This is a genomic window from Nocardia sp. CA-135398 (genome assembly GCF_050955845.1).
Taxonomy (GTDB): domain Bacteria; phylum Actinomycetota; class Actinomycetes; order Mycobacteriales; family Mycobacteriaceae; genus Nocardia.
The window spans coordinates 3,447,346-3,503,717 of sequence record NZ_CP192084.1 but is presented as its reverse complement, the minus strand read 5'-3'; the positions used below and the strand labels follow the sequence as shown (position 1 = coordinate 3,503,717).

At 66.2% G+C, this 56,372-nt stretch carries 56 protein-coding genes (2 of these 56 only partly in view); 27 read left to right on the top strand and 29 right to left on the bottom strand.

Annotation, left to right across the window (positions count from 1 at the left end):
• From mptB to ACQP1T_RS15515, 5 genes are all read left to right on the top strand, one after another.
• Positions 1 to 1,621, top strand: the 3' portion of a protein-coding gene (gene mptB / locus ACQP1T_RS15535; RefSeq protein WP_433762213.1) for a polyprenol phosphomannose-dependent alpha 1,6 mannosyltransferase MptB. 128 nt of this gene lie to the left of the window's left edge; only the last 1,621 of its 1,749 coding nucleotides appear in the window; its start codon lies beyond the left edge, outside the window; the stop codon is at positions 1,619 to 1,621.
• Positions 1,622 to 1,746: 125 nt separating this feature from the next.
• The gene (locus ACQP1T_RS15530; RefSeq protein ID WP_433760965.1) at positions 1,747 to 2,682 is read left to right on the top strand and encodes an ABC transporter ATP-binding protein; all 936 of its coding nucleotides are present in this window, start codon (positions 1,747 to 1,749) and stop codon (positions 2,680 to 2,682) included.
• On the top strand, positions 2,679 to 3,470 hold the full coding sequence (locus tag ACQP1T_RS15525; RefSeq protein ID WP_433760963.1) for an ABC transporter permease: 792 nt from the start codon (positions 2,679 to 2,681) through the stop codon (positions 3,468 to 3,470). The genes ACQP1T_RS15530 and ACQP1T_RS15525 overlap by 4 nt, the downstream gene beginning before the upstream one ends.
• 143 nt (positions 3,471 to 3,613) lie before the next feature.
• Positions 3,614 to 4,588 carry a COX15/CtaA family protein gene (locus ACQP1T_RS15520; protein ID WP_433760961.1) on the top strand — a complete coding sequence of 325 codons (975 nt, stop codon included), beginning with the start codon at positions 3,614 to 3,616 and terminating at the stop codon, positions 4,586 to 4,588.
• Positions 4,589 to 4,910: 322 nt separating this feature from the next.
• Positions 4,911 to 5,822 carry a 2-hydroxyacid dehydrogenase gene (locus ACQP1T_RS15515; RefSeq protein WP_433760960.1) on the top strand — a complete coding sequence of 304 codons (912 nt, stop codon included), beginning with the start codon at positions 4,911 to 4,913 and terminating at the stop codon, positions 5,820 to 5,822.
• 18 nt (positions 5,823 to 5,840) lie between these two features.
• On the opposite strand, the gene ACQP1T_RS15510 is transcribed toward ACQP1T_RS15515, so the two are convergent.
• The gene (locus ACQP1T_RS15510; RefSeq protein ID WP_433760959.1) at positions 5,841 to 6,677 is read right to left on the bottom strand and encodes a hypothetical protein; all 837 of its coding nucleotides are present in this window, start codon (positions 6,675 to 6,677) and stop codon (positions 5,841 to 5,843) included.
• 190 nt (positions 6,678 to 6,867) lie between these two features.
• On the opposite strand from ACQP1T_RS15510, the gene ACQP1T_RS15505 reads away from it, so the two are divergent.
• Together ACQP1T_RS15505 and ACQP1T_RS15500 are read left to right on the top strand one after the other, a co-directional pair.
• A complete protein-coding gene (locus tag ACQP1T_RS15505) occupies positions 6,868 to 7,560 on the top strand; it encodes a type 1 glutamine amidotransferase domain-containing protein (protein ID WP_433760957.1) in 693 nt (230 codons plus the stop codon).
• Between the two features lie 180 nt (positions 7,561 to 7,740).
• Complete coding sequence (locus ACQP1T_RS15500; protein WP_433760954.1) at positions 7,741 to 8,418, top strand: respiratory nitrate reductase subunit gamma; 678 nt, start codon at positions 7,741 to 7,743, stop codon at positions 8,416 to 8,418.
• 5 nt (positions 8,419 to 8,423) lie between these two features.
• Here ACQP1T_RS15500 and ACQP1T_RS15495 read toward each other — a convergent pair whose 3' ends face one another.
• Positions 8,424 to 8,771 carry a hypothetical protein gene (locus ACQP1T_RS15495; RefSeq protein WP_433760953.1) on the bottom strand — a complete coding sequence of 116 codons (348 nt, stop codon included), beginning with the start codon at positions 8,769 to 8,771 and terminating at the stop codon, positions 8,424 to 8,426.
• Positions 8,772 to 8,832: 61 nt separating this feature from the next.
• Here ACQP1T_RS15495 and ACQP1T_RS15490 point away from each other — a divergent pair, with 61 nt between their 5' ends.
• Positions 8,833 to 9,798: a quinone oxidoreductase family protein gene (locus ACQP1T_RS15490; RefSeq protein ID WP_433760951.1), complete on the top strand. Its 966-nt coding sequence runs from the start codon at positions 8,833 to 8,835 to the stop codon at positions 9,796 to 9,798.
• Positions 9,799 to 9,888: 90 nt separating this feature from the next.
• On the opposite strand, the gene ACQP1T_RS15485 is transcribed toward ACQP1T_RS15490, so the two are convergent.
• On the bottom strand, positions 9,889 to 10,491 hold the full coding sequence (locus ACQP1T_RS15485) for a TetR/AcrR family transcriptional regulator (protein ID WP_433760949.1): 603 nt from the start codon (positions 10,489 to 10,491) through the stop codon (positions 9,889 to 9,891).
• An 84-nt stretch (positions 10,492 to 10,575) separates the two neighbouring features.
• On the opposite strand from ACQP1T_RS15485, the gene ACQP1T_RS15480 reads away from it, so the two are divergent.
• A complete protein-coding gene (locus ACQP1T_RS15480; RefSeq protein ID WP_433760947.1) occupies positions 10,576 to 11,550 on the top strand; it encodes a zinc-binding dehydrogenase in 975 nt (324 codons plus the stop codon).
• A gap of 45 nt (positions 11,551 to 11,595) precedes the next feature.
• Entirely contained in the window at positions 11,596 to 13,011 is a 1,416-nt protein-coding gene (locus ACQP1T_RS15475) for an FAD-dependent monooxygenase (RefSeq protein WP_433760946.1), read from the top strand.
• 1 nt (position 13,012) lies between these two features.
• On the opposite strand, the gene ACQP1T_RS15470 is transcribed toward ACQP1T_RS15475, so the two are convergent.
• The gene (locus ACQP1T_RS15470) at positions 13,013 to 14,002 is read right to left on the bottom strand and encodes a heme o synthase (RefSeq protein WP_433760944.1); all 990 of its coding nucleotides are present in this window, start codon (positions 14,000 to 14,002) and stop codon (positions 13,013 to 13,015) included.
• A 305-nt stretch (positions 14,003 to 14,307) separates the two neighbouring features.
• Between ACQP1T_RS15470 and tkt the strand changes: the two genes are divergently transcribed.
• From tkt to pgl, 5 genes are read left to right on the top strand one after another with little or no spacing between them, the layout of a single operon-like run.
• A complete protein-coding gene (gene tkt, locus ACQP1T_RS15465) occupies positions 14,308 to 16,449 on the top strand; it encodes a transketolase (protein WP_433760942.1) in 2,142 nt (713 codons plus the stop codon).
• Between the two features lie 6 nt (positions 16,450 to 16,455).
• Positions 16,456 to 17,586, top strand: coding sequence for a transaldolase (tal, locus tag ACQP1T_RS15460; RefSeq protein ID WP_433760940.1), 1,131 nt, complete (start codon positions 16,456 to 16,458; stop codon positions 17,584 to 17,586).
• A 4-nt stretch (positions 17,587 to 17,590) separates the two neighbouring features.
• Complete coding sequence (gene zwf, locus ACQP1T_RS15455; protein ID WP_433760938.1) at positions 17,591 to 19,150, top strand: glucose-6-phosphate dehydrogenase; 1,560 nt, start codon at positions 17,591 to 17,593, stop codon at positions 19,148 to 19,150.
• Positions 19,147 to 20,055 (top strand): glucose-6-phosphate dehydrogenase assembly protein OpcA, encoded by a 909-nt coding sequence (gene opcA, locus ACQP1T_RS15450; RefSeq protein WP_433760936.1) that lies wholly within the window; start codon positions 19,147 to 19,149, stop codon positions 20,053 to 20,055. Before zwf ends, opcA begins: the two co-directional genes overlap by 4 nt.
• Positions 20,048 to 20,809, top strand: a complete 762-nt coding sequence (pgl, locus tag ACQP1T_RS15445) for a 6-phosphogluconolactonase (protein ID WP_433760934.1) — start codon at positions 20,048 to 20,050, stop codon at positions 20,807 to 20,809. The genes opcA and pgl overlap by 8 nt, the downstream gene beginning before the upstream one ends.
• On the opposite strand, the gene ACQP1T_RS15440 is transcribed toward pgl, so the two are convergent.
• Positions 20,806 to 21,579, bottom strand: a complete 774-nt coding sequence (locus ACQP1T_RS15440; RefSeq protein WP_433760932.1) for an amidohydrolase family protein — start codon at positions 21,577 to 21,579, stop codon at positions 20,806 to 20,808. The genes pgl and ACQP1T_RS15440 overlap by 4 nt on opposite strands.
• A gap of 65 nt (positions 21,580 to 21,644) precedes the next feature.
• Between ACQP1T_RS15440 and ACQP1T_RS15435 the strand changes: the two genes are divergently transcribed.
• From ACQP1T_RS15435 to ACQP1T_RS15425, 3 genes are all read left to right on the top strand, one after another.
• Complete coding sequence (locus tag ACQP1T_RS15435) at positions 21,645 to 21,998, top strand: MerR family transcriptional regulator (RefSeq protein ID WP_433760930.1); 354 nt, start codon at positions 21,645 to 21,647, stop codon at positions 21,996 to 21,998.
• Between the two features lie 138 nt (positions 21,999 to 22,136).
• Positions 22,137 to 24,311, top strand: a complete 2,175-nt coding sequence (locus ACQP1T_RS15430; protein ID WP_433760928.1) for a thiamine pyrophosphate-dependent enzyme — start codon at positions 22,137 to 22,139, stop codon at positions 24,309 to 24,311.
• A 155-nt stretch (positions 24,312 to 24,466) separates the two neighbouring features.
• Positions 24,467 to 24,946: a hypothetical protein gene (locus tag ACQP1T_RS15425; protein WP_433760926.1), complete on the top strand. Its 480-nt coding sequence runs from the start codon at positions 24,467 to 24,469 to the stop codon at positions 24,944 to 24,946.
• 5 nt (positions 24,947 to 24,951) lie between these two features.
• Here ACQP1T_RS15425 and ACQP1T_RS15420 read toward each other — a convergent pair whose 3' ends face one another.
• Positions 24,952 to 25,938: an alpha/beta fold hydrolase gene (locus tag ACQP1T_RS15420; RefSeq protein WP_433760924.1), complete on the bottom strand. Its 987-nt coding sequence runs from the start codon at positions 25,936 to 25,938 to the stop codon at positions 24,952 to 24,954.
• 54 nt (positions 25,939 to 25,992) lie between these two features.
• Between ACQP1T_RS15420 and ACQP1T_RS15415 the strand changes: the two genes are divergently transcribed.
• Positions 25,993 to 26,841: an SDR family NAD(P)-dependent oxidoreductase gene (locus ACQP1T_RS15415; protein WP_433760922.1), complete on the top strand. Its 849-nt coding sequence runs from the start codon at positions 25,993 to 25,995 to the stop codon at positions 26,839 to 26,841.
• Positions 26,842 to 26,844: 3 nt separating this feature from the next.
• On the opposite strand, the gene ACQP1T_RS15410 is transcribed toward ACQP1T_RS15415, so the two are convergent.
• Entirely contained in the window at positions 26,845 to 27,678 is an 834-nt protein-coding gene (locus tag ACQP1T_RS15410) for a LysR family transcriptional regulator (protein WP_433760920.1), read from the bottom strand.
• 70 nt (positions 27,679 to 27,748) lie between these two features.
• Here ACQP1T_RS15410 and ACQP1T_RS15405 point away from each other — a divergent pair, with 70 nt between their 5' ends.
• Positions 27,749 to 28,882, top strand: coding sequence for a YbfB/YjiJ family MFS transporter (locus ACQP1T_RS15405; protein WP_433760918.1), 1,134 nt, complete (start codon positions 27,749 to 27,751; stop codon positions 28,880 to 28,882).
• Here the strand turns inward: ACQP1T_RS15405 and secG are convergent.
• From secG to ACQP1T_RS15385, 4 genes are read right to left on the bottom strand one after another with little or no spacing between them, the layout of a single operon-like run.
• Positions 28,869 to 29,102 carry a preprotein translocase subunit SecG gene (gene secG, locus ACQP1T_RS15400; protein ID WP_062991810.1) on the bottom strand — a complete coding sequence of 78 codons (234 nt, stop codon included), beginning with the start codon at positions 29,100 to 29,102 and terminating at the stop codon, positions 28,869 to 28,871. The genes ACQP1T_RS15405 and secG overlap by 14 nt on opposite strands.
• 58 nt (positions 29,103 to 29,160) lie before the next feature.
• Positions 29,161 to 30,771 carry an MFS transporter gene (locus ACQP1T_RS15395; RefSeq protein ID WP_433760916.1) on the bottom strand — a complete coding sequence of 537 codons (1,611 nt, stop codon included), beginning with the start codon at positions 30,769 to 30,771 and terminating at the stop codon, positions 29,161 to 29,163.
• Positions 30,772 to 30,807: 36 nt separating this feature from the next.
• Positions 30,808 to 31,461 carry a hypothetical protein gene (locus ACQP1T_RS15390; RefSeq protein WP_433760915.1) on the bottom strand — a complete coding sequence of 218 codons (654 nt, stop codon included), beginning with the start codon at positions 31,459 to 31,461 and terminating at the stop codon, positions 30,808 to 30,810.
• On the bottom strand, positions 31,458 to 32,342 hold the full coding sequence (locus tag ACQP1T_RS15385; protein ID WP_433760913.1) for a hypothetical protein: 885 nt from the start codon (positions 32,340 to 32,342) through the stop codon (positions 31,458 to 31,460). Before ACQP1T_RS15385 ends, ACQP1T_RS15390 begins: the two co-directional genes overlap by 4 nt.
• Before the next feature lie 176 nt (positions 32,343 to 32,518).
• On the opposite strand from ACQP1T_RS15385, the gene ACQP1T_RS15380 reads away from it, so the two are divergent.
• Both ACQP1T_RS15380 and ACQP1T_RS15375 read left to right on the top strand, forming a co-directional pair.
• Entirely contained in the window at positions 32,519 to 33,313 is a 795-nt protein-coding gene (locus ACQP1T_RS15380; protein WP_433760911.1) for an META domain-containing protein, read from the top strand.
• A 2-nt stretch (positions 33,314 to 33,315) separates the two neighbouring features.
• Positions 33,316 to 33,834: a hypothetical protein gene (locus tag ACQP1T_RS15375; protein ID WP_433760908.1), complete on the top strand. Its 519-nt coding sequence runs from the start codon at positions 33,316 to 33,318 to the stop codon at positions 33,832 to 33,834.
• Positions 33,835 to 33,840: 6 nt separating this feature from the next.
• Here ACQP1T_RS15375 and ACQP1T_RS15370 read toward each other — a convergent pair whose 3' ends face one another.
• The 9 genes from ACQP1T_RS15370 to ACQP1T_RS15330 all read right to left on the bottom strand — a co-directional run bounded on the left by ACQP1T_RS15370 (position 33,841) and on the right by ACQP1T_RS15330 (position 44,148).
• Positions 33,841 to 34,470 (bottom strand): DUF1579 family protein, encoded by a 630-nt coding sequence (locus ACQP1T_RS15370; RefSeq protein ID WP_433760906.1) that lies wholly within the window; start codon positions 34,468 to 34,470, stop codon positions 33,841 to 33,843.
• A gap of 155 nt (positions 34,471 to 34,625) precedes the next feature.
• Positions 34,626 to 35,411: a triose-phosphate isomerase gene (tpiA, locus tag ACQP1T_RS15365; RefSeq protein ID WP_040692066.1), complete on the bottom strand. Its 786-nt coding sequence runs from the start codon at positions 35,409 to 35,411 to the stop codon at positions 34,626 to 34,628.
• A 3-nt stretch (positions 35,412 to 35,414) separates the two neighbouring features.
• Positions 35,415 to 36,629 (bottom strand): phosphoglycerate kinase, encoded by a 1,215-nt coding sequence (locus ACQP1T_RS15360; RefSeq protein WP_433760904.1) that lies wholly within the window; start codon positions 36,627 to 36,629, stop codon positions 35,415 to 35,417.
• A gap of 1 nt (position 36,630) precedes the next feature.
• Positions 36,631 to 37,650, bottom strand: a complete 1,020-nt coding sequence (gene gap / locus ACQP1T_RS15355; RefSeq protein WP_433760903.1) for a type I glyceraldehyde-3-phosphate dehydrogenase — start codon at positions 37,648 to 37,650, stop codon at positions 36,631 to 36,633.
• A 483-nt stretch (positions 37,651 to 38,133) separates the two neighbouring features.
• Entirely contained in the window at positions 38,134 to 39,117 is a 984-nt protein-coding gene (gene whiA / locus ACQP1T_RS15350) for a DNA-binding protein WhiA (protein ID WP_040692075.1), read from the bottom strand.
• The gene (locus ACQP1T_RS15345; protein ID WP_063043214.1) at positions 39,108 to 40,154 is read right to left on the bottom strand and encodes a gluconeogenesis factor YvcK family protein; all 1,047 of its coding nucleotides are present in this window, start codon (positions 40,152 to 40,154) and stop codon (positions 39,108 to 39,110) included. The genes whiA and ACQP1T_RS15345 overlap by 10 nt, the downstream gene beginning before the upstream one ends.
• Entirely contained in the window at positions 40,151 to 41,155 is a 1,005-nt protein-coding gene (rapZ, locus tag ACQP1T_RS15340) for an RNase adapter RapZ (protein WP_433760901.1), read from the bottom strand. Before rapZ ends, ACQP1T_RS15345 begins: the two co-directional genes overlap by 4 nt.
• Before the next feature lie 83 nt (positions 41,156 to 41,238).
• Positions 41,239 to 43,257: an excinuclease ABC subunit UvrC gene (uvrC, locus tag ACQP1T_RS15335; RefSeq protein WP_433760900.1), complete on the bottom strand. Its 2,019-nt coding sequence runs from the start codon at positions 43,255 to 43,257 to the stop codon at positions 41,239 to 41,241.
• Positions 43,258 to 43,302: 45 nt separating this feature from the next.
• Positions 43,303 to 44,148 carry a LysR family transcriptional regulator gene (locus ACQP1T_RS15330; RefSeq protein ID WP_433760899.1) on the bottom strand — a complete coding sequence of 282 codons (846 nt, stop codon included), beginning with the start codon at positions 44,146 to 44,148 and terminating at the stop codon, positions 43,303 to 43,305.
• Positions 44,149 to 44,230: 82 nt separating this feature from the next.
• On the opposite strand from ACQP1T_RS15330, the gene ACQP1T_RS15325 reads away from it, so the two are divergent.
• Positions 44,231 to 45,235 (top strand): bile acid:sodium symporter family protein, encoded by a 1,005-nt coding sequence (locus ACQP1T_RS15325; protein ID WP_433760897.1) that lies wholly within the window; start codon positions 44,231 to 44,233, stop codon positions 45,233 to 45,235.
• A 10-nt stretch (positions 45,236 to 45,245) separates the two neighbouring features.
• On the opposite strand, the gene ACQP1T_RS15320 is transcribed toward ACQP1T_RS15325, so the two are convergent.
• Positions 45,246 to 45,683, bottom strand: a complete 438-nt coding sequence (locus ACQP1T_RS15320) for a hypothetical protein (protein ID WP_433760896.1) — start codon at positions 45,681 to 45,683, stop codon at positions 45,246 to 45,248.
• Positions 45,684 to 45,801: 118 nt separating this feature from the next.
• Entirely contained in the window at positions 45,802 to 46,485 is a 684-nt protein-coding gene (locus tag ACQP1T_RS15315) for an HAD family hydrolase (RefSeq protein ID WP_433760895.1), read from the bottom strand.
• Between the two features lie 172 nt (positions 46,486 to 46,657).
• Between ACQP1T_RS15315 and ACQP1T_RS15310 the strand changes: the two genes are divergently transcribed.
• Positions 46,658 to 48,610, top strand: coding sequence for a gamma-glutamyltransferase family protein (locus ACQP1T_RS15310; protein ID WP_433760893.1), 1,953 nt, complete (start codon positions 46,658 to 46,660; stop codon positions 48,608 to 48,610).
• Between the two features lie 184 nt (positions 48,611 to 48,794).
• On the opposite strand, the gene ACQP1T_RS15305 is transcribed toward ACQP1T_RS15310, so the two are convergent.
• The 4 genes from ACQP1T_RS15305 to ACQP1T_RS15290 all read right to left on the bottom strand — a co-directional run bounded on the left by ACQP1T_RS15305 (position 48,795) and on the right by ACQP1T_RS15290 (position 51,844).
• Positions 48,795 to 49,295 (bottom strand): PH domain-containing protein, encoded by a 501-nt coding sequence (locus tag ACQP1T_RS15305; protein WP_433760891.1) that lies wholly within the window; start codon positions 49,293 to 49,295, stop codon positions 48,795 to 48,797.
• 3 nt (positions 49,296 to 49,298) lie between these two features.
• Positions 49,299 to 49,772 carry a 6,7-dimethyl-8-ribityllumazine synthase gene (gene ribH, locus ACQP1T_RS15300; RefSeq protein ID WP_062993750.1) on the bottom strand — a complete coding sequence of 158 codons (474 nt, stop codon included), beginning with the start codon at positions 49,770 to 49,772 and terminating at the stop codon, positions 49,299 to 49,301.
• Between the two features lie 34 nt (positions 49,773 to 49,806).
• A complete protein-coding gene (locus ACQP1T_RS15295) occupies positions 49,807 to 51,051 on the bottom strand; it encodes a bifunctional 3,4-dihydroxy-2-butanone-4-phosphate synthase/GTP cyclohydrolase II (protein ID WP_040692104.1) in 1,245 nt (414 codons plus the stop codon).
• A 166-nt stretch (positions 51,052 to 51,217) separates the two neighbouring features.
• Positions 51,218 to 51,844 (bottom strand): riboflavin synthase, encoded by a 627-nt coding sequence (locus ACQP1T_RS15290; RefSeq protein ID WP_433760890.1) that lies wholly within the window; start codon positions 51,842 to 51,844, stop codon positions 51,218 to 51,220.
• A 577-nt stretch (positions 51,845 to 52,421) separates the two neighbouring features.
• Here ACQP1T_RS15290 and ACQP1T_RS15285 point away from each other — a divergent pair.
• Positions 52,422 to 52,892: a hypothetical protein gene (locus tag ACQP1T_RS15285; protein ID WP_433760889.1), complete on the top strand. Its 471-nt coding sequence runs from the start codon at positions 52,422 to 52,424 to the stop codon at positions 52,890 to 52,892.
• A 13-nt stretch (positions 52,893 to 52,905) separates the two neighbouring features.
• Here the strand turns inward: ACQP1T_RS15285 and rpe are convergent, their stop codons facing one another.
• A complete protein-coding gene (rpe, locus tag ACQP1T_RS15280) occupies positions 52,906 to 53,559 on the bottom strand; it encodes a ribulose-phosphate 3-epimerase (protein WP_433762212.1) in 654 nt (217 codons plus the stop codon).
• Positions 53,560 to 53,655: 96 nt separating this feature from the next.
• Between rpe and ACQP1T_RS15275 the strand changes: the two genes are divergently transcribed.
• Together ACQP1T_RS15275 and ACQP1T_RS15270 are read left to right on the top strand one after the other, a co-directional pair.
• Positions 53,656 to 54,078 (top strand): ATP-binding protein, encoded by a 423-nt coding sequence (locus ACQP1T_RS15275; protein ID WP_040692115.1) that lies wholly within the window; start codon positions 53,656 to 53,658, stop codon positions 54,076 to 54,078.
• The gene (locus tag ACQP1T_RS15270; protein WP_433760888.1) at positions 54,078 to 54,932 is read left to right on the top strand and encodes an RNA polymerase sigma factor SigF; all 855 of its coding nucleotides are present in this window, start codon (positions 54,078 to 54,080) and stop codon (positions 54,930 to 54,932) included. The genes ACQP1T_RS15275 and ACQP1T_RS15270 overlap by 1 nt, the downstream gene beginning before the upstream one ends.
• 6 nt (positions 54,933 to 54,938) lie before the next feature.
• Here ACQP1T_RS15270 and ACQP1T_RS15265 read toward each other — a convergent pair whose 3' ends face one another.
• Complete coding sequence (locus tag ACQP1T_RS15265) at positions 54,939 to 55,280, bottom strand: MmcQ/YjbR family DNA-binding protein (RefSeq protein ID WP_433760887.1); 342 nt, start codon at positions 55,278 to 55,280, stop codon at positions 54,939 to 54,941.
• Between the two features lie 88 nt (positions 55,281 to 55,368).
• A protein-coding gene (locus ACQP1T_RS15260; protein WP_433760885.1) for an RsmB/NOP family class I SAM-dependent RNA methyltransferase crosses the window boundary here: on the bottom strand, positions 55,369 to 56,372 show its 3' portion. The gene runs 322 nt beyond the window's last position; only the last 1,004 of its 1,326 coding nucleotides appear in the window; its start codon lies off the right edge, out of view — the gene reads right to left on this strand; its stop codon occupies positions 55,369 to 55,371.

Here is a 56,372-nt window from a genome sequence, read left to right as displayed (position 1 = left end):
GGATGTCGCACCCGACCACACCGTCGGCGACACCCTGCACATCAACGAACCCGAAGCCGCCGAACTCAACCCGCAGGAGACCACGCAACTGCGTCGCGTCCGGCTGTTGGGTGCGACCGGTTCGGTCATGATGGCCATCGGCGCGCTCGGCCTCGGCGCCCAACCCACGCTGCAGAATCCGACCTACGGCAAGGCGATTCTCGGGCTGCCCGCACGGGTGCACAATTCGGGGCTGGCGACGACCATGGTCGGCACGGTCATCGTGATGCTGGCCTGGCTGCTGCTCGGCCGATTCGCACTCGGCTTGCAGTCCAACCGCGTTCGCCGCATCAGCAGATCACAACTGGACCGCACACTGCTGTTGTGGATCATCCCGCTCTCGGTCGCCCCACCGATGTTCAGTCAGGATGTCTATTCCTATCTGGCCCAGGGTGAGATCGCGGCGAGTGGACTCGATCCGTACGACGTCGGCCCGGTACAAGGGCTCGGCCAGGACCACATTCTGACGCGCAGCGTCCCTAATATCTGGCAGAATTCGCCCGCTCCATACGGCCCACTCTCGATTTGGCTCGGGAAGGGCATCGCCGAAATCGTCGGCGACAATATGCTCGCCGGGGTGCTGCTGCACCGCATGCTGGCGCTGCTCGGCGTGGCCTGCATCGTGTGGGCATTGCCCCGACTGGCACAGCGGTGTCGAGTATCGCCCGTGGCCGCATTGTGGCTCGGCGCCGTGAACCCATTGGTGATATTCCACCTGGTATCCGGTGTGCACAATGAGGCCATGATGCTCGGCCTGATGCTGGTCGGGTTGGAGTATTGCCTGGCGGCGCTGAGCAATATCGGTCCGATGCGTGGGCACGCACTCGTGCTGCTTTTATCGGGAACCACCCTGATAGCGCTGTCCGCCATGGTCAAGATTCCATCGATGCTGGCACTGGCATTCGTGTGGATGGCTTTGAGTCGAAAATGGGGCGGCGATTGGCGAGCGGTGCTCAGAGCCGCGCTATTCCTCGGTGGTGTCACCGGCACCGTCATACTCGCGGTATGCCTGGGCAGCGGTCTCGGCTTCGGCTGGATAGACACTCTGACCATGGCCAATTCGGTGCGCAGCTGGATGTCGCTGCCCACCGCGCTCGGTGTCGCCACCGGATTCGGCGGCGTGCTGTTGGGATTGGGCGACCACACCACCGCACTGTTGAGCATCACCCGGCCGATCGCTGCGGCCGCGGCCTCCCTGGTCGTGGTGCGGCTCATGGTGGCCACCTGGCGGGGGCGACTGCATCCGGTCGGTGCACTCGGCGTCGCCTTCGGCGCTGTGGTCCTGCTGTTTCCAGTGGTGCAGCCCTGGTATCTGCTCTGGGGCATCGTCCCGCTGGCGGCATGGGCCAGCCGACCCGCCTTCCGAGTGCCCGCGACGATCGCGTCCGCGGCGATCAGCGTCATGCTCATGCCGTCGGGCAGCGAAATCCCGCCCTTCGTCCTTATATATGCGGCGTGCATCACCGTTCTCACTTGCACCCTGATGATCCTGGCCACCCGCAAGTCGCTGCCGTGGCGGCTGCACCAGCTCGGCGCCGACACGGCGCCCACCGCGGCCGGTCCGTCCGGACCACAGCGGTGACGAGGCAGGGGTGTCGTCCGGGTCACATCCGTCCACGGCTTACGGTGTGACACCGTGAGGGAGCGAAGCGAGCGAACAATGGGCACAGCACCCTTGGACGCGACGGAGCCGAGCACCGAGGCGCGATGGTGACCGCAGCCTCGGAACCCGCCGTCTGTATCGACGGCGTCGTCAAACGTTACGGGGAGACCACCGCCGTCGACGGGATCAGCTTCGCCGTCGAGCAGGCACAGGTGCTGGCCCTGCTCGGACCCAATGGTGCGGGAAAAACCACGACCGTCGAAATGTGCGAGGGGTTCAAAACCCCGGATGCCGGTTCGGTCCGCGTGCTCGGACTCGATCCGATCGCCGACTCGGACCGGTTGCGCCCGCGCATCGGCGTCATGCTGCAAGGCGGCGGCGCGTACCCGGGTGCGCGCGCGGGCGAGATGCTCGACCTGGTCGCCGCCTACTCCGCCGATCCGCTCGATCCCGAGTGGTTGCTGAAAACCCTTGGCTTGCAGGACAACCGGCGCACACCGTACCGACGGTTGTCCGGCGGTCAGCAGCAGCGGCTCGCCCTGGCCTGTGCGCTGGTCGGGAAGCCGGAGATCGTCTTCCTCGACGAACCGACCGCGGGCCTGGACGCGCAGGCCCGGCTCATCGTGTGGGAGCTGATCGACGCGCTGCGCCGCGACGGTGTCACGGTGCTGCTCACCACGCACATGATGGACGAGGCCGAACAACTGGCCGACCAGCTGGTCATCATCGATCACGGACGGATCGTCGCCTCTGGGACGCCCGCCGAGGTGACCGCACACGGCGCGGCCGGGCAGCTGCGCTTCACTGCCCCACCGAAACTCGATCTGCGGCTATTGAAAACCGCTCTGCCGGAGGGCTTCTCGCCGCGTGAGACGACGCCAGGACAGTATCTGGTCGAGGGTGAGATCGATCCGCAGGTGCTGGCGACGGTGACCGCGTGGTGTGCGCAGCAGAATGTGCTGGCGACCGATATCCGGATCGATCAGCGTCGCCTCGAGGACGTCTTCCTGGAACTCACCGGACGGGACCTACGCGGATGAATCAGCCAGAGCTCGCCGGGAACCGCTTCGCGCCAGGCACTTTCACTCCCGATCCGCGTCCGAGCGGCCGCCTCGCCATGATGACCGCACAGACCCGGCTCGAGCTGATCCTGTTGCTGCGCAACGGCGAACAGCTGCTGCTCACCATGTTCATTCCGATCACTCTGCTGGTCGGGCTCAGCCTGTTGCCGTTCGGGGACCTCGGTTCGGACCGGGTCGACAAAATCGTGCCCGCGGTCATGATGGTCGCGGTCATGTCGACCGCCTTTACCGGACAGGCCATCGCGGTCGGATTCGACCGGCGATACGGTGCGCTCAAGCGTCTCGGCGCTACCCCACTCCCGCGCTGGGGCATTGTGGCAGGCAAGAGCGCCGCCGTACTGATCGTGGTGGTGTTGCAGGCAATTCTGTTGGGGGCCATCGGATTCGCGCTCGGCTGGCGACCGGAACTCGCCGGGCTCGGGCTCGGTGCGCTGGTGATCGCGCTCGGCACAGCCACTTTCGCGGCCATGGGGCTGCTGCTCGGCGGCACGCTCAAGGCGGAGATCGTGCTCGCGCTGGCGAATATCCTCTGGTTCGTCATGCTCGGTATCGCGAGCATCGTTTTCGCATCCGACGATCTGCCCTCGGCGGTGAATGTGCTCGTGCGGTTGATTCCATCCGGAGCGCTGGCGGTCACGCTGGAAGACGCCATGCGCACCAGCATCGACTGGTTCGGCATCGCCGTGCTCGCCGCATGGGGCGGCATCTCCGGATTCCTCGCCACCCGCTTCTTCCGCTTCGACTGAGCTGCTCGAGATCAGCTGGAAGTGGTAGCGGGGGGCTTCTCGACCGATGCCGCCATAGTGTCCACCTGATCTCGAGCGGCGGCAACGACGGGATGTAGTAGACCGGATGTGGGTCGTCGGAGGGGCCCCGCTACGATCGTTGGGTGCTGTATCGCGCATTCCTGCGGCTCGTCGATCTGCTCCCGCTGCCCTCGTTGCGGGTGCAGCGACTGATCGCCGTCGCGGTCATCGTCTCCCAGGCGGGCATCGCCATCACCGGTGCGATCGTGCGGGTCACGGCCTCCGGACTCGGGTGCCCGACGTGGCCGCAGTGCTTCCCGGGCAGCTTCACTCCGACCGGAGTGGCCGAGGTACCGGTGCTGCATCAGACCGTCGAGTTCAGCAATCGCATGCTGACCTTCGCGGTGACACTGTGCGCGGCGCTCATCGTGCTCGCCGTCACCCGCGCCCGCCGCCGTCGCGAGGTGCTGGTGTATGCGTGGCTGATGCCGGGCGGCACGGTGCTGCAGGCGATCATCGGCGGCATCACCGTGCGCACCGGTCTGCTCTGGTGGACGGTCTCGGTGCATCTGCTCGCGTCGATGCTGATGGTGTGGGTCGCGGTGGTCATGTTCGCGAAGGTCGGCGAACCCGATGACGGGATCGAAGCGATCCAGGCGCCCGCGCCGCTGCGCTGGCTGACCGGGCTGAGCGGTGTCGCGCTGGCCGGTGTCCTCATCGCGGGCACGCTGGTCACCGGCGCCGGACCGCACGCGGGCGACAAGAGCATCGAACGACCGGTCGAACGCCTCCAGGTCGAGATCGTCACCCTGGTCCACCTGCACTCACAACTGTTGGTCGGCTATCTCGCACTGCTCATCGGCTTGGCCTTCGGCCTCTTCGCCGTCGGCATCACCCCCGCCGTTCGCACCCGCCTCTTCGTCCTGCTCGGCTTGGTCTGCGCCCAGTCCCTGGTCGGCGTAGTCCAGTACTTCACCGACGTCCCCGCCGCCCTGGTCGCCACCCACGTAGGCGGCGCCGCAGCCTGCACCGCCGCCACCGCCGCCCTCTGGGCCTCCCTCCGCACCCGCGAACACGTCTCGGCCCCGATCCCCAGCTCCACCGAACAGTTGACATAGCCCGCCCGGCCCGCCGTTCCCATGGCACCATCGGCGTCGAGTACCGAAGCGCCACAACCATTCCCGGATATCGAGCCGGATCAGCGCGGACGCCTCGCACTACTTCGACAATGCCGCCTGGCTCGATGGTCTTGTTGCGCGCGGCAATTGACGCAGGCCCGGCCGAGTGCCGGGCTGCGGGGTCATCGCAGATTCCGGGCAAACCGGCAGCCCGGCCGTGCGCGGCGCGATACTCGGGGCGTTGGCTCATTTCGCCAGCGGCGTCGGTGAATGATCCGATGATGGGATGCAGTTCGGTGGGGGCGCGGCTAATCTGGCAGGCATGCCGCTGACTGTGCTTGTACCTGATGATTATGGGGTCGAGGTATTGGCTCGGCTCGATGGGATACGGCCGGTTCGGTATACGCCCGGCGAGGCGCTGCCCGCGGCGGCGGAGTTGGCGGAGGTGTTGGTTCCGGCGTTTCTGGGTCGGCCCGAGTCGATCGATCTGGCCGGGCTGCCGAAGTTGCGGTTGGTGCAGATGCTGACGGCGGGCGCCGAACGGTGGATCGGTCAGCTGCCGGATGGGGTGCTGCTGTCGAATGCGCGGGGTGCGCATGGTGGCAGTTCCGCGGAGTGGGTGGTCGCGGCGCTGCTCACGATCTATCGCGAGCTGACGGAGTTCGCCGATTTGCGGCGCGAGCATTGCTGGTATCAACATCGGACGGATACGTTGGCGAGTAAACGGATCCTCGGCATCGGCGCGGGTGATCTCGCTATCGAATTGCGCCGCAGAGTCGAAGCTTTCGACGCGACGCTGACGCTGGTCGGCACGACCGCACGTGACGGTGTGCACGGCGTCGACGAATTACCGTGGCTGCTCGGCGAATTCGATGTCGTGGTGCTGATGGTTCCGGTGACCGATCAGACCATCGGCATGGTCGATGCCGAATTCCTGGCGAAGATGGCCGACGGCGCGGTGCTGATGAATGTCGCGCGCGGGCCGATCGTGCGGACCGAAGCGCTACTGGCCGAACTGGTTTCGGGGCGATTACGCGCGGCCCTTGATGTCACCGACCCCGAGCCCCTACCGCCCGACCATCCACTCTGGACGGCGCCGGGCCTGCTGCTGACCCCGCATGTCGCGGGCAGCAGCCGCGGCAGTCTCGAACGCGCCTATGCCGTCGTCGCGACGGAGGTCGTCCGATTCGCTGCCGGTGAGTTGCCGAAAAACATTGTGCGCGGGGATTATTGACACGCATCAACGACCCGGCTATGCGAACCGTGGCCGAGTGACCCGCGCGAGCGTTCGAATCAACGCATCCGACGCCAGCTGCCCGCGTTCGAGCCGCAGCCCCGCGTAGCACGGATCACCGTTCTCGACGAGCCCGACGATCATCGGCTCTTCCAATTGCTCCGCCGCGAAGGCATATATCTGCTCCAATTTCGGCACGATCAGACCGTAATCGAGCGTCCGTGCCACGCGTCCCTCCAGCGCGAGCACGGCACCGACGGACATATTCGCCAGCGGATACACCTCGGGAAAGACGTTGCGCAGGTCGAGAAACAGCCGAACCGAGCTGCGGCGCGGATCTGCCGACCAGCCGCCGAGTGCCCCGAGCCGGCCGAGCGCGAGCGTCGGCCGCGCCACCAGCACGTGGGTGAACAGCACCCGCATCAGCGTCACATTGATCATCAACCGTTCGGCGGGCAACTCGGCCGCGGCCAGCTCCTGATGTTCCAGATAACCTGCGACGATGCTGCGATTGTGCGCCCGATACCACGCCGCGGGCGAAGCGGCGGTAAGGAATTCGAGCCACAGCCGGGCACCGGGTGTCGACGCATCGCGCGTACCGGCACGGTGCAGCAGCGCCGCCTCCAGTTTGTCGTGTAGTAGGCGGTCGTTGATGGCCCGCCACCACGGGCTGCCGGTATCGGCGTGCAGCACGCCGCGGGCGAGTTCCCACTGCAGAAAGGCGATTTCGGCCCGACGGTAGGCGCGGAGCTCCGGTGGATAGAAGCTCTCGGCGAGCGCGACACGCTGCTGCGCGTCGGCATGCGCGGCACCGACCCGCCGAGCCGCCAGCTCACTCGCTTTATCCGCGTTCATCGTTCCCTACTTTACGATCTGGATGCCGTCCAGACCTGGAACCGGAGACCCATCAATATTCTGATGTCTCTTATTGGCGATCCTATTGGTGCTTCGATGAACGGATGCCTAACGTCGACATCGCGACGGACTGACACTCTGGATGCGGCACGTCAGCACGTCGCCCCATTCCCCGATCAGGAGGCACACGATGTCGAAGGTTCTTTTCGTCATGACCGGCGTCGACTACTGGACGCTCGCCGATGGCACCAAACACCCGACCGGCTACTGGGCCGAAGAACTGGTGGCACCGTATAAGGCCATCAAGGCGGCGGGTCACGAGATCGTGGTCGCCACTCCCGGCGGTGTCGTACCGACCGTCGACCAGGGCAGTCTCGCGGCCGAGGTCAACGGCGGCGCGGACGGTGCCGCGCAGATCGCCCGAACCCTGGCCGACGCGGCGGAATTGCGCAGCCCGCTCCGGCTCGAGGATGTCGACCTGGCCGACTACGACGCCGTCTACTACCCGGGCGGACACGGCCCGATGGAAGATCTGTCGGTGAATACCGACTCCGCTATACTGCTCAATGCCGCGCTGGCCTCGGGCAAACCACTCGGCGTCGTCTGCCACGCGCCCGCCGCGCTGCTCGCGACCGCCATCGACGGCGATTCCCCGTTCGTCGGCTACCGGGTCACCGGATTCACCAATGCCGAAGAGACACAAGCCGGATTCGCGGATAAGGCCAAGTGGCTGCTGCAGGATCGGCTGGTCGAGCTCGGCGTCGATTTCCGCGAGGGCGAGCCGTGGGCCCCACATATCGAGGTCGATCGCAATCTCTACACCGGACAGAACCCCGCATCGTCGGCACCACTCGCCGCGGAGATTGTCAAAGCGCTGAGCTGATCCCGATGGCCGGCGACCGGATCACCGACCGCACCGATCTCCTCCGCCGCGCCATCGTCGCCCTGTCGGACCGCGAGTCCCGAAGTACCCCTCGGTAAGGGCCGTTGGTCCCTTGTTCGACATTCGATGTCTCTGCGAACGTGATACGTCCGATCGTCGGCAAGGGGAAGCGAACTCGCCGTGACATCGCTGTTGTGGATTGCGCTGCCCTACTGCGCGTTCGGGTCGTTCGTGCTCGGTCATGTGTGGCGCTACCGGCGCGACGGTTTCCGCAGCTATTCCCGCTCTCCGGAGATGGACCGCAGCCAGCGGTTCGGATCGAGGGCATTCCGGTTCGGCGTCTGCCTCATAGTCCTCACCCGCCTGATCAAGGTGATCACCGCCGAACCGCACGCCCGTCCCGCCGGTGCGCTGCACGTGGTCACCACGATCGTGCAGATCGGTGGTGTCGCCGCGGCCACCGTCGGGGCGGTGTTGCTGTTCCTACCGGATCTGATCGCGGGTCCGTCGCGTCCGGTGATCACTCCGTTCGACCGCATCACCTTCCCCGCGTTGACCGCCGCGCTGCTGTCCGGGGTGATCATCGAATACGACCCGACCACGGTGGCACGCGAATATCGAACCGGCGAAACGCTTTTCGCCTGGTTCCGCTCGCTGTGCACTATCGATCCGTATCCCGAGGCCATGCAGCATGCCCCGCTCATCTACCAGGCGCGCGGCATGATCCTGCTGCTGATCCTCGGCATCTGGCCCTTCACCCGGCTCGCGGGCATCTTCGCGGGCCCGGTACTGCGGCTGGTCCTGCGCGTCGTCCCACCTGAGACTCGCGAATCGGACAGCGCGACCACGCGAGCCTGAACGGCTCAGTTCTCGTTGCGCGCCTTGGGAAAACGGGTCTGCCGGGCAACCCAACCGGCCATCTTGGCCCAGTGTCCCTTGCGCGGGGTGACCACCGAAATCAGCTCGCGGTCCCATTCATCGGCCTCGGTGAGACCGTCGACGGTTTCGACCAACTCCTTCGCGGTCGCCAGATCATCGACCACGCGGTCACCGAGGACACCGTCGGAGCCGATCAGGGTGACGCGCACACCCGCGCGGCCGATCGGCTGCAGCACGGCGGTGGCGGAGCCGCCGTGCTCGGCGACGAATCCCTTGACCGAATCCACCAGGGAACCCGACAGCTTTACTGGGGCGGCGGCTTCAACACTCATGGCGGCTAGTTTACTGACCGGTACGTTCGGGTCCAGCCCGCGTGGGTGTAGAACGGATCTCATGCGCGCTATTCAGGTTTCCGAGCACGGCGGTCCCGAAGTCCTGAACTACGTCGAGGTGCCGGATCCGCGGATCGGTCCGGATCAGCTGCTGGTCGACACCGAGGCGATCGGCATCAACTTCATCGACACCTATATCCGTTCCGGCAGCTACCCGCAGGCGGTCCCCTACGTTCCCGGCGCCGAGGGCACCGGCGTGGTGGCCGAGGTCGGCCCGAATGTGACCGAATTCGCCGTCGGCGACCGGGTCGCCTGGGCGGCCGCGTCCGGCAGCTATGCCCAGCGGGTCGCCGTACCGGCGGCGGTCGCGGTCAAGGTGCCCGATGGTGTCGACGCACCGGTCGCCGCCTCGGCACTGCTGCAGGGTATGACCGCGCACTACCTGATCGAATCGATCTACAAGCCCGAACCCGGCGAGACCGTGCTGGTGCACGCGGGCGCGGGCGGCGTCGGCCTTTTGCTCACCCAGCTCGCCGTCGCACGTGGTGTCCGCGTGATCACCACTGTCTCCTCGGACGCGAAGGAGAAACTGTCCCGCGAGGCGGGCGCGAGTGAGGTACTGCGCTACACCGATGATCTCGCCGAGCAGGTTCGCGCACTCACCGAGGGCGTCGGCGTCGCCGCCGTCTACGACGGTGTCGGCGCGGCCACCTTCGAGGCCAGTCTCGCCTCGTTGCGGGTACGCGGCGTGTTGGCCCTCTTCGGCGCGGCCAGCGGCCCGGTGCCGCCCTTCGATCTGCAGCGCCTCAACCCGGCGGGCTCGCTCTTCGTCACCCGCCCCACGCTGGTGCACTACACCCGCGACCGCGCCGAATTGCTCTGGCGCGCAACCGATATCCTCGACGCGATTGCCGACGGCACCCTGGACGTTCGGGTCGGCGCCACATATCCGCTGGCCGAAGCCGAGCAGGCGCACCGCGATCTGGAGGGCCGCAAGACAACCGGCTCTATCGTCCTACTGCCGTAGCCCTACGCCGACGGCCGTGCACCGGCACGGCCGTTGGCACACGGAATCCCTTGCCCGGCAGCCTGATTCGCTCGACAGATCTCTGCCGGGTCAGTAGTCCCGTCCGGTCAGGCCGCGGTAAATGAACCGCGTCAATCCCTCGATCGCCTGCTCATCGGTCAGCGCGACAGTGCCGTCCTCGACCAGCGCCAACATCCCCTGGGCGACCTGGAACATCATCGCCAGACTGGCATCTATGCTGCTCGGCAGCCGTAATCCCTGGTCGGCCAGGCCATCCAGATGATCGGCGATATCGGCGCGCTGTTCGACCCCGAACTGTCCGAGCACGCGCGCGAAATCGTCGCTGACGATCGCCGCCTGCGTCATGGCGCGCAGCACCGGCGCATGTTCCCGTGAAAAGGTCCAATATCCGGCGACGTGATACCGCACCGCCTCCGGATCACTGAAATCGGAGTTGTGTTCGGGCTGCTCCGCACGCTCGTCCCCGGCGCTCGCCAGATCGTTCAGCAGCGCCTGGAGCAGCTCCTCCTTGCTGGCGAAGTGGTTGTAGAACGACCCGGCCGCGCGCCCCGCGGCCGCGGTGATGTCGGTGATCTTGGTGTTCAAGTAGCCACGTTCGGCGAACACCCGCCGCGCCGCATCCTTGAGTGCCTGTTCGGTCTCTGCGGACTTCTCCCGGCGACTCGACGTCACGCGCACCACCTCCTTGACAGGAAAACCTACCAACTCCATACTGAATTCAGATTCAGTGAATTTCAATTCAGATTGGTGGAGATCATGAAAGCGGCAGTCCTGCACAGCGCACGTGAGGTTCCCGTATACAGCGACTTCGACGACCCTCAGGTGACCGAAGGCCGGGAGTTGGTCGAACTGGTGGCGGCGGGCATCCATCCGATCGTTCGAGCATTGGCCGCCGGTACGCACTACGGCAGCACCGACGCCTATCCCCTGATCCCGGGCATCGACGCGGTGGCACGCACGACCGACGGCGCACTCGTCTACACCGGTTTCCCGCAGGCCCCCTACGGCACGCTGGCCGAACGGATGGCGGTACCCGCTCGGATGCGGATTCCGCTCCCGACCGGCGTCGATCCCGCGCGGATCGCCGGTGGTCTCAACCCCGGGTTGTCCTCGTGGCTGGCCCTGCGCGAACGCCGCGCCGCGCTGACCGACCAGAAGCTCGGCACCGTGCTGATCCTCGGCGCCACCGGGGCCGCAGGCCTGCTGGCCGTGCAGAACGCCTTTATACTCGGCGCGGACCGGGTGATCGCCGCCGGACGCAATCCGTCGGCACTCGAGCGGGCGGCGGGATACGGTGCGATCACGGTCTCACTCCAGGACGACAAGGCAGCGACCGCTTCGGCGCTGGCCGAGGTGATCGGTGCCGAGGCGCCGAGTCTGGTGCTCGACTATGTGTGGGGCGCACCGGCCGAGGCCGCCTTCGCAGCGCTCGGACGCCACGGCCTGACCGAGGACGACGCGGATATCGCATACATCCAGATCGGCTCGATGGCAGGCGGCGAGGCAGCAGTCCCGGCGGCGTTGTTGCGCAGCCGTCGCATCACGATCTCCGGCAGCGGAGCCGGATCCGCGTCGATGCAGTCGATCCTGGCCGCCATCCCGGAATACATGGGATTGATCGCCGACGGCCGACTGGGCACCTCGGTACAGGAATTCCCGCTCTCGAAGATCGAAGAGGCATGGGCCGCAGCGCAATTCGGTGCCACCCGGGTGGTCGTCGTCCCGGATTGACCAATCGACACCGGAACCGCCGACCCAATTCAGTACGGAGATATCGTGCACGCGCAAGTACTCATCGCAGGCGCCGGACCCACCGGCCTCACCCTCGCCATCGACCTGGCCCGCCGCAATATCCCGGTGCGCATTATCGACCGGGCCACCGAATTCTTCGCCGGATCGCGCGGCGACGGCATCCAACCGCGCACCCTCGAAGTCTTCGACGATCTCGGCGTACTGGATGCGGTCCGCCGGGCCGGATCACCGACACCGGTCATCCGCGCATACTCCGGCAATCAATTCGCGGGCGAACATCGGATGGCCGAACCGGTCGAGCCGACGCCGGCGGTCCCCTATCCCAACCCCTGGGTGCTCGGGCAGTCGCATACCGAGGCGATACTGCGGGACCGGCTCGCGGAGTTCGGCGTTCGGGTCGAACTCGCCACGGCGCTGGTCACTTTCGAACAGGACGAGACCGGCGTCAACGTCGAGCTGGCGCACGACGGTATCACCGAGACGCTGAGTGTCGCCTATCTCGTCGGCGCGGACGGCGGCAAGAGCACCGTCCGAAAGACGCTCGGCATTCCGTTCGAAGGCAGCACCGACGATTCGATCCGCATGTTGCTCGGCGATGTCAGTGCCGACGCACTCGATCACGACTACGGCTACTGGTTCGCCGCGGCCGGTCACCCGATGGAGGGAATCATATTGTCCCCGTTGCCCGGTGGCAGCCAGTTCCAGTTCGGCGCACCATTGGATACCGACGCCGAGCCTACCCTCGAGGTGCTGCAGGAGTTCGTCGACCGCTACGCCGGAGGTCTGGATATCGTCCTCACCGATCTCACCTGGGCAACGGTGTGGCGGCCGAATATCCGTCTGGCGCAACGGTTCCGGGAAGGCCGGGTGTTCCTCGCGGGCGATGCCGCGCATGTGCATCCGCCCACCGGCGGACAGGGCATGAACACCGGCATCCAGGACGCCTACAACCTCGGCTGGAAGCTCGCCGCCGCTGTCGCGGGCGACGAATCACTGCTGGACAGTTACGAAGCCGAGCGACGCACGGTAGCCGCACGGGTGCTCGGCATCAGTACCGAACTGCTGGACAAGCTGGTCGACGGCGCCGAGGACGCGATGCAGCGCGGCGCGGAGACGCGTCAATTGGATATCACTTACCGCGATCCCGCCGACCACGGTGTGCTCGTCACGGGTGACCGCGCGCCCGACGCACCGGTCAAAGATGCCGAGGGGCGGCCGATTCGACTGTTCGACCTGTTCCGCGGACCGCATGCGACGCTGCTGTCATTCGGCGAAACCGACGCGCCGGCCGAACCCGGTGCCGAGGTATACCGAGTGATCCGCCCCGGCGACAAGGCGACCGGACCTTACGTCGTGGATGTCGACGGTCACGCCTTCGCCGCCTATCACGCGGTCGACGGCACCACCGTACGAATCCGGCCCGACGGATACCTCGGCTGACCTAGCCGAAGAAGCTGCCGATCGTGTCCCATCCGAGCACCGAATCCACCGCGAGACCACAGAACACAACGGCCAGATAGTTGTTGGACTGTAGGAACAGTCGCAGCGGCTTCACCGATTCACCACGTCGCACACCGGAGTACAGCTGGTGCGCCATGAGCAGGAACCACGCTCCGGCCACCAGCGCGACCGCCGCGTAGACCACACCGGTCGCCGGGGCCAGCGCGAGGGTGGTGAGCACGGTGAGCCAGGTGTAGATGACGATCTGCTTGGTGACGGCCCGCTCGGTGGCCACGACCGGCAGCATCGGCACCCCGGCCGCGCGATAGTCCTCTTTGTAGCGCATGGCCAACGCCCAGGTGTGCGGCGGCGTCCAGAAGAAGATGACACCGAACAGCGCGATCGCGGGCCAGCCGATATTTCCGGTCACCGCCGACCAGCCGACCAGCGCGGGCATACATCCGGCCGCCCCGCCCCAGACCACATTCTGCGAGGTCCGGCGCTTGAGGCCGAGGGTGTACACGAAGACATAGAACAGGATCGTCGCGACAACCAGCAGACCACTGAGCAGATTCGCCTGCCACCACAACCAGGCGAAAGACCCGATACCGAGCGTCACACCGAAGACGAAGGCGTGCGAAGTCGGCACGGCCTCTCTGGCCAGCGGTCGCTTCGCGGTCCGCTTCATCACCTTGTCGATATCGGCGTCGGCGACACAGTTGAGGGTGTTCGCGCTCGCGGCGCCCATCCAACCGCCGAACAGCGTGGCCAGGATCAGTCCGATATCGACATGGCCGCGGTCGGCCAGGAGCATGGTCGGAATGGTCGCGACCAGCAGCAGCTCGATGACGCGCGGCTTGGTCAACGCGATATAGGCCAGCGGTCGCCGCAGTAGTCGGGACAGCAGGCCATCGCCGGTCAACCGGTCGGCCAGCGCCGTCGCGGAGGAGCCGTGTGCGCCATTGCCACCCGGCTGTTGCCCAATCCGCACTGTCTCTCCTCGCACGCTGTGCATCGCATCCGGCATAACCACTACCGCCCTCCCCCTGCTCGAGCTGGTGCGAGGCGGTAACTACTACAGACGATGGTAGACCCAGCCGCACAGCCTTCTTTCCATAGCCCCTCGCTCCGGCACGCTGTCGCAGCGATTCGACACCGAAGTAAGCCGGGTTCCTCACATGCCGGTCATCGGGCACATCTAGGGTAGTTGGGGTAAACCGGTTCGCATTCCACCGCTGCCGTGCGTGCACCCCCTGCGCCACCGTCGACGAAACCAATGTCAGGAGAACCTCGGTCGTGTCAGTCACAGACGACATCCGCGCCCTCACTCAGCCGAACCACCCGGACGACTGGACGGATCTGGACACCAAGGCCGTCGACACCGTTCGGGTTCTGGCCGCCGATTCGGTGCAGAACGCCGGGAACGGGCACCCCGGCACCGCGATGAGCCTCGCACCGCTGGCCTACACCCTCTACCAGCGCACCATGCGCCTGGACCCGAGCGATCCGAGCTGGGTCGGCCGGGACCGCTTCGTGCTGTCCTGCGGCCACTCCAGCATCACCCAGTACATCCAGCTCTACCTTGCCGGATACGGTCTGGAGCTGAACGACCTCGAACATCTGCGCAAGTGGGGCTCGCTCACCCCCGGACACCCCGAGTTCCGCCACACCGACGGCGTCGAGATCACCACCGGTCCGCTGGGCCAGGGTCTGGCCTCCGCGGTCGGCATGGCAATGGCGGCACGGCGTGAACGCGGCCTGTTCGATCCGGACGCCGCACCGGGCACCAGCCCGTTCGACCACTTCATCTACGTCATCACCTCCGACGGTGATATGGAGGAGGGCGTCACCTCCGAGGCCTCCTCACTCGCGGGCACCCAGCAGCTCGGCAACCTGGTCGTCATCTACGACGACAACAAGATCTCCATCGAGGACGACACCACCATCGCCTTCACCGAGGATGTCGCCGAGCGCTATGCCGCCTACGGCTGGCATGTGCAGGTGGTCGAGGGCGGCGAGGATGTCGTCGCCATCGAGGCGGCGCTGGCCGCGGCCAAGGCGGAGACCGGTAGGCCCTCGATCATCGTGCTGCGCACCATCATCGGCTACCCGGCCCCGAACAAGATGAACACCGGCGCCGCGCACGGTGCCGCACTCGGCGCCGACGAGGTGGCCGCCACCAAGAAGATCCTCGGCTTCGACCCGGACAAGAACTTCCAGGTCGACGACGATGTCATCGCGCACACCCGCAAGGTCATCGAGCGCGGGCAGCAGGCACATGAGGCCTGGCAGCAGCAGTTCGACGCGTGGGCCGCCGCCAACCCGGACAACAAGGCGCTGTTCGATCGGCTCGCCAAGCGTGATCTGCCCGAGGGCTGGGCCGCGAATCTGCCGACCTACGAGGCGGATCCGAAGGGGATGGCCACCCGTAAGGCGTCCGGCAAGGTGCTCGCCGCGCTGGCACCGGTGCTGCCGGAGCTGTGGGGCGGTTCGGCCGACCTCGCCGAATCCAACAACACCACCATGCCCGACGCGCCGAGCTTCGGTCCGGAGTCGATCTCGACCGGTATGTGGAAGGCCAACCCGTACGGCCGCACCCTGCACTTCGGTGTGCGCGAGCACGCCATGGGCGCGATCCTCAACGGCATCGCGCTGCACGGCCCGACTCGCCCCTACGGCGGCACGTTCCTGGTCTTCTCCGATTACATGCGTCCGGCCGTACGCCTGGCCGCGCTGATGCGGGTGCCCGCGATCTACGTCTGGACGCACGACTCCATCGGCCTCGGCGAGGACGGCCCGACCCATCAGCCGATCGAACATCTCGCCGCGCTGCGCGCTATTCCGGGTCTGAACGTGGTCCGCCCCGGCGACGCCAACGAAACCACCTATGCTTGGCGCACCATTCTGGAGCGCGACAGCAGCGAGCACACTTCGCACTTCTCGGTCTCCGAACCCGCCCACCAGGACGGGCCGTCCGCGCTCGCGCTGACCCGCCAGGATCTGCCGATCCTCGAGGGCACCAGCTACGAAGGTGTCAAGAAGGGTGGCTACGTGCTGGCCGAGGCGTCCACCGGGACACCGCAGCTCATCCTGATCGCGACCGGATCCGAGCTGCAGCTCGCCGTCGCCGCCCGCACTACGCTGGAGGCGCAGGGCATCGGCACCCGCGTGGTCTCGATGCCGTGCGTGGAGTGGTTCGACGCGCAGGACAAGGCATATCGGGACGAGGTGCTGCCGCCGGCGGTCGCCGCTCGCGTGGCCGTCGAGGCCGGTATCGCGATGCCGTGGTACCGGTTCACCGGTGACGCGGGCGAGATCGTTTCGATCGAGCACTTCGGTGCCTCGGCCGATTTCAAGACCCTGTTCCGCGAATTCGGGATCACCGCGGAAGCCGTAGTCGCTGCCGCGCAGCGCACCCTGGACAATGTGAAGGGATAAGAGCTCATGGCACAGAACGAAAACCTCGCCGCCCTCTCCGCCGCGGGCGTCTCGGTGTGGCTCGATGATCTGTCGCGGGACCGGATCCAGTCCGGCAACCTCGCCGAGCTCATCGAAACCCGCAGCGTCGTCGGCGTCACCACCAATCCGACCATCTTCCAGGGCGCCCTGAGTCAGGGTCATGCCTACGACGGTCAGGTGAAAGAGCTTGCGGCCCAAGGCGCGGATGTGGATTCCGCGATCCGGACCATCACCACCGATGATGTGCGTGCGGCCTGCGATGTGCTTGCCGGGGTCTACGAGGCCAGCAACGGCGTCGACGGCCGGGTCTCCATCGAGGTCGACCCGCGCCTGGCATTCGACGCCGAGCAGACGGTCGCACAAGCCATCGACCTGTGGAAGACGGTGGACCGGCCCAACCTGTTCATCAAGATTCCGGCGACCGAGGCGGGCCTGCCCGCGATCACCCGGGTGATCGCGGAGGGCATCAGCGTCAACGTCACCCTGATTTTCTCGGTCAAGCGCTACCGCGAGGTGATGGGCGCCTACCTCGACGGTCTGCGCAATGCCAAGGGCGCCAGCCACGATCTTGCCAAGATCCATTCGGTCGCTTCGTTCTTCGTCTCCCGCGTGGACACCGAGATCGATAAGCGACTCGAGGCCATCGGTACGCCGGAGGCGCTGGCACTGCGCGGACAGGCGGGGGTCGCCAACGCGCGCCTGGCCTACGCCGAATACCAGGATGTCTTCGACGGTGGTTCGCACACCTCGACCTACAACCATCTGGCCGCCGCCGGTGCGAATCGGCAACGGCCGCTGTGGGCTTCGACGGGTGTGAAGAATCCGGAGTACTCGGACACCCTGTATGTCACCGAGCTGGTAGCACCGAATACGGTGAACACGCTGCCGGAGAAGACGCTCGAGGCGGTCGCCGATCACGGCGAGATCCGTGGCGATGCCGTCAGCGGTACCGGCGCGGCCGCGCAGGAGGTCTTCGACAAGCTCACCGCGGTCGGCATCGACCTCGACGACGTGTTCGAGGTACTCGAGCGCGAGGGTGTGGAGAAGTTCGAGAAGTCGTGGGAGGAGCTGCTTTCCGCCACGGCAGGCGAACTGGCCAAGACCGGAGATAACTGACCCGATGGCCGGCACTCAGACCGATACCTGGAAGAACCCGCTGCGCGACGAGCGGGATAAGCGGGTCCCCCGCATCGCGGGACCGTGCAGCATGGTGATTTTCGGCGTCACCGGCGATCTGTCCCGGAAGAAGCTGATGCCGGCCATCTACGATCTGTCGAACCGGGGGCTGCTGCCGCCGGGCTTCGCACTGGTCGGCTTCGCGCGCCGGGACTATGCGGACGAGGACTTCGCGAATGTCGTGCTCGACGCGGTGAAAGCGCACGCACGCACGCCATTTCGGCAGGAGGTCTGGGATCACCTGGCCGAGGGCATCCGTTTCGTGCAGGGCTCCTTCGACGATGATTCCGCCTTCGCCAAACTCGCCGATGTGCTGGCGAAGCTGGACAAGGATCGCGGCACCGGCGGCAATCACGCCTTCTACCTGTCGATTCCGCCGAATATGTTCCCGGTCGTGCTCGATCAGCTCTCCGAGCACAAACTGGCCCAGCCGACGAGAACCGATGGCGAGGGCCGCAAGCCGTGGCGCCGGGTGGTGATCGAGAAACCGTTCGGCCACGATCTGGACAGTGCGGTCGAACTCAACGCACTGGTCAACCGGGTGTTCCCGGAGGAGACGGTATTCCGCATCGATCACTATCTTGGCAAGGAGACGGTGCAGAACATCCTGGCACTGCGCTTCGCCAACCAGCTCTACGAACCGATCTGGAATGCCAATTATGTCGACCATGTGCAGATCACCATGGCCGAGGACATCGGATTGGGCGGGCGCGCAGGCTATTACGACGGTATCGGCGCGGCCCGCGATGTGATCCAGAACCACCTGCTGCAGTTGCTCGCGCTGACCGCCATGGAAGAGCCGATCAGCTTCGAGCCCAAGCAGTTGCAGGCGGAGAAGATCAAGGTGCTCTCGGCGACCAAACTCGTCGAGCCGCTCGATGAAACCACCGCGCGCGGACAATACGCGGAGGGTTGGCAGGGCGGCGAGCATGTGGTCGGACTGCTCGACGAGGAGGGTTTCGACCCGCAATCGCGCACCGAGACCTACGCGGCGATCACCCTCGAGGTCGACACCCGACGCTGGGCGGGCGTGCCGTTCTACCTGCGCACCGGAAAACGCCTCGGCCGCAGGGTGACCGAGATCGCGGTGGTGTTCAAGCGGGCGCCGCATCTGCCGTTCGACCAGACCATGACCGAGGATCTCGGGCAGAACGCACTGGTCATCCGGGTGCAGCCCGATGAGGGCATTACCACCCGGTTCGGTTCGAAGGTGCCGGGGTCGAGCATGGAAGTGCGCGATGTCAATATGGATTTCAGCTACGGCGAGGCGTTCACCGAATCCTCCCCCGAGGCCTACGAACGCCTGATCCTCGATGTGCTGCTCGGGGTGCCGTCCCTGTTCCCGGTGAACGCGGAGGTCGAATTGTCCTGGCGCATCCTGGATCCGGTGCTCGAGCACTGGGCCGCCGACGGTAAACCCGAACAGTACGAGGCGGGGACCTGGGGTCCGGCCTCGGCCGACGAGGTGTTGCTCCGAACCGGGCGCGAATGGCGGCGGCCATGATCGTCGATATGCCGCAGACCACCACCTCCGATGTCACCAAACGTCTGGTGCGCCTTCGGGAGAGCAATGGTGTGATCACCATGGGCCGGGTGCTGACGCTGGTCGTGTGCACGCTGGACAGCTCCGAGGCCGAGGACGCCATCGACGCCGCCAATGACGCCAGCCGCGAACATCCCTGTCGCGTAGTTGTTTTGGCGCGCGGGGACCGCGAGGCCGAGACCCGATTGGATGCCCAGATCCGCGTCGGCGGTGATGCGGGTGCGGCCGAGGTGATCGTGCTGCGGCTGCAGGGTGATCTGATCAACCACGAGAGCAGCGTCGTCATCCCGTTCCTGCTGCCGGACACCCCGGTGGTGGCCTGGTGGCCGCGCGGCGCCCCGGAGTTCCCTTCCAGGGATTCGGTGGGGCGCTTGGCGACTCGCCGCATCACCGACGCCACCTTCGCGGCCGATCCGCAGGCGACGATCAAGAAGCGGCTCGGCTCCTATGCCTCCGGTGATACCGATCTGGCGTGGAGCCGCATCACCTATTGGCGTGCGCTGCTGGCGGCCGCCATGGACGAACCGCCGTTCGAGCCGGTGGATTCGGTGACCGTCTCCGGACTGCGCGACGAACCCGCACTGGATATGCTCGCGGGCTGGTTGGCCGCCCGGCTGGACTGCCCGGTGCGCCGTCGCTCGGGTGCGTTGCGGGTGGAGGTGCACCGTCCGACGGTGTCGATCGCCATCGAGCGGCCGCAGACCGGGCGCACCGCGACATTGACCCGCACCGGCGACCCGGATCAGCGAATCGCATTGGCGCGCAGGGAAACTCGCGACTGCCTCGCCGAGGAACTGCGACGGCTGGATGCCGACGAGATCTATGCCGAGGCGCTCGCCGGAATCGAGAAGGTGACCTATGAGTGAGCGCGCGAACTTCCCCGCGAACACCGTCGAAGTACACGAGGACACCGACGCCTTGATCGCCGCGGCGGCCGCGCGATTCGTCGCGATCGTGGTGGCCGCACAGGCGGCGCGTGGCACCGCATCGGTGGTGTTGACCGGCGGTGGAACCGGGATCGGACTGTTGGAATTGGTCCGCAAGACACCCGGCGATATCGACTGGTCGCGGCTCGATGTGTTCTGGGGCGATGAGCGATTCGTGCCCGCGGGCGATTCCGAGCGCAATGATCTGCAGGCGCGGCAGGCGCTGCTGGACCATGTGCCGGTGGATCCGTCGCGGGTGCATCCGGTCGCCACATCCGATGGTGAATATCCGGATCCGGTCGAGGCCGCCGCGGAGTATGCGGCGGCGGTGCACGCGCACTTGGCCGAGCACGGGGCCTTCGATCTGCATCTGCTCGGCATGGGTGGCGAGGGGCATGTGAATTCACTGTTCCCGCATACCGATGCGGTGCGGGAACAGCATGAACTCGTTGTCGCGGTATCGGATTCGCCGAAGCCGCCGCCGGTGCGGGTCACGCTGACGCTGCCCGCGGTGCGGCACAGTCGCCAGGTCGTGCTGGTCGTCGGCGGTGCGGCCAAGTCCGAAGCCGTTGCCGCGGCGGTGGCGGGTGCGGATCCGGTGCAGATTCCCGCGGCGGGCGCCGTCGGGTCGGAATCCACTACGTGGCTGTTGGATCGGGATGCCGCCGCGGCATTGCCGGGTGCCACGAGCTAACTCAGCAGCTGCTGCGCTGTCGCGCCGAGGACCAGTTCACGCACATGTGGTGAGCGGGTGGCTCGTTCGACGGTCATGCGTGCGATGACCGGGTCACCGTAGGGCGCATCGGAGCCGAAGAGGGTGCGCTCGGGAATTTCGGCTATGGCCAGGCGGACCGCGAAAACGATACTGGCGGTTGACAGTTCGAGATACATATTCGGCGTATCGCGGACCAGTTCGATCGCATCCATCCAGTGCGCTCCGCCGAGTTGGGAGACGACCAGAGGTACCCGAGGGTAACGGCGCGCGAGGTCGGTCAGGGTGCGCAGGTCGGCGGCGGTCGTCGGCGCGGCGCCGTGGACGACGACAGGAAGTCGTCCGTGGTCGGTCGCGGCACGGAGTACCGGCTCGATGAGAGCCGCTCGGCCGGGCGCCGGGGTCAACTCTCCGATGCCGCGCAGTCCGCGCCCGACTACCTCGCGTTCGACGATGGCTTCGGTCTCGAGCGAGTCGAGCGGAACCGAGGCGAAGCCGATGAAGCGGCTCGGATGGGCGGCGAGTGCTGCGTCGAGTTCGCGTCGAGCCGTTTCGCGGCCGAGGGCACCGTTACCGGCAAGTGCCTGAGTCAGCAGGTCCATCTCCGCACGGAGTTCGGTGAGGCTTGCGGCCCGTTCGGGATGCGGTCGGGTCATGAAGAGAATGGTCTTGTCCACGCCCGCCTCGTCGAGTAGCGCGATGTGGTCGGTGAGCGGGTCGTGGACGTGGCTGTGTGCGTCGATGATCAACATTTCTCCTTGCGGAATCGGGTTACCGACCCGAGTGTTGATCCCTGACACCATGGGAAGGTCAAATCATGCTGATCGGTGAGCTGGCCAGCCGTACCCGCACCAGCGAGCGGCTGCTGCGGTATTACGAGCGGGTCGGGCTGCTGTCGGCCGAACGCCGCCACAATGGGTATCGCGAGTACGACGCGGAAGCCGAGCGGCGTGTCGGGCAGATTCGGGCATTGCTCGCGGCGGGACTCTCCACCCGGGTGATCGGGCAGCTGCTGCCGTGCGCTGTCGACGATGGTGCGTTGCGGGCCTGTCCTGGCGTATTGCCCGCGCTGCGGGATCGGCTGGCGGAGTTGGATCGTCGGGCCGTCGAGCTCGATGCCGCTCGCGATCTGCTGCGGCGCACGATCGAGGAGACCGAGCAGTCACGCTGATGCTGTGTCGATAAATCCGTGATTCATCACCGAGGTACTCGGAGAAGTTTCTCGCAACTACCGAGTTGATCAGAATACTTTCGGAAATCGCACCGAAATCGGGTCCCCGGATCGGCATCCGTCGGAGATGATCACAGCGTGACCGAACAGCGAGTCGATCTTGATGAACGGTTCCGGGCCGAACTATCGGCGCTGGAGCCGCGGCCGAAGCGTCCCGTCGAGCAGCCGCTCGAGGGTGTCGGGCTCACCGGATCCCAATGCCTGGACCTGTTCGAATCACAGGCGACCAGTAGACATCTCGATCTCGCGGCACGCCGGTTGGGCAGCACAAAGCGCGGCTACTACAGCATCGGGTCATCCGGACACGAGGGCAATGCGACGGTGGCAGCGGCCCTGCGTCCCACCGATCCGGCCCTGCTGCACTATCGCTCCGGGGCATTCTTCGTGCATCGGGCCAGGCAAGTGCCCGGTCTCGACCCGATCCGGGATGTGCTGCTCGGCGTGGTCGCGGCGGCCGCCGAACCGATATCCGGCGGCCGACACAAGGTTTTCGGCAGCAAACCAGCCGCGGTGATCCCACAGACCTCCACCATCGCATCACATCTGCCGCGTGCCGTCGGACTCGCCTTCGCGATCGAGCGCGCGGCACGGCTCGGCGTCGGCTGCGAATGGCCGTCGGATTCGGTGGTGCTGTGCAGTTTCGGCGACGCTTCGGCCAATCACTCCACTGCCGCCGGTGCCATCAACGCCGCGATTCACACTGCGCGCCAAGGGGTTCCGCTGCCGCTATTGTTCGTATGCGAGGACAATGGCATCGGCATCAGCGTCCCCACCCCGCCGGGCTGGATCGAACAGTCCTACGGCATCCGCCTCGGTCTGCAGTATTTCGACGCGGACGGCTGCGATCTCCTCGACGCCGCGACAACCGCGACCCAGGCGGTCGATTGGGTGCGTGAACACCGCAAGCCCGCCTTTCTCCACCTGAGCACCGTACGTCTCATGGGCCATGCCGGATCCGATGTCGAATCCGCCTACCGAGGTCCCACCGATATCGCCGCCGACCTGCGCCGCGACCCGGTGACCGCGACCGGTCGCCTCTTGGTCACCTCCGGCCTCGCCACCCCGACCGAAGTCATCGCGCGGTACGACGATATCGGTGGCCGAGTCGCCGCTATGGCCGAATTCGTTTGTCGCGAACCGAAATTGACCTCTGCCGCTGCGGTGACGGCACCGTTGGCCCCGCGGCATCCAGACCTGGTGCAAGCCGATGCGTTGCGACGGGGACACGCGGTTACCCAAGGTGATTCGGTGACATTGGCGCAGGCGATCAATCAGACGCTCGCCGGGCTGCTCGACCGAGACAACGACGTCCTGGTGTTCGGCGAGGATGTCGGGCGCAAGGGCGGCGTGTACGGCGTCACCAAGGGCTTGCAGAAGCAGTTCGGAGTGCGCCGGGTCTTCGATACGCTGCTCGACGAACAGAGCGTGCTCGGCACGGCTCTGGGCGCCGGGCTCGCGGGATTCGTGCCGATTCCGGAGATCCAGTATCTCGCCTACGTGCACAATGCCGCCGATCAGTTGCGCGGGGAAGCCGCCACCTTGTCGTACTTCTCCCAGGGGCAATACCGGAATCCGATGGTCGTCCGCATCGCCGGCTACGGCTATCAGAAGGGGTTCGGCGGCCACTTCCACAACGACAATTCCATTGCGGCACTGCGCGATATCCCGGGCCTGATCATCGCCTCCCCCGCCCGCGCCGATGATGCCGCCGCCATGCTCCGGACCTGCGTCGGCGCCGCTCGCGTCGACGGCCGCGTCTGCGTCTACCTCGAACCCATCGCCCTCTACCACACCCGAGATCTACATCACCCCGGCGATAATGCCTGGCTCGCAACACCTTCCGACACCGATCACATCGCCGTCGGCCGTGCCCGCAGCTACGGCGAAGGCACCGACCTGACCATCGTCACCTTCGCCAACGGCGTCCCCACGAGTCTGCGGGTAGCCCGACGCCTCTCCTCGCGTGGCATCCGAGCCCGCGTCCTCGACCTCCGCTGGCTGTCACCGCTGCCGATCGATGATCTACTTGACCACGCCCGCGCCACCGGTCGAGTCCTCATCGCCGACGAAACCCGCCACACCGGCGGCGTCTCCGAATCCGTCTGCGCCGCCCTGATCGACGCCGGTTTCGACGGCCACGTAGCCCGCGTAACCAGCGAAGACTCCTTCATCCCCCTGGGACCGGCAGCCACTACCGTCCTCCTGGACGAACCCCGAATCGAATCAGCCGCCACCGAACTCGTCACCCGCTGACCTGCCTGAACCGCGCAGTACTCGCCAACCCTCGCACCGGCGGGTACCGGGCACGGATCCGACACGCGGTAGCTCACTTCCCCTGAATCGGATTCGGCGTGGTGACCGAGGAAATACAGTGGACATACGGTGACCAGCGGCGAAAGGGCACGGCTATGACCACGATGTCCATGCTCGGCGAGGTACGACCCGAACACGATCGGGCGATCGAGGAAGGCCGGGTGCTCCTGCACTTTCTGCGGTCGTTCCGCATGCCCGTACTCGACGTATGGTCCGCCTGCGCCGAACACCGGCAATTGGATCGCTGGTTCGGGAAAGTCACCGGCGGTAATGGCAACCTGACCATCGAACCGTTCGACGGGCCCGTCCCTGGCCCCATCGCGATCCGCGTCGAAGACTGCCGCGCACCACATGATCTGGTGATCCACATCGACGGCGGCATTCTGGAACTGCATATGACCCAGGTCGGCGTCGTCACCAATCTGGAACTGATCCGCCGCCACATCTGCCCCGCCGACGCCTGCTCGGTCGGACCGCGCTGGCAGTACCTGTTGGACCGCCTCACCGCCTATCTGGACCGACGCCCACTTCCCAGCTGGGCCGACTACCCCGAATTGACCGACGAATACCGCTGACCCGGCTATTGCGTGAGGGCTGGGTCCGGAACCAGGTCGCGCAGGTGGGTGGTGATCAAGGTGTTGACCTCGTCGGTGCGTTCCAACTGCACCAGGTGACCCGCGTCCGCGATCTTGGTGACGGCACGCAGATCGGGAACGTTCGCGCGCAGGGTCGCGAGCGGGTCACGGCCGCTGAAGCCTTCCATATCCGGATCCCGGTCGCCGTAAAGGAAATAGGTCGGAACGGAGATCTCGGCATCGGCGAATTCGGCGGTGAGTTCCCAGTTCCGATCCAGCACCCGGTACCAGTTGAGACCACCGGTGAAGCCGGTGTGCTCGAAATCCTTTGCCAGGGTGTCGAATTCGGCGATGGAGAGCCAGCGCCACGGCAGCAGCGGGGCCTCGGGAAGAACGTCGAGGTAGCCGGTCCCCTCGGCCGGGAAGCGCCAGGTGTCGAGGTAGTGATAGTCGGCGCTGAGCGAATAGTAGACGCGAGCCAGGAATTCCCTTGTGCGACCGCCTAGTTCGGCATCGGCCACGCCGGGCTTCTGGAAATAGTCCAAGTGCAGGAAGTGACGCTGGGCAGCCTTTGCCCACAACTGCGACGGCGCGCGCGGCGGACGCGGAGCGAACGGGTTATTGAGCACGATGACGCCGCTCACTCGCTCCGGTGCGCGCAACGCCAACTCCCACACCAGTGCCGCCCCGAAGTCCAGTCCGACGAAGACCGCCTGCTCGGCCTCCATATCATCGAGCAGGCCGAGCAGATCGCCGATGACGGCGCGATTGGTGTAGTCCTCGATATCGGAAGGCACATCCGTGCGCCCGTATCCGCGCAAATCCGGCGCGACGGCCCGGTAGCCCGCCGCGGCGACGGCCGCGAGCTGGCGATGCCACATGAACCAGGTGTGCGGAAAGCCGTGACAGAAGACCACCGGATGTCCCTCGCCCTGTTCGGCGACATGCATGCGAATGCCGTTGCTCGTCACGAACCGATGGATCAATTCCACTACGGCCTCCAATAGCTAGAACGTGTTCTTGTTTCACGGTAATGTCCCGGGATCGTGAACGGAATACCTCAGGGTCTAGGCGGCCGGGTCGCGGTGGTGACCGGCGCGAGCCGCGGCATCGGCAAGGGCATCGCGCTGGAGTTGGGCGCTGCGGGCGCCACCGTGTACGTCACCGGGCGCTCGGCCGTACCGGGACGCCTACCGGGGACCGTGCACGCGACCGCGGCCGAGATCGACCTGCTCGGCGGCGTCGGGATTCCGGTCGTCTGCGATCACCGTGACGACGACGCGGTCGAGCGACTATTCGAGCGGATCCGCAATGAGCACGGCCGGCTCGATGTGCTGGTGAACAATGTCTACAACGCACCCGCCGCCGCGCGTTGGCTGGGTAAACCGTTCTGGGAGGTGCCGCCGCAGGCATGGGATGAGACCTTCGATATCGGCGTCCGATCACATTATGTCGCAAGCGTTTTCGCGGCGCCGCTGCTGATCGAGTCGGCGGGCCTCATCACCAATATCTCCTCCCCCGGCGCCGAGCGCTATATGCACAACGCGGTATACGGCGTCGCCAAGGCCGCGCTGGACCGGCTCACCTCGGATATGGCCGACGACCTCGCCGAGGCGGGCGTCACGGTGGTCTCGCTCTGGCCCGGAATCGTCGATACCGAACTGCTGCAAATGGTGCCACGCGATAAGGACGGCCGCCGCGTCGTCACCCTGCCGGGTGAGGGCACCTACGATCTCGACAACGCCGAATCCCCCCGCTTTCCTGGCCGCGCCGTCGTCGCACTGGCCGCCGATCCGGACCGCTGCCAGCGCTCCGGATCGGCTTGGCGCATAGCGGATCTCGCCGAAGAGTACGGTTTCACCGACCTCGACGGCCGCATCCCGCGCAACGACTGAAATTCAGACGAGACTCAGGAAGCGCTGTACCGATCGCAGCGGCGTCGGCTTGACCCGCCAGGTCAGATAGATATGCGAGCGCGGCGCATCCACGATGTCGACATAGACCACGCCCGGATGTGGTGCGCGAGTGCGCGCCAGCACCGGCACAATCCCGATACCGCGTTCGGCCGCCACGAGTTCGATCCATTCGTCGAAATTCGTGCAGGTGATGACGGTGCGGTTCGGATCGGGCGCGTCCCACGATTCGGCATTGGTGGTGCCGGAAACGGTATTGGCCACCAGTGGATAGTGGGCGAGATCGGCCCAGCGCACCTCGATCGCGGTGGCCAGCGGCGAATGCACCGAAACCGCCATTACCCGCTGCTCCGCATCGATTTCGCGGGATTCGAGATGGTGCGGCAACCAGATATCGTTGCGGTGGATGGCGATATCGATCGAGCGGTCGTCGAGTGCCGCCATCGGATCCTCCACGCGGCGCAGCGAAATCCGGCCGCCCATCGCCTCATAGCGGGTTCGGATCGCGGCGAACCAGGCATCGGGTAGCAGCCAGGAGAAGCCGACCTCGATCGTGGCCCGCCTGCGCAGATCCGCCTGGACGGTCTCGATATCGCCGATGATGCGCCTGCTGTGCTCGAGCAGCTCGGCACCCTCGTCGGTCAGCTCGAAGCGCCGGGACGTGCGCTCGATCAACCGGCATTCGACCAGGCGCTCCAATTGCTGGATGGTTCGGGTCAACGCGGGCTGGCTGAGGTGCAGCCGGGCGGCGGCGCGGGTGTAGTTCGCTTCCTCGCAGAGCGCGAGGTACGCCCGCAGATGCCGCAGCTCGATATCCATGCGTCGAGCGTATACATCGTGCACAGAAAGCATTTCACAGGCTGATCCGCGGACCGTACCTTCGGAGGTTGTGACCGCATCAGCTCTGCTCGACACCCCACGCCGCACCCTCACACCGGCACTCGCCGCAGGTGCGGGCCTCGCTGGCGCCGTCGGTGTCGGGCGCTTCGCCTACACACCCCTGCTGCCCGCGATGGTGGACGCGCACCACATCGATGCCCACGATGGCGCGCTCATCGCCGCCGCCAACTATGCGGGCTATCTGGCAGGCGCGGTGCTGCTGGCGCGTCGCCCGGAGCTGAACAGCCGCAATACTTTTCGCATCTCGGCCGTGGTCCTGGTGGCCAGCGAAGCACTGGTCGCACTGCCCGGCCCGACGGTGCTCCCTGCGCTGCTGCGACTGATCGCGGGCGTGGCCAGCGCGGTGATCTTCGTCGGCTGTGCGGGCGCGATCGCTCGCCTCGCTGGCCGCGCGCACGCGGCGGGCATCGCCTTCGGCGGGGTCGGATTCGGTATCGCGCTCACCGGATTGCTCGCCCTGGCAGCGCGGCCGGTGATGTCCTGGCAGGGCCTGTGGCTCGGTGCCGCCGGGCTGACCGCCGTGCTCTTGCTGCCCGCCTTCCGACTGGATATTCACGGCGGGCACAGCACCGAGGTGGTCCGCGCGAAACGTCCGAGCACGGCGTGGCGCGCGCTACTCATCGCCTACACGCTCGAAGGGGTCGGCTATATCGTGATCGGCACCTTCTTGGTCGCCGCCGTCGGCGCGCACAATGCGACGGTCGGCTCGGCGATGTGGGTGATCGTCGGCGCGGCCGCCGCACCGGCGGTGCTCTGGAGCATTGCCGCACATCGCTGGACGCCGACGACCGCACTGGTCCTCGGGCTACTCGCGCAATGCGCGTCGTCGGCCCTGCTCGCTTGGTCGACGACGATGTGGTCGGCGATCATCGCGGCGGCGCTGTTCGGCGGGACGTTCATGGGCATCTGCATGCTCGCGATCCAGCTCGGCATCGAATTGACCGACCACCGGGCCGCGGCCACACTCACGGCGGGGTATGGCGCGGGGCAGATGCTGGGTCCCCTGGTCGTCGCACCGGTGATCGGCGACGGTTATGCGATGGCCTTCATAATCGCGACCCTGGTGCTGGCGGCGGCGACAGCGGCGGCCGTCATCGTCGCCAGGCAAATCAAGCGAACTTGATCTCCAAGCCGATGCCGAGGATGGCGATGAGCCAGATCAGGCCGGTGAAGATGGTGATGCGGTCGAGGTTCTTCTCGACGACGGTAGAACCCGACAGGCTGGACTGCACGCCGCCACCAAACAAGCTGGACAGACCTCCACCCTTGGCGCGGTGCAGCAGCACCAGCAGCACCAGCAGCACGCTGGTGATGATCAGGAGGATATCCAGGAACATCCGCATGCCGGACAGTCTATGGGTGTGCGCCGGCACCCGCATAATCACCCCGGCTCGACACGACCTACGGTGTGTCTACCGCGACCAGGTGCGTGGTGGTGTCCTGGCCGATCATGAACTCCGCGACGGCGCGTTCGCGCAGCTGATCCTGGGCGGTGAGCCGCACCTGATGCTGGTGCATATGCTCCGACCAGGAGCGCACCACGAACGCCTCGACATAGCGGTCGACCACCCCGACATCGCGATACAGCCGCCATTCCATCGCACCGGTACGCTGCATGGACCGTCCGACGAACACCATCGCGGCCAGGAATTCGTCGACCTTCTCCGGCGGGACATCGTAGGTGCGCAGCACCAGCACCGGTCCGTCCTCGGGATCCGGTTCGACGACAAGCTGCGGCTCCGGCCAGAAGGCGCTCGGGCTCAGATCCAATTCCTCCGCATTGTGGCGGATCGGCAGCCAGACCGAACTCAGCGCGGAACCTGCCAACAGCACAGCGGCCGCAAGCAGTGCGGCCACCGGCCCCACCGCGCCAGCGACCAGACCCCACACGAGCGAACCGAGTGCCTGGCCGCCCATGAATACCAGCATGTACACCGACAACCCGCGCGCCCGCACCCATGCGGGCAACAGCAATTGCATGGTCGCGTTCATCGTCGACATCGCGAGCAGCCAGGCGAATCCGGCCCCGACCAGCAGTATCAGCACCACCGGCACGCTGTGCAGCACCGCTACACCCGCCGAGGCGATGCCGAACAGGATCGCGGCCGCCGTCAAGCGTTGCGTGGGCGTCAGCAGGGCGCGGACCCGCCCCAGGCCGACCGCACCCGTCACCGCACCGAGCCCGAGCGCGCCGAGCAGCAGGCCATAACCGGACGAGGACAAGCCGAGCTCGTCACGGGCGATGACCGGCAGCAGCGCCCACACCGCACTCGCCGGGGCGATGAACAGAATCGAGCGCAACAGCACCCGACGGATCGCGGGCGCCGCGCGAATGAACCGGGTGCCAGCCTGCAGCGCGGCCAGCGGACGTTCACTGGGCAGCTTCCGTTCCTTCGTCGGTCTGCGCCAGCTGAGCAGCACCGTGACGATGCCGACGAACGAGACCGCATTCAGCGCGAAAACCAGCGTCGGCCCCGACACCGAAACCAGCACACCCGCGATAGCGGGCCCGACCGCGCGCCCGATATTGATATTCATACTGCCCAGCGCGGCGGCGGACGGAATCTCTTCGCGCGCAACGAGTTCCGGCTGAATGGCCTGCCATGAGGGCCCGGTCAGCGCCTGCCCGCACCCGAGCAGGAACAGCAACGTCAACAGCACACCCGGAGTGGTGTGCCCGGTCGCCGTCGACACCGCGAGCACCGCCGCCAACACCGCCATCGCAGACTGCGCGCCCAGCAACAACCTGCGCCGATCCAACAGATCCGCCAACACCCCCGACGGAATCGATAACAGCATCACCGGCAATGTCGTCGCCGTCTGCACGAAAGCCACCAATGTCGCGGCATTGGGCGCATCGACCAGAATCCACTGCGCCCCAACGGTTTGCATCCAGGTACCAAGGTTCGAGACCAACTGCGCGATCCAGAGCGCCCGATAGATTCGCGACCGTAGCGGCGCCCAGGTGGATAAAGGTGTCGTCGCATCGGCTGTGGTCACGGGCCCGAGCATAGCTACGGGTCGAAATACGTGCCGTTCGCTAATTCCTCAGTGGTGCGGAGTTGATGGCCGAGGCCTGGGTGCGGCTCGGGCCGGGGCGGTGGCAGGCCGGGGCGGCTGGTAGTCGAGCAGCGGGATCGGCCGCCGCAGATCGACCATGGTGGCCAGCGGGATCGGGTGTTCGCGCTTGATGATGGGCCCGACTTCCGGCGCGCCGATCGAGACCGTCACGGTGCAGTCACCAGGACCCAACGCCGCCAGCATGCCATCGCGGACGGTTGCCACGAGTGGCCGAACCAGCACCGCGACACAGAGTTCGAGCTCGAATTCGCCCACCTGGCTGCCGTCGACGGTTACCTCGAGGCGCGGACTGTAGCTCCGCGTGACCTCGTGTTCGAACAGCTCGACCTGCTCGACTCCGCCCGCCCGAGTACGCATCGCCGCACTGTGCAGTCGCTGGTAACGACGCCAACCCGCGACCGCGACGCCGCCGAGGTCGACCTCGAGCAACCCGTCCACCGCCCTGGCCACCTCGCGCAGCGCCGCCGACCGCAGGACCTCGGTAGCGACCGGTGTTCTGCGCAGCGCCAACTGCTCGACCCCACTCTCATGCAGGCGCTCGGCCAATTCCCCCTCCACGACCTCACGCGCTACCCGCCCGAACAACACCGCGCGAGCCGTCATCGATATCGGTCTCGTCATCGCGAAACCTCCCTTACCTGCAACTGCGGCTCACCGACACTCAGCCGAACCCGAACGGCCGGAACAGTGCGACGCATGAACTCCCGAATATGAATCAACGGCCTCGATGCCCCCGCCACCTGCACGCTTACCAGCGGCGGGCGCGGATTACTGCGGGCAGGGCGCGAGGGATCGACGGCCTGCTTACGCCGTCGGCGCAGTACAAGCGTCGCCACACCAACGGCGAGGAGGAACACGCCGATGCCCAACGCTCCCCCAACGTGGTTGCCCCGCTGCGGATCGTCCGCCGTCGGCCCTGCGGTCGGCGTATCGGATGGTTCCACCACAGCCGCTTGTGTGGTGCTCGTAGCGATCGGCTTGGTAGTGGTCGTGGTAACCGGCTTGGTGGTGGTCGTAGTAACCGGCTTGGTGGTGGTCGTGGTGGTCGCGCCGGACCGGGGGGCGATCGTGATCTGCCGGACCGCAGATTCTTCCCAGCCGCATGCGGCGCTGATTGTCTGCGGGCCGGTTGCGGCCTGATTGGACACGTCGATGGAAGTTTCGAATGAACCCTGGGAGACCGTCGCGTTCTGCGGCGAACCGGACCAGCTCGGGGTAATCCTGACCTCCGTACAGCGCCAGTTATCGCCGCTGACTGTGAACCGCGTGCCGCGTTCCGCACGGGATGGCACACCGTTGAAGGTGGGGTCGGGACGCTTACAAGTCTCCCCCACCGCTGTCGGAGTCGTAGGGCACGACCCGGCCTGTCCGGTTGTTGTCGAAGATATGGTCGGCGAAGGTGTGGTCGTCGAAGGCTCCGACATCGCCATCGGTACCGACACCGCGCCGACCACCGCCGCCGCGGCCACCGCGACAAGAAACGCTCGCACCTCACCTCTCATGGCTACCTCTCCGAAACGCGGATCGCCGAGCATCGATCCGTGTCCCGGATTCAAGTCTGTGCCCGCCCCGACACACCGACATGAGTAACCCACTACCTGTTTCGACGGACGCACCCGCCGCGACGGCCAGCTGAGTTCCACGGTTTTCCAGCGGCGACGCCCGTACCATCGGCTACATGTCGGCTACATCGGTGCGCGTGGGGGTCCTGTTCGCTGTGGCGGCCGGTCTGGTGGCCGGGTGTTCGGATGACGATAAGAAAGCGGAGAAACCGGCGGGCTCGCCGATGGGGCGGACATTCATCTCGACCGGGGTCGAGGGGCTGCAGATTCCAGGCGGCGGACCGATGACGCTCACCTTTGCCGATGGCAAGATCTCGGCGAACTCCGGCTGTAATACCGCCGATGGCACGGTCGATCTCACCGACGGAATCCTGCATGTCGGCACACTCGCGAGCACACTGCTGGCATGTCCGGAGGAACGTGGCCTGGCCGATAGTTGGCAGGACACGGTGTTGACCTCGCTGCCCAAATGGCGGGTCGACGATTCGACACTGACGCTGACCGGCAAGGAAATAACGGTCACGTTGCTGGACAAGAAGGTCGCCCAGCCCGATAAGCCGCTCATCGGCACGACGTGGATCGTCTCCGCCCTGATGACGCCCGATGCGCAGATCCGTTCGCAGACACTCGACGATGTAAAGCCCTCACTCACCATCGCGGCCGACGGTGCGGTCTCCGGCAGCGCCGGATGCAACCGCATGACCGGTCACGCCACCCCGTCACCGGCCGCCAACGGTCCGGATGTCACATTCCAGATCGGCACCACGAAGATGGCGTGCGCACCGGAGATCATGGAAATCGAGCAGGCGGTGCTGAAGGCCCTCGACGGCAAGACGACGGCCACCATCGACGCGGACACTCTGATCCTGCGCAACGCCAACGGCTTCGGCCTCACCCTGCGCGCGGCATAGCCGTGGACCAAAACGCGTCCCGCACACCGGATCTGCGCCACCCGGACCGCAAACGCACCTGGCATACCGAGATCGGTCCGTGGCCGGATCTTCCGTCCGCCCACATCGAGAAGCTGCCCGCGCCGCCGTCACCGGTGACCCTCGTCCGCTACGCCGAGCTCTACACCGCCGCGGGCCGCGTCCGCCGCACCGAAAACGGCGGCTGGGATATGGACACCGTCACCGCGCTACTTGCCGCGCGCGACGAATTCCTGCACACCACCTTCACTTTGGGCTTTATCGACCCCGATGGCGCACTCTCGGCCGAATGCTCGGTCGGCATCTTCGATAGCACAGCCAGGCTGTACATCGTGCACGCCACCAAGCAGCCCGCAGAACTCGCCCACCTGCTGCGCGGCACCCTGTACCGATTACACGTGCACTATCCGGACGTGCGGACCGCCGAGGTCTCGATGGACCCGCACGACGAGCCTTTGGAGCTGGCGCTCACCGCCTGCGGTTTCATAGTGAACCACCTCTGATCGGGACTACTTCCGCGTCAGGATCACCCGGTCCGCGATCCGCTCGGCTTCCCCGGGCGGGGCGAAGTAGAGCTCCATGGTCACCCGATCGGCCGACTCCAGCTTGATCACCGTCCGCATCGGAATCGTCTTGCCGACGAACTGCGGACCGAGCACACCCGGATCGGTGAACTCCCCCGCCACCACAATGTCGGCGGCGCCGCCGCTGGCCTTGGCGCCCTTGTAGGTCATCATCATCGGCGTCACGCTGTCCACCGTCGACCATTCGTAGCGGTCGTCGGTGGGCGAATAGCCGAGCGTGCCGAGTCGGTAATACGGCTTGCCGCCGAAGGTGCCCTCGGCCTCCTCCTGCATGAAGTTATCGCCCGTCTTGCCGATCCAGTGCCAGCGCGAGGTGATATCGCTCTTGATCGGATTGTCCGCGGTACCACCCGCGATGTAGGTCGACTTCGCGCCATTCCATTCGCCCACCAGTTGATTCAGCTTCTGGTGCCCGGCATCCTGATTGGTGGGAGCCGCCTCGGAACTCGAGATGATTCCGACCGGTGAGGGGGAATCGTCGGAGCATCCGGCCCCGAACGCGGTCCACGCCATCAGCGTAACCGCGACCAGTGCGCGCGTCTTGGTTGATCTCACGTGAAAGTCCTTGTCGGCCAACTGGATCTACAAACGCGAACAGCATCGCATCCCTGGCACCGGTAGGCCTCACCCCGAGCGGGAAGTCCCGAATGCGAATCAGCCCGGTAGCACGCGATCATGCGTACTACCGGGCTGATTCGAACATTCACCCGTCAGGGCAGCGGACCACCCGCGGCGATCGCGGACAGCGTGGCGAATTCATCGCCCTTGAGCGAAGCACCGCCGACAAGCGCGCCATCGATATCGGTCTGCGCGACCAACTCGCCGACATTCTTGGCATTCACCGAACCGCCGTAGAGCACCCGCACACCCGCCGCGACCTCGGCCGAGGCCAGTTCGACGAGTTCCGCGCGAATCGCGCCGCAGACTTCCTGCGCGTCGGCGGGGGTGGCGACCTTACCGGTGCCGATCGCCCAGACCGGCTCGTAGGCGATGACGATCTTCGAAATCTCTTCCGCCGTCAGACCTTTGAGCGAACCACGCAACTGCTCGAGGTTGTACTCGACATGGGTCTTCGCCTCACGGACATTGAGACCCTCGCCGATGCACACGATCGGGGTGATCCCGTACTTCAGCGCCTGCTTGGTCTTGGCCAGCACGGTGGCGTCGTCCTCGGAGTGGTACTGCCGCCGCTCCGAATGGCCGACGACCGCGAAGGTGCAGCCCAGCTTGGACAGCATCGCGGCACTGATCTCGCCGGTGTACGCGCCCTCGTCATGCGTCGAAACATCCTGCGCACCATAGGTGAGCAGCAGTTTGTCGCCCTCGACGAGGGTCTGCACGCTGCGGATATCGGTGAACGGCGGAATCACCGCGACGTCGACCTTGGCGAAGTACTTCTCCGGCAGCGCGAAGGCGATCTTCTGCACCAGGGCGATGGCCTCGAGATGGTTGAGGTTCATCTTCCAGTTGCCCGCGATGAGCGGTTTGCGTGCCATGGTTCAGTCCTCCAGTACCGCGATACCGGGCAGTTCCTTGCCCTCGAGGTATTCCAGGGATGCACCGCCACCGGTGGAGATGTGCGAGAAACCGTCCTCGGGCAGGCCGAGCGCGCGCACGGCCGCGGCCGAATCGCCACCGCCGACAACCGTGAAGGCACCCTTGCCCGTCGCGGTCACGATCGCCTCGGCGACACCCCGGGTACCGGCGGCGAAGTTCTCGAACTCGAATACGCCCATCGGGCCGTTCCAGAACACCGTCTTCGCCTCGGTGAGCAGTGCCGCGAACCGGTCTACCGACTCGGGACCGACATCCAGGCCGAGCCAGCCGTCCGGAATCTCATGGGCGGGCACAACCTTCGAGTCCGCGTCGGCCGCGAACTTGTTCGCGACGACGATATCGCGCGGCAGGTGGATGACGTCCGCGTAGCGCTCCAGCAGCCCCTTGCAGGTCTCGATCATCTCCTCCTGCAGCAGCGAGGCGCCGACCGAAAGGCCCTGTGCGGCAAGGAAGGTGAAGCACATGCCGCCGCCGATCACCAGGGTGTCGACCTTGGGGGCCAGTGCCTCGATGACGGCCAACTTGTCGGAGACCTTGGAACCGCCGAGCACCACCGCGTACGGGCGCTGCGAGTTCTCGGTCAGCTTGGCGAGCACCTCGACCTCGGCGGCGACCAGCGTGCCCGCGTAATGCGGCAGCAGTTCGGCCACGTCATAGACCGAGGCCTGCTTGCGGTGCACCACGCCGAAGCCGTCGGAGACGAACGCACCGTCATCGCCGACCAACTCGACCAGCGCCGCGGCCAGCTTGGCCCGCTCGGCATCGTCCTTGCTGGTCTCGCGCGGATCGAAGCGCACGTTCTCCAGCAACAGCACATCGCCGTCGGTCAGGCCCTCCGAGCGCGACAGCGCGTCGTAGCCGACGACGTCCCCGGCCAGCTGGACATTGCGGCCCAGCAGTTCGGCCAGCTTCACCGCGACCGGGGCGAGGGAGAACTTCGGATCCGGCTCACCCTTCGGACGGCCCAGATGCGCCGAGACGACCACCTTGGCACCGGCCTCGACCAGCGCACGCAGCGTCGGCACCGAGGCGATGATGCGGCCCGGATCGGTGATCTCGCCGTTCTCGTCGAGGGGGACGTTCAGGTCGGAGCGCACGAGTACGCCCCGACCCTCGACACCCTCGTTCAGCAGATCCTGGAGTGTTTTGACCGCCATGTCAGAGCGACTTGCCGACGAGGCCGATGAGGTCGGCCAGGCGGTTGGAGTAGCCCCACTCGTTGTCGTACCAGCCGACCACCTTCACCTGGTCATCGATGGTCTTGATCAGCGGCGCGTCGTAGATGCACGAATGCGGGTCGGTAACGATGTCGCTGGACACGATCGGGTCCACGTTGTACTTCAGGATGCCCTTCAGCGCACCTTCGGCGGCTGCCTTGTAGGCGGCATTGATCTCATCGATCGAGGCCGACTTGCTCAGGGTCACGGTGAGGTCGGTGACCGAGCCCGTCGGGACCGGGACGCGCAGGGCGTAGCCGTCGAGCTTGCCGTTGAGCTCCGGAAGCACCAGGCCGATGGCCTTCGCGGCGCCGGTGCCGGTCGGCACGATGTTCAGCGCGGCGGCGCGGGCGCGGCGCAGGTCGCCGTGCGGACCGTCCTGCAGGTTCTGGTCCTGGGTGTAGGCGTGGATGGTGGTCATCAGACCACGCTCGATGCCGAAGTTGTCGTTGAGTACCTTCGCCAGCGGGCCGAGGCAGTTGGTGGTGCAGGACGCGTTGGAGATGATGTTCTGGCTGCCGTCGTACTTGTCGTCGTTGACGCCCATGACGACGGTCAGGTCCTCGCCCTTGGCGGGCGCGGAGATGATGACCTTCTTGGCGCCCGCGGCGATGTGCCCCTTCGCCTTGGTCGCGTCGGTGAAGATGCCGGTGGATTCGACGACCACGTCGACGCCGAGGTCACCCCACGGCAGCGCGGACGGGCCCTCCTTGATGGCCAGCGCCTTGATCCGCTGGTCGCCCACCACGATGGTGTCGTCGCCGTCCAGCGACACATCCTGCGGCAAGCGGCCCAGGATCGAGTCGTACTTGAGCAGCGTCGCCAGCGTCGCGTTGTCGGTGAGGTCGTTGACCGCGACGATCTCGATGTCGGTGGTGCCGAGCGCCTTCTGCGCCTCCACCGCCCGGAAGAAGTTACGTCCGATACGGCCGAAGCCGTTGATGCCAACCCGGACAGTCACGTTATCGCTCCTCAGCTTTCAAGCGGATTCATTCCGATGCCATAAAACACAGTAGTGCCCGAGCTGTGTTCGATTTGCAGCGCCTCCGGCGCTGCGTGTTCGCGGCCCCTCGGTGTCTCGGGGCTGACCCTTTCGAGCGACCTGCGAGCAGTCGCTAGCGGTGCCGTCGAGACTCGCGCCTACGGCGCATGCGCTTCGACGACTCGGCTGTCTTCGATGGCCGCGCCTGCGGCGCGGACGCGAGACGGGCCGTGAACGTCGCTCGTAAGACTCGTTCTGTGGCAGTCGACCAAGCCGGAACGGGACCACGAGAACAGGCCGTCGTGCAGCGAGTTGATTGCTATCGGATAACTCTGCCGTGGTGGCCCGAACTACCGCGCTCATTACGCCGCAGGTGAGCATCACTGATATCCGTCGTCGAGACGCATAGACATGTAACGTCCGCTCGAATCTAATCGCCGCCCCGTGGGACGGCGATTCGACTCACGCTTCGTCGAGCAGTTCGGCGGTGACGGCCGATTCGGTATCGGGCACCCCCAGCTCCTTGGCTCGGCGGTCCGCCATCGACAGCAGCCGTCGAATCCGGCCCGCCACAGCGTCTTTCGTCATCGGCGGATCGGCGAGCTGGCCGAGTTCCTCCAGCGAGGCCTGCCGGTGCTGCACCCGCAACTTGCCCGCCGCGGCCAAATGATCGGGCACCTCATCGCCCAGAATCTCCAGTGCGCGTTCGACTCTCGCGGCAGCGGCGACCGCCGCACGGGCCGAACGGCGCAGATTCGCATCATCGAAATTGGCCAGGCGGTTCGCGGTGGCCCGCACCTCGCGGCGCAGCCTGCGCTCCTCCCAGACGATCCGGGTGTCCTGCGCGCCCATCCTGGTCAGCAGCGCACCGATGGCCTCGCCGTCGCGCACCACGACCCGATCGGTGCCGCGCACCTCGCGTGCCTTGGCGGTGATGCCGAGCCGCCGAGCCGCACCGACGAGTGCCAGCGCGGCCTCCGGACCGGGGCAGCTGACCTCAAGCGCCGAGGAACGACCCGGTTCGGTGAGCGAGCCGTGCGCGAGAAACGCTCCGCGCCAAGCGGCTTCGGCATCGCCGATGCTGCCGCCGACCACCTGGGCGGGCAGACCGCGCACCGGACGGCCGCGCACATCGAGCAGACCGGTCTGTCTGGCCAGCGCCTCGCCCTCCTTGGACACCCGCACCACATAGCGCGAGGTCTTGCGCAGACCACCCGCACCGAGCACGTGCACATCGGAGCCGTAGCCGTACAGTTCGAAGATCTCCCGCCGTAGCCGGCGCGCGATGGAACCCATATCCACCTCGGCCTCGACGATCACCCGCCCGCCGACGATGTGCAGACCGCCCGCAAACCGCAGCAGCGCAGACAGTTCCGCCTTGCGGGAACTCACCTGCGAGACCGTGAGCCTGCTCAGCTCGTCCTTCACTTCGGCTGTCATCGCCACGAGACGCGCTCCTTTCCACCCAACCCGGAACGCACATCCTGGCCCATGTGCCGTCCCTCGACTCGAAGCCCTGCCATATGTGGCCGAGGTTGCCGGATCAGCTGATCCAGTGCGGCGGCAAGCTTTCCGGGGTGATGCCGGTCGGTTCCCGCTTCGGCGACATCGGAGAAGGTTACTCGCGCCCGCAATTGTTCGGCAGCCCTGGCCACATGTTCTCTTTCGCGACCCTCCGGCACCGACCCGGAATCGACCAAAACCTCGTCGACCACGAATTCCGGTGCGTGCTGGGACAATACATGGAGATGGCGTTCCGCGGAGAAACCCGCCGTTTCTCCCGGCTCCGCGGCCAGATTCAGCACCAGAACCTTGCGCGCCCTGGTATACACCAGCGCGTCACGCAATTCGGGCACCAGCACATGCGGAATCACGCTGGTGAACCAGGAACCCGGGCCGAGCACAACGACATCGGCGTGTTCGATGGCCGAGGTCGCCTCCGGACTGGCGGGCGGATCGGACGGAATCAGCCGCACGCGCCGCACCTTACCCGGTGTCGTCGCGATGGCGACTTGTCCGCGGATACAGCGGCTCACCCGCGGATCCGCTTCGAGCCCGGAAACATCCGCCTCGATATCGAGCGCGATCGGCGACATCGGCAGCACCCGTCCGGTGATACGCAACATTTTGGCGACCTCGTCGAGCGCGGCGACCGGATCACCGAGCACTTCGGTCAGCCCCGCGAGGATCAGATTGCCGACCGAATGTCCGGCCAGCGCGCCGGTGCCACCGAAGCGATGCTGCACGGTGCGCGTCCACACATCGTCGCCGTCCGCGGCCAGCGCCGCCAGGGCCATCCGCAGATCGCCGGGCGGTGGCACACCGAGTTCCGCGCGTAGTCTGCCCGATGAACCGCCGTCGTCGGCGACGGTCACCACCGCGCTGATCTTTCTGGTCAGCCGCCGCACCGCGGTGAGCGTCGCGTACAGCCCGTGCCCGCCACCGAGCGCAACTATGGCGGGATCCGATTCCCACCCGGTCATTCGCGCCCCAGATCCCGGTGCACAACTCGCACGACATCGGCCGGACCGGATTCCCCGGTCTCCGAGCCGATCAGCTCGCCGAGCGCCTCGGCTATCGCAACGCTGCGGTGTTTACCTCCGGTGCAGCCCACTGCCACCGTCATGTATCGCTTCCCCTCTTGGCGGTAACCATTCGTCGTCAGGTCGACCAGGTGGTGGCAGGTGCTCAAGTAATCTGCCGCGCCGGGACGCGACAATACATACTCGCTGACCACGGTCTCCTGTCCCGAATGTTCCCGAAGTTCCGGTATCCAATGCGGATTGGGTAGAAAACGCACATCCAACACCATGTCCGCATCGAGTGGAACCCCATACTTGAATCCGAACGACTGCACGGTCAGCTGCAGTGCGGTGGGCGCGCCGCCGCCATAGGCCTCCTCCAACTTGCGGTGCAGCTGGTGGATCGAGAGTTCGGTCGTGTCGATCACCAGGTCGGCCGCCGTTTTCACGGCGGAAAGGCGAATCCGTTCGGCCGCGATGCCCGCCGAGAGCGTACCGTCGGCGCTTTCGCTCTGCAGCGGGTGGCGCCGGCGCGCGAAGCCGAAGCGCCGGATCAGCACGTCATCGGAGGCCTCCAGGAACAGGATCCTGGTCGGCACGCCCGCGGACCGCAGCTGATCGGTGACGGCCGAGAGATCGCCGGTGAAGAAGCGACTGCGCACGTCCATGACCAGCGCGAGGCGGCGAATCGGCGGTTCGGCGGAGGCGCCGAGTTCCACCATCCGGCCGATCAGCTCGGGCGGCAGGTTATCGGTGACATACCACCCCAGATCCTCGAGTACGCGGGCCGCGGTGCCGCGCCCCGCGCCGGATAGGCCGGTGACGATGACCACCTCGACCTTTGGCTGCGATGGGTTGCCGTCGCCGCGTTCGACAGGTGCGCCGAGGGTGCCCGCGGGGCCGGTCCGCCCAGCGGTCGACCGCGGGCTGCCCGCACTGTTGTTCGATTCGACGCGTGTCATTTCCTACCGGATCCGTGTCAGGGTGCCTGTCGATCATCCCGCACCGGTTCCGGTATCGGGCGCAGACACACAACGTAGGTGTCTTATTCCTCCCGCAATGCGGCCAAAACGGCCTTCGCGGTCGCCACACCGATGCCGGGCACCTCGATGATCTGCTCGACCGTAGCCTCCTTCAGTTTGGCAACCGATCCGAAATGGGTGACGAGCGCGGTCCGGCGGGACTCGCCGAGCCCGCGCACCGAGTCCAATGCGGATGCGGTCATCCGGCGCGAGCGTTTGCTGCGATGGAAGGTGATGGCGAAGCGGTGCGCCTCGTCGCGCACTCGTTGCAGAAGATATAGCGACTCGCTATTGCGCGGCATGATCACCGGATCGCTCTCCCCCGGCACCCACACTTCTTCGAGCCGTTTGGCCAGACCGATCACCGCGACATCGGTGATGCCGAGTTCGTCGAGGACCTCCGCGGCGGCCGCCACCTGGGGTGCGCCGCCGTCGACCACATAGAGATTGGGCGGGTAGGCGAACTTCCGCGGACGGCCGGTGCGTGGATCGATGCCGGGGCGTGAGGTGAGTTCGAGGCCGTCGTCGGCGTGCCCGTTGTCCTGACCGGATGCCAGTTCCTCGGCCGCCAGCTCATCGCGTTCGCGGCGCAGGCGATAGAACCGCCGCCTGGTCACCTCCGCGATACTGCCGACATCGTCGGAGCGACCCTCGCCCGCGGCCTCCTTGATCGCGTAGTGGCGATACTCGGACTTGCGCGGCAGGCCGTCCTCGAACACCACCAGCGAAGCCACCACATCGGTGCCCTGCACGTGGCTGATATCCACACACTCGATTCGTAGCGGCGCGCTGTCGAGATCGAGGGCATCTTGAATGTCTTGCAGCGCAGCAGATCTCGAGGTCAGATCGCCCGCGCGCTTGAGTTTGTGCTGGGCCAGCGCCTCCATCGCATTGCGCTGCACGGTTTCCGCGAGCGCCTTCTTGTCACCGCGCTGGGGCACCCGCAGACGCACCGCCGAGCCACGTAGTCTGCTCAGCCATTCCTGCACCTGTTCGGCATCGGCGGGCAGTTCCGGTACCAGCACCTCGCGCGGCACCGCGGTGGCCGGTTGTTCGTCCTCACCCTGTTCGGCCATCGCGGCCTGCTCACCATAGAACTGGGTGAGAAACTGCTCGACCAAAGCCGCGACCTCGCCACCGGCCTCCTGACCGTCGATAGCGTCGCCGGACTTGTCGACCACCCAGCCGCGCTGACCGCGCACCCGGCCGTCACGGACGTGGAAGATCTGCACCGCCACCTCGAGCTCATCGATGGCGAAGGCGACCACATCGGCGTCGGTGCCGGTGCCGAGCACGACGGCCTGCTTCTCCAGTGCCCGCCGCAGCGCTTGGACATCGTCGCGCAGCCGCGCGGCCGTTTCGAAGTCCAGGTCCTCGGCGGCGTCGTGCATCCGGCGCTCCAGGTCGCGCACCATGCGGTCGGTGCGCCCGGCCAGGAAGTCGCAGAAGTCCTCGACGATCCTGCGATGCTCGTCGGCATCCACCCGGCCGATGCACGGCGCCGAGCATTTGTCGATATAGCCGAGCAGGCACGGCCGCCCGATCTGGTTGTGCCGCTTGAAGACTCCGTTGGAGCAGGTGCGTGCGGGAAAGACCCGCAGCAGCAGATCGAGGGTCTCCCGGATGGCCCAGGCATGCGCGTACGGGCCGAAGTACCGCACCCCCTTCTTGCGCGCGCCGCGATAGACGAACAGGCGCGGGTACTCCTCGTTCAAGGTGACCGCCAGCACCGGATACGACTTGTCGTCCCGATACCGCACGTTGAATCGCGGATCGAACTCCTTGATCCAGTTGTATTCCAGCTGAAGGGCTTCCACCTCGGTGGAGACCACGGTCCATTCGACGCAGGCCGCCGTCGTGACCATCTGCTTGGTCCGCGGATGCAGCGAAGCCACATCGGCGAAGTACGAATTCAACCTGCTGCGCAGGCTCTTCGCCTTGCCGACATAGATCACACGCCCGTGCGCGTCCCGGAATTTGTAGACACCGGGTTCAACGGGAATCGTGCCCGGCTTCGGCCGGTAGGTCGCGGGATCTGCCACGAATCCAAGCCTATCCACCGGCTCCGACACATCCGCACGGGCGGCTCAGCCGAAGCGGCGGGCACTGGCGACGATCGCGTCGCACAGCGCCCGCTCCGGCGCGGACAGGACGGTGCGGCGTCGCATCAGGACGAATTCGAGGTCGCCGAGGGTCGGGAGTCGCGCGTCGGCGAGCCTGTGCAGACCGTCCGGGATCAGGGTTTCGGCATGCACGATGACACCGAGACCGGCGAGGACGGCGGCGCGCAGGCCGAGCTGGCTGTCGCTGGTGCAGGTCACCCGCCAGGTCCGGGCGTCACGTTCGAGGGCCTGCAGTGCGATGCGACGGGTGAGACTGGGTGGCGGATAGGTCACCAGCGGGACCGGATCGTCCAATTCCGTTGTGACCGAACGGCCCGCCCACACCAGGCGATCGCGCCAGAGCAGTTCGCCGTGCCGTTCACCTGGCAGCCGTTTACCGACGACGAGGTCGAGTTCGCCGGTTTCCATCCGGGTTTTCAGATTTTCGCTGAGGCCGACGGTGAGCTCCAGATCGACGCCAGGATGGGTGCGCTGGAATTCCAACAGTACATCGGGGAGTTCGCGGGCCATCACATCGTCGGAGGCGCCGAGACGGATCAGGCCGGTGAGGGTTGAGTCGGAGAAGTAGCGCTCGGCCTGGCCCTGCGCGTCGAGGATGGTGCGGGCGAAGCCGACCATGGCCGCGCCGTCGGCGGTCAGCGCGAGATTGCGGGTGTCGCGGCGGAACAATTCACGGCCCGCGGCCTTCTCCAAGCGGGCGATGTGGCCGCTGACGGTGGACTGACGCAGGCCAAGGATGCGACCGGCAGCGGTGAAGCCGCCCGCGCGTTCGACGGCGAGGAAGGTGCGCAGCAGTTCGGATTCGAACACGGTGCAATTATCACAGTTTGCGTTTACAGATATCGCTCTGAACGCCTACTGCGTTCAATTGACCGAGTCGTAGTTTCGAGGGGTGAAGTTCCTCGCCAAACTCCGTATCGACGCGTTCATGCTCGGCATCCTGGCCAGTGTCGCGGTGGCCGCGCTGTTGCCCGCGCGGGGTGTGGCGGCCGATGCGCTCGACTGGATGACCAAGGTCGCGATCGGTGTGCTGTTCCTTTTGTACGGCGCCAGGCTCGAGCCTCGGGAGGCGCTCGCCGGATTGCGGCATTGGCGATTGCATACGACGGTGCTTGCGATGACCTATCTGATCTTCCCGCTGATCGGGCTGGCGTCGCATGTGCTGGTGCCGTCGGTGCTGACCGGCGATCTCTACACCGGGGTGCTGTTCCTGTGTCTGGTGCCGTCGACGGTGCAGTCATCGATCGCCTTCACCTCGATTGCGCGCGGGAATGTGGCGGGCGCGGTGGTCAGCGCGTCGCTGTCGAATCTGATCGGCGTCTTCGCGACCCCGCTGCTGGTCATGCTGTTGATGGACACCACCGGCAATGCGACCGTATCCCCCACTGCGATCCTCGCGATCGTCGTTCAGTTGCTACTGCCCTTCCTGGCAGGCCAACTCTTGCGTCCCCGGATGACCTGGCTGCTGCGGCATGCCACGGTGACCAGGGCGGTCGATCGCGGTTCGGTCTATCTCGTCGTCTACGCCGCCTTCGGCGCTGGCATGGTGGAGCACATCTGGAGCGGCATTTCGCCGCGCGCGCTACTGGCGACCGTGGCGGTTTGCGCAGGCATTCTCGCCGTGGTCCTGACGATTACCACCTTCGGCAGCCGCCTCCTGGGCTTCTCCCGGCCCGATCGAATCGTCAGCGTGTTCTGCGGTTCGAAGAAGAGCTTGGCCACCGGGCTCCCCATGGCCTCGGTCCTGTTCGCGGGCCATCCGGTCGGCCTGATCGTGTTGCCGCTCATGGTCTTCCACCAGATTCAGCTGTTGACGTGCACTGTGCTCGCCCAGCGCTACGCACGATCAGCGCAGTCCGATCTCGTGACCGCGCAGCCGTCCGCACAACCGGCGTGATCCGAGGTGTTCACCACTCGGAGTCCGCGACCCGGATGTCGAACCACGCCTTGGCTTCCGGTCGCCACAGCTGGTAGATGATCGTCGCCGACGCACCCAGCGTGAAGAGGACGACCACCAACCGGGCCAAGTCCGGGACGGCCTCGACGTGAATCCGCAACACGGCGACGGACTGCAGCATGACCGACACGATCGCGACTCGCCGCACCAGCCGCCCACGGCCGAAGACGAGTACCGCGAGGCCGAGCGCCCAACTGCAGCAGAATTGCACGGCAACGGATCTGGCCGCCTCGTCCCCGGCGATCAGGCCCATGACGACCGGGTACGCGAGGCCGAAGCCCGCAAGTCCCAATGCGGCCTCTCTGGCCGCGCGGACCGATTCGGGCAGACCGGCGGGCCGCGCCGTCCGCGTGGCCGACGATTCGAAATATGCCTCGGCTTCATACATGGCCACTCCCCGTCGAGCTTGCGCACCGCGATGTGGTGGGCGTCACAGCAAGCTAATTCAGTTCGGGGACATCGACATTCAGGAATGGCAGAGTGTGTCACAGGTCACATAATGCACACTAGGCCAGTTCGTGCCGCCGCAGCACCTCGAGCAGACCTTCGGCGCGCTCCACCGTCGGCAGCGGATCGACCAGCGCGAAACCGCAGCCCGCCGCCACCGCGCCGCCATCGGTCACCGCACTGTCACCGACCATCAGCGCCGATTCGGGACGCACACCGAGCTGTTCCACCGCGGCCAGGAAGATCCGCGGATCCGGCTTCACCGCACCGACTTCGAACGACAGCGTATGCGCGGCGACGAGGCGATCCCATCCGTTGGCGGCGAAGGCCGGGCGGATATCGAAGGCGATATTACTTACCACCGCCACCGGAATATCCTGTGCCGCCAGGGATTTCAGCACGGCACCGGTATCCGGATAAGGCGTCCACACCAACGGGTCGAGCATCCAGTGGTAGAGCCGCTCGATCAACGCCGGTGTCGGCAGCCCGGCTTGTCGCAGCACCTCGCGGTACGCGGTGCGGTGCATTGCCGGATCCAGATCTCGCCGCTCCCAGGCGAGCCGGCCCGCGGCATCGAAGACCGCACCGTCACCGACCGGTCTCGTCATCCGATCCAGGATCGCGGCCTGTTGCGACCGGTCCAGCGGTTTGCCATCGGGACCGACCAGATCGGCCCAGGTTTCATCGGGTTCCAGCCGGAAGAGCGTGCCGGAGAAGTCGAACAACACCGCCTCGATCGCCACCGTGCCAGGTTACCGACTGCTGCCGCCGAGCGGCGCCGCAGCGCTCATCCCCCAGAAATCGCATCCGAATGGGCGCTCAATGCAATTGTCCGCTAACCGTTTTCGCTGAGCTCACCAGGACTGGGCAGCGGATTTCCCGCGATGCTCGGCGATCGGCGATACAGTGCCGTCCATGAGTGGCACGCGAAGAATCTGGGTCAGCGCCGCGGCGGCGCTCACGCTCATCGTCGGCATTGTCAGCGGATGTTCATCCGATGACGCACCGGCGAACGCGGCGTGTAGTGCGACGCCGAACGGGACCCCGGTGGTCGCCACCTCAGCGGGTGCCGCACCCGGCGGGACCAAGGATCTGAGCACCAATCCCGAGATCGCGACCGGCTACCGGTCCGATATGACGGCGGTGCGCACCAAGACCTACGCGGTGTCGACGGCCAATCCGGTCTCCACCAAAGCCGCCTGTGAGGTACTGAGCAACGGTGGCACGGCCGCGGATGCGCTCATCGCGGCGCAGATGGTGCTCGGATTGGTGGAGCCGCAGGCCTCCGGCATCGGCGGCGGCTCGTTCATGCTCTATTACGACGCGGCCAGCAAGAGCGTGGAGGCGTATGACGGTCGGGAGATCGCTCCCGCGGCGGCGACCGAGAACTATCTGCGCTGGGTCAGCGATACCGATCGGACCGAGCCGAAGCCGAGCGCCCGTGCGAGCGGCCGCTCGATCGGCGTGCCCGGTGTCTTGCGCATGCTGGAACTGGCGCATCGCGAGCACGGCAAGACCGCTTGGCGGGACCTGTTCGAACCGGCCATCGGACTGGCCGATCGCGGCTTCCCGATCAGTCCGCGCCTGGCGGGCCAGATCGCCGAATCCGCCAAGGATCTCGCCGTGGACGAGTCCGCGAAGTCCTACTTCCTCAACCCGGACGGCACCCCGAAGCGGGCCGATACCGTGCTGACCAACCCGGCGATGTCCAAGACCTTGAACGCCGTTGCCGCCGACGGCGCGAATGCCTTCTACACCGGTGCGATCGCCCATGACATCGTCGATGCGGCCGCGGCCACCGCGGGCGGGCGCACCCCGAGCCTGATCACCGCCGGCGACCTCGCCGGATATCAGGCCAAGAAGCGGAGTGCGCTCTGCACGAATTACCGCACCCACGAGATCTGCGGCATGCCCAGCCCGTCCTCGGGCGGCATAACCGTCGCGGCCACCCTCGGCATCCTGGAGAACTTCGACCTGTCCGCGCTGAAGCCGGACAATATCGACCGCAACGGCGGCAAGCCGAAGGCCGAAGCGGTGCATCTGATCTCGGAAGCCGAGCGGCTCGCCTACGCCGACCGGAACAAGTACGTCGCCGATACGGATTTCATTCCGCTACCGGGTAATTCGCCGCAGACACTGCTGAACAAGGATTATCTGAAGCAGCGCGCCGGTCTCATTGATCCCGGCCACAGCATGGGCACCGCGCAGCCCGGCGATTTCGGCCCGGTGCCACTCGGCGTCGGCCCGCAATCGCCCGAACACGGCACCAGCCATATCTCGGTGGTCGATAAGTACGGCAACGCGGCCTCGATGACCACCACGGTCGAATCGGCCTTCGGATCGTTCCATCTCGTCGACGGATTCGTGCTGAACAACCAGCTCACCGACTTCGCCGCCGATCCGCTCGGCACCGATGGGGCTCCCGTCGCCAATCGCGTGCAGCCGGGTAAGCGCCCGCGCAGCTCGATGAGCCCGACGCTGGTCTTCGACCACAATGCCGACGGCTCGCGCGGCGACCTGACCCAGGTCGCCGGGTCCCCCGGCGGCTCGGTAATCATCCAGTTCGTCGTGAAAGCCCTGATCGGCGTCCTGGATTGGGGCCTGGACCCACAGCAGGCGGTCTCCGCGGTCGCCTTCGGCGCCGGGAACAGTCCGGCCACCGGCGTCGGCGGCGAGCACCCCGCCATCAATGCCACCGATAACGGCGATCACGATCCACTGGTCCTGCGCCTGCGCGAACTCGGCCATCAGGTCTCGGTCGCCCCGCAATCCAGCGGCCTCAGCGCACTGCAACGTGACGGCACCGAAGGCTGGATCGGCGGCGCGGATCCCAGACGCGAAGGCGCCGTCCTCGGCGACACCCGCTGACCTGCGGCTGCTCTATCCGGTCTGCGGCACCGGATAGAGCATCGGCCGTCGTCGAGCGCCAGGTCGCCCTGCCCGAATCCCAGAAACAGCGGTAAGGCCTTCCGGCGAACCGCAATCGGCAGAAGTAGGTCATGAGCGGATCGTCAGCGCATGCCTCGTCGGCACGATGGCATCCGGCTGCCGACTACTTTTCGGCGGCGGTGTATTTCGCGCCGAGTGCGCGCAGCTTATCCAGGGCCTCGACGGCACGTTGCTTGTCGTTGGAGCGGATTGCCATCAGGGGGACGTAGTCGTCGTCGACGAGTTCGAGACGGGCCCAGGATTTTCGGTCCGGGAAGGACACGCCGCGAATATATTCCCACGGGAATTCGGTGTCACCCAGGATGTTTCGTACCGATACACCGCGCTTACCGACACGCACGCGCGGCCGGGTCAGCAGGAGCACCGCCGCCGCACCGAGCACGCCGATGCCGATCATCGCGAACTGGTCCGCGAGCCGGAAGTTCACACCAGTCGAACCGTGCCGCAACAGGATGCCGCCCGCGGTGAAACCGGCGACAAGCAGCACCGCCACGGTCCATGCGGTCCGCACCGCGCGATGCGGCCGCACCTCGAGCTCCCACTCGCCGGAGCCCGATTCGGCGGCCGCGGCCGGGCCTCTACGCCAGATGCGAACTACCGGCATGGTCTACGGCCGCAGAGCGCGCAGCGTCAGCGCGGCATCGAGCGCTGCCGCGGCGGCCTGTTCGCCCTTGTTCTCGGCTGAACCCGGCAATCCAGCCCTGTCCAGCGCCTCCGCCTCGTTATTGGTGGTCAGCACACCGTTGGCCACGGGCGTACCCGCATCGAGCGACACCCGCGTAAGACCGGCGGTCACCGCATCACAGACGTATTCGAAATGCGGTGTGCCGCCACGGATCACCACGCCGAGCGCGACCACCGCGTCGTGCGAGCGGGCCAATTCCTGAGCGACCACCGGAAGTTCCATCGCACCCGCGCACCGGACCACGGTGATGTGCTCGACGCCCGCATCCTTGGCCACCCGCTCCGCATTCGCGACCAATGTGTCGCAGATCTGGGTGTGCCAGCGCGAGGCGACGATACCGAGCTTCAGATCCTTGGCATCCGACAGCTCGAAGCTGGGTACGCCGGTCCCACTCATCGATATCCTTTCCGGGCCGCGTCGAGGTGCGAAATCACTGTGCGGTCTCGCCGAGATCGAGTTCGTCCAGGCCGATCAGGTCGTGTCCCATCCGGTCCCGCTTGGTGCGCAGGTACCGCAGATTTTCGGCGTTGGCGCGCAACGGCATCGGCACCCGCTCGGTGATCTTCAGCCCGTAGCCGTCCAGTCCGACGCGCTTGGCCGGATTGTTCGTGAGCAGGCGCATGGACCGAATCCCGAGATCGACCAGGATCTGCGCGCCGGTGCCGTAGTCGCGGGCGTCGGCGGGCAGGCCGAGCTCCAGATTCGCATCGACGGTGTCGTGGCCCGAATCCTGTAGCTGGTAGGCCTGCAACTTGTGCATCAGCCCGATGCCGCGACCCTCGTGTCCGCGCATATAGAGAACGACACCGCGACCCTCCTGGGCAACCATCTCCAGTGCGGCGTCCAACTGCGGACCGCAATCGCAGCGCAGCGAACCGAAGACATCACCGGTGAGGCATTCCGAATGCACCCGCACCAGCACGTCGTCACCGTCATCGATATCGCCGCGCACCAGCGCGACATGTTCGACATCGTCGTAGATGCTCTGATAGCCGACGGCTTTGAATTCGCCGTGCGCCGTGGGGATCCTGGCCTCGGCGACCCGAATGACCTGCTTCTCGTGCTTGCGCCGCCAGGCGATCATTTCCGCGATGGAGATCAGCGCCAGGTTGTGCTCGTCGGCGAAGACGCGCAGCTCCTCGGTGCGGGCCATATGGCCCTCGTCCTTCTGGCTGACGATCTCGCAGATGACACCGGCTGGCTGCAGTCCGGCCATCCGCGCCAGATCGACCGCGGCCTCGGTGTGGCCGGGGCGGCGCAGCACACCGCCCTCCTTGGCGCGCAACGGAACCACGTGACCGGGACGGGTCAGATCGTCGGCCTTCGCATTCGGGTCGGCGAGCAGTCGCATAGTAGTGGCACGGTCGGCGCCGGAGATACCGGTGGTGATGCCCTCGCGCGCATCGACCGACACGGTGTAGGCGGTGCCGTGCTTGTCCTGGTTCTGCGCGTACATCGGCGGCAGGCCGAGCCGATCGCAGTCCTCACCGGTGAGCGGCACACAGATATAACCAGAGGTGTAGCGAATCATGAAGGCGACCAGCTCGGGGGTCGCCTTTTCCGCCGCGAAGATGAGGTCGCCCTCGTTCTCGCGGTCCTCGTCGTCGACGACGACGACCGCCTTACCGGCGGCGATATCGGCGACTGCGCGCTCGATGGTGTCGAACCTGGTCACGTCTGTTGTGCTCCATCTCGAAATAGGTGCCTCATTACAGTAGTCCACGGGTTGAGGCGAACCCCGACCGCTCGCTCAGCCACCACGGAGCGAGTCTTGCGAGCGACCGTTCGCGGCCCGTCTAGCGTCCGAGTGGCCGAAGCGCATGCGCCGCAGGCGTGGCAAATCAGACAGAGCGCTGTTGGAGCCGTTCGACGTACTTGGCGATGACATCGACTTCCAGGTTCACCTTGGTACCGACGGCGGCGGCACCGAGGTTCGTCATGGACAGGGTGGTCGGGATCAGCGAGACCTCGAACCAGTCCCGATTGCCGTCGGCGGCGGGCGCGTCGGCGATGCCGAGGCCCGAGACGGTCAGTGAGATGCCGTCGACAGTGATCGAACCCTTCTCCACTACGTAGCGGGCGATCGCGTCGGGCAGCGAGATCCGCACGACCTCCCAGTTCTCCGAGGGCGTGCGGGTGAGCACGGTGCCGGTGCCGTCGACGTGCCCCTGCACGAGGTGGCCGCCGAGCCTGCTGTTCAGCGCGGCCGCACGCTCGAGATTCACCCGCGAGCCCGTGCCGAGTCCGCCGATGCTGGAACGGTTCAGTGTCTCCTGCATCACGTCGACGGTGAACGAATCGCCGTCGACCACATCGACGACGGTCAGGCAGACGCCGTTGACGGCGATCGAATCACCGTGCCCGGCATCGGAAGTGACCAGCTTGCCCCGGATCGTCAGCCGAGCGGCATCGGCCAGCTCTTCGGTGGCGACGATCTCGCCGAGTTCCTCGACGATGCCTGTGAACATGCGGTGACTCCCTGTCGCGTCGTTTATACGGTTGCCGAACAGCCGGGAACCGGCGACTATTCCCGTCGGTACGCCGATCCCTCCTCAGCCTAACGACGCCGGGTCGTAGACAGCACCGCGGTTCCATCCAGCGGTCGGCGGAAACCCTGGTTCGGCAAGTCAGTGGGTAAGCAGACCGCAGGGCACCACAGGGCACGCCGAACCAGCGGCAATTATTTTTCCGAGCGAAATGGTGCGCATCCGTGCGGAAATACAGCCTTTTCCCGGTGCCGATAATTGTTCATTCCCATTTCCGGAACCCCACGAATGGATATCACCTGCCACGCATGGTGTCGAACAGGTCTTAATACCCAGCCGAGACACGATTACACCAAAACCTTGCGCGGGACCGAAAATGGTCGCAAGATTGTTATGTAGCTGATTCCTATCGTTCAACTTCGACCCGAGCAGTTGTAGTGCGGAACGGATCTACCCGGTGCGACGCGGTCCGGCGAGTTCGACCCAGGAAAATCCACCACTCGAGGAAGCCAGATACAGCAGTGGGTCAAATCAGGTTCGACACTAATGGGGGTGCAGCGTGACCACTCTTGTCGATTCGACGCTGGAAGTTCGCTGTGTGCAGTACCGGCGCGAATTTCATCTGCCAGCATCGATCGACCCGACGTCGCGCCGCATCCTGCTCCATATCGGCACCCATTACGGCGCGATCACGATGCCCGCCGATCTGGGCGAACAGGTGCAACAGCAGCTCATCCGGGCACAGATCGCCGCACCGGTGGTGCATCACCCGCGAGCCGAGCGCTGGACCTTCATCACCGGCCCGGCCCGGCCCGATACCCTCAGCGCCGCGGTCTCCGCGCAACTTTTCCGGCTCTATGCGACCGTCGCCTGCACCGGGAGTCAGGTCGTGCTGCCCTCACCGGATGACGAGCGCACCGGCTATCGCACCTGGGTCCAGCCGCCGGAGACCGCGACGACACTGCCACCGCTCAGTGCGGTGATCGAGGCGACGCGGGCCATCGGCAGCCGGAAAGTGCCCGCCCGCTAGGAGATTCGCGCCCCTACGAGCGCAGCGCGGCGGCCTGCTGCCGAAGCTTTTCGACGGTCGCGCCCGGATCGGCGGTGTTGTAGACCGCGGATCCGGCGACGAAACAATCGATGCCCGCCTCCGCGGCGGCCTCGATCGTGTCGGCGTTGATGCCGCCGTCGATTTCCACGATCAAACGCAGTTCGCCCGCGTCCACCAGTTGACGCACGATCCGCGCCTTTTCCAGCACACCCGCGATGAACGACTGGCCACCGAAGCCCGGTTCCACGCTCATCACCAGCAGGGTGTCGAAGTCGCGCAGGATTTCCAGATACGGCTCGATCGGTGTATTCGGCTTCACCGAAAGACCGGCCTTGGCGCCGGCCGCGCGAATATCGCGCGCCACCGCGATCGGATCGTCGGTCGCCTCGGCGTGAAAGGTGACGTTGTACGCACCCGCCTCCGCGTACGGCGGAGCCCAGCGGCCCGGATCATCGATCATCAGATGGCAGTCGAGCGGAATGTCGGTGGCCTTCAACAGACTTTCGACCACCGGGAGCCCGAGAGTGAGATTCGGCACGAAGTGCGCGTCCATCACATCGACATGCAACCAATCGGCGCCATGCACTGCTTTCGCCTCATCCGCCAGGCGTGCGAAGTCGGCGGCGAGGATGGACGGGGCGATCATCGGCGTGGTCGGGCGCGTAAACGTCGAAGAGGACACATCGCGGGAGCTTACCGGTACCTAGGGTTGCTCCGGCCGGGAGTGGGTAGCCTGCATAGGGTGATCAACATTTCGGCGGAACAGGGGCTCTACAGCACCCCGGTGGAGATTCGGGTGGCTGCGTCGGTGACGCAGCTGCCGATCGTGCGCGGGCTCGCCGAAACACTGGTGCTGCTCAGCGATTTCACCCTCGATGAGGTGGCCGATATCCGGCTGGCCGTCGACGAGGTGTGCTCGACGCTGATCGCGGTCGCGGCACCGGCGACCAGCCTGCACTGCCGGTTTACCGTGGGTGACACCGAATTGCTCGTCAAGGTGACCGGCCTCGCCGGGACGGAGGGGCTGCCGGATCAGCGCAGCTTCGGCTGGCATGTGCTACGCACCCTCACCGATGAAGTACAGGCGACACAGGACCCGTTCGACTCGGCCGCATCCGGATATCCGACGACGGTGGAGTTCCGTCGGGTCCGGGGGAAAGCGTAGTGGCGGACGAGAACACCGTGTCCGACGCCGAGCAGGACGACACCGAGCCCGTACTGACCGAAGAAGCCGCAGAGGAAGTCGAAACCCTCCAGGCCTCCGGCGCGGGGTATGACGATGTCGGCGCGCTGTTCGAGCAGCTCGCCGCCAGCAAACCGGGTACCGCGCGGCATACCGCATTGCGTGCCGAGCTGATCAGTCGATGCATTCCGCTCGCGGATCACATCGCCCGCAAATTCAGTGGGCGCGGCGAGCCGTTCGACGATCTCACGCAGGTCGCGCGGGTCGGTTTGGTGCACGCGGTGGACCGATTCGATATTTCGCGCGGCTCGAACTTCCTGTCCTTCGCGGTGCCGACGATCATGGGTGAGGTACGTCGCTATTTCCGCGACAACACCTGGGCCATGCGGGTACCGAGACGGGTCAAGGAGACCCACCTGCGCATCGGCGCGGCCATCGACGCGCTCTCGCAATCCCTGGGCCGCTCCCCGACCGCGAAAGAGATTGCGGCCGAACTCGATGTGGATCCCGACGAGGTTACCCAGGCCGTCATCGCCGGCAATGCCTACCAGCCGAGCTCCATCGATGCCGCCTCACTCGGACGCGATACCGAGGCATCGCTGCTGGACACCCTCGGCGAGGAGGAGTCGCAATTCGACCGGGTGGAGGAGTATGTCGCGATCCGTCCGCTGCTCGCCGGACTGCCGGAGCGCGAACGCCGCATCCTCACCATGCGGTTCTTCGAATCGATGACGCAGACCCAGATCGCCCAACGTATGGGTATCTCGCAGATGCACGTTTCGCGCATTCTCGCGAAAACCCTTGCCCGCCTGCGCGAACAGTCAGCCCGCGACTGAGCGGGGTCAGCGTGCCCGCTGTTCGCGCAGCTTCGCGGGCGCCGACAACCACCAAGCGGCGTCGAGCAGCTCGCGGAGTTGATCGGGCTCGATCCGGTCGAGGTCGATGAGGATGTAGGGATATCCGTCGTAGTGCGGGGTGGTGAAGAAGGCCGGGTCGCCGGAAGCGAGCACGACCTCCTTCTCCGCCATCTCGCACAGCAGCACCAGCCCGCCCTCGGCTTCGGACCGCAACCGGGCGAATCCCTTACCGCTCACTGTCAGCCCGGGGCTGCGCCACCATGTGGATTCCGCCACCTCGGGAAGTGCGGTCGCCAGCGCCACCACCTGCTCCCATGTCATCGCCATGCGATCAGTCTGCGGCGCCGTCGGTGCCTGTGGCTTGGACGAATGTCGCCGCCGACTTCACAGAACGCTGGGCGCCGCCGATCAGGTGCTATTCGGCGGGTTTGCGTAGCGCAGCGAGGAACATGGCGTCGGTGCCGTGGCGGTATGGCCAGAGTTGGGCGCCAGGGCCGTCGCCGACATCCGTGACGCCCGGGAGGAGGTCACGGGTGTCGAGTTGAACGGCGCCGGTGCGGCGGACGGCGTCCGCGACCACCGCGACGGTCTCCAGGAGATGTGGCGAGCAGGTCGAGTAGAGGACCACGCCACCGGGCCGCAGCAGATCCCATGCGGCGGCGAGGAGTTCGCGTTGCAGGACAACCAGTTCGGCGACATCGGCCGGGGTGCGCCGCCAACGGGCCTCCGGGCGACGGCGCAGGGCGCCGAGGCCAGTGCACGGGGCGTCGACGAGAATGCGGTCGTAGCCGGGGGTGAGGCCGCTATTGCGGCCGTCGGCGACGTGCACGTCGACGGGTAGGTCGTGGACGGTCTTGCGGACGAGTTCGGCACGGTGTTCGGCCGGTTCGACCGCGTCGACGCGATGACCGTCGATGGCGGCGATCGCGCCGAGCAGGGCCGCCTTGCCGCCGGGTCCTGCGCACAGGTCGAGCCAGCGGCCGTTGTCCGGACCGTCCAGTTCCGCGCGAGTCAGCGCGAGCGCGACGAGTTGACTGCCCTCGTCCTGCACTGCCGCCATACCTTCGCGCACGGGTTCCAGCTTGCCGGGGTCGCCACCGCCGTCGAGGTAGACCGCATACGGCGACCACTTGCCCTCTTCGCCGCCGGTCACCAAGGCCAGTTCCTCGGCGGTGATATCGCCGGGACGAGCGACCAGATGCACGATCGGACGAGCATCGTCGGCCGCCAGCACATCCCGCAGCTCCCCGGCCCGCGCGCCGAGCGCGTCCGCGAAGGCCTGCGCGATCCACACCGGATGCGCGAATTCGAATGCCAACCGCCCCACCGGATCTCGCGGCGCGAGTTCATCCACCCACTCGTCGACGGACTTCTCCCCCGCCCGCCGCAGCACCGCATTCACGAAACCTGCCTTGCCCG

Excerpts from the sequence above, each read along its gene's own strand:
- zwf (WP_433760938.1), top strand. The coding sequence starts at position 17,591 with ATGGCCGGCACTCAGACCGATACCTGGAAGAACCCGCTGCGCGACGAG.
- ACQP1T_RS15435 (WP_433760930.1), top strand. The coding sequence starts at position 21,645 with ATGCTGATCGGTGAGCTGGCCAGCCGTACCCGCACCAGCGAGCGGCTG.
- ACQP1T_RS15495 (WP_433760953.1), bottom strand. The coding sequence starts at position 8,771 with ATGAGTGTTGAAGCCGCCGCCCCAGTAAAGCTGTCGGGTTCCCTGGTG.
- ACQP1T_RS15360 (WP_433760904.1), bottom strand. The coding sequence starts at position 36,629 with ATGGCGGTCAAAACACTCCAGGATCTGCTGAACGAGGGTGTCGAGGGT.
- ACQP1T_RS15305 (WP_433760891.1), bottom strand. The coding sequence starts at position 49,295 with ATGCCGGTAGTTCGCATCTGGCGTAGAGGCCCGGCCGCGGCCGCCGAA.
- ACQP1T_RS15380 (WP_433760911.1), top strand. The coding sequence starts at position 32,519 with ATGTCGGCTACATCGGTGCGCGTGGGGGTCCTGTTCGCTGTGGCGGCC.
- ACQP1T_RS15480 (WP_433760947.1), top strand. The coding sequence starts at position 10,576 with ATGAAAGCGGCAGTCCTGCACAGCGCACGTGAGGTTCCCGTATACAGC.
- ACQP1T_RS15290 (WP_433760890.1), bottom strand. The coding sequence starts at position 51,844 with ATGTTCACAGGCATCGTCGAGGAACTCGGCGAGATCGTCGCCACCGAA.
- secG (WP_062991810.1), bottom strand. The coding sequence starts at position 29,102 with ATGCGGATGTTCCTGGATATCCTCCTGATCATCACCAGCGTGCTGCTG.
- ACQP1T_RS15490 (WP_433760951.1), top strand. The coding sequence starts at position 8,833 with ATGCGCGCTATTCAGGTTTCCGAGCACGGCGGTCCCGAAGTCCTGAAC.
- ACQP1T_RS15505 (WP_433760957.1), top strand. The coding sequence starts at position 6,868 with ATGTCGAAGGTTCTTTTCGTCATGACCGGCGTCGACTACTGGACGCTC.
- ACQP1T_RS15320 (WP_433760896.1), bottom strand. The coding sequence starts at position 45,683 with ATGTATGAAGCCGAGGCATATTTCGAATCGTCGGCCACGCGGACGGCG.
- rapZ (WP_433760901.1), bottom strand. The coding sequence starts at position 41,155 with ATGACACGCGTCGAATCGAACAACAGTGCGGGCAGCCCGCGGTCGACC.
- ACQP1T_RS15385 (WP_433760913.1), bottom strand. The coding sequence starts at position 32,342 with ATGAGAGGTGAGGTGCGAGCGTTTCTTGTCGCGGTGGCCGCGGCGGCG.
- ACQP1T_RS15440 (WP_433760932.1), bottom strand. The coding sequence starts at position 21,579 with ATGTTGATCATCGACGCACACAGCCACGTCCACGACCCGCTCACCGAC.
- ribH (WP_062993750.1), bottom strand. The coding sequence starts at position 49,772 with ATGAGTGGGACCGGCGTACCCAGCTTCGAGCTGTCGGATGCCAAGGAT.
- ACQP1T_RS15410 (WP_433760920.1), bottom strand. The coding sequence starts at position 27,678 with ATGGATATCGAGCTGCGGCATCTGCGGGCGTACCTCGCGCTCTGCGAG.
- rpe (WP_433762212.1), bottom strand. The coding sequence starts at position 53,559 with ATGATCGCCCCGTCCATCCTCGCCGCCGACTTCGCACGCCTGGCGGAT.
- ACQP1T_RS15395 (WP_433760916.1), bottom strand. The coding sequence starts at position 30,771 with ATGCTCGGGCCCGTGACCACAGCCGATGCGACGACACCTTTATCCACC.
- ACQP1T_RS15390 (WP_433760915.1), bottom strand. The coding sequence starts at position 31,461 with ATGACGAGACCGATATCGATGACGGCTCGCGCGGTGTTGTTCGGGCGG.
- tpiA (WP_040692066.1), bottom strand. The coding sequence starts at position 35,411 with ATGGCACGCAAACCGCTCATCGCGGGCAACTGGAAGATGAACCTCAAC.
- ACQP1T_RS15310 (WP_433760893.1), top strand. The coding sequence starts at position 46,658 with ATGAGTGGCACGCGAAGAATCTGGGTCAGCGCCGCGGCGGCGCTCACG.
- ACQP1T_RS15425 (WP_433760926.1), top strand. The coding sequence starts at position 24,467 with ATGACCACGATGTCCATGCTCGGCGAGGTACGACCCGAACACGATCGG.
- ACQP1T_RS15510 (WP_433760959.1), bottom strand. The coding sequence starts at position 6,677 with ATGAACGCGGATAAAGCGAGTGAGCTGGCGGCTCGGCGGGTCGGTGCC.
- pgl (WP_433760934.1), top strand. The coding sequence starts at position 20,048 with ATGAGTGAGCGCGCGAACTTCCCCGCGAACACCGTCGAAGTACACGAG.
- ACQP1T_RS15515 (WP_433760960.1), top strand. The coding sequence starts at position 4,911 with ATGCCGCTGACTGTGCTTGTACCTGATGATTATGGGGTCGAGGTATTG.
- opcA (WP_433760936.1), top strand. The coding sequence starts at position 19,147 with ATGATCGTCGATATGCCGCAGACCACCACCTCCGATGTCACCAAACGT.
- ACQP1T_RS15265 (WP_433760887.1), bottom strand. The coding sequence starts at position 55,280 with ATGGCGATGACATGGGAGCAGGTGGTGGCGCTGGCGACCGCACTTCCC.
- ACQP1T_RS15345 (WP_063043214.1), bottom strand. The coding sequence starts at position 40,154 with ATGACCGGGTGGGAATCGGATCCCGCCATAGTTGCGCTCGGTGGCGGG.
- ACQP1T_RS15525 (WP_433760963.1), top strand. The coding sequence starts at position 2,679 with ATGAATCAGCCAGAGCTCGCCGGGAACCGCTTCGCGCCAGGCACTTTC.
- ACQP1T_RS15530 (WP_433760965.1), top strand. The coding sequence starts at position 1,747 with ATGGTGACCGCAGCCTCGGAACCCGCCGTCTGTATCGACGGCGTCGTC.
- tal (WP_433760940.1), top strand. The coding sequence starts at position 16,456 with ATGGCACAGAACGAAAACCTCGCCGCCCTCTCCGCCGCGGGCGTCTCG.